This is a genomic window from Thermodesulfobium narugense DSM 14796 (assembly GCF_000212395.1).
GTDB classification, from domain to species: domain Bacteria; phylum Thermodesulfobiota; class Thermodesulfobiia; order Thermodesulfobiales; family Thermodesulfobiaceae; genus Thermodesulfobium; species Thermodesulfobium narugense.
In genome coordinates this window covers 1029182-1072500 of record NC_015499.1, presented here as the reverse complement: position 1 = coordinate 1072500, position 43319 = coordinate 1029182, and the positions used below count along the sequence as shown (strand labels likewise).

Genomic DNA, 43319 nt, shown 5'->3' with positions numbered 1-43319 from the left:
TCAGCAAGGAGTTACAAAGACTTGTAGTAGATGAACTTGCCTGGAAAGGTAGGCCAGAGAAGGTGAAAGCCCTGTAATCGAAACTACAAGTCCTCCTGAAGGATTTCCCAAGTACCATGAGGCACGTGAAACCTCGTGGGAATCTGGGTGGACCATCATCCAAGGCTAAATACTCTTCGACGACCGATAGCGCATAGTACCGTGAGGGAAAGGTGAAAAGAACCCCGGAAGGGGAGTGAAATAGAACCTGAAACCGTGTGCTCACAAGCAGTCATAGCTCTAAGATTGGCTTCGGCCAATCGGAGTGGTGGCGTACCTGTTGAAGAATGGGCCGGCGAGTTACGTTCTGTGGCAAGGTTAAGAGGTGAACCCTCGGAGCCGTAGCGAAAGCGAGTCTTAATAGGGCGATTAGTCATTGGACGTAGACGCGAAACCGGGTGACCTATCCATGGCCAGGTTGAAGCGTGACTAACCTCACGCGGAGGACCGAACCAGTTATCGTTGAAAAGATATTGGATGAGCTGTGGATAGAGGTGAAATGCCAATCGAACTCGGTGATAGCTCGTTCTCCCCGAAATTGCTTTAAGGCTAGCCTCAAGTTAACCTTTCCGGGGGTAGAGCACTGTTCGAGCTAGGGGTCCTACCAGACTACCGAACTCTTACAAACTCCGAATACCGGAAAGTCTTGCTTGGGAGTGGGACGGTGGTGGATAAGCTCCATCGTCGAGAGGGAAACAGCCCAGACCATCAGCTAAGGCCCCCAAATGCAGACTAAGTGGGAAAGGAAGTGAATCGGCTAAAACAGCCAGGATGTTGGCTTAGAAGCAGCCATCATTAAAAGAGTGCGTAACAGCTCACTGGTCGAGTCGATTTGCGCCTAAAACTCAACGGGGCTCAAGTCTGCTGCCGAAGCTATGGATTCAATACATATACTGTATTGTCTGGTAGGGGAGCGTTCTTAAAGGGCTGAAGGAGGACTCGTGAGAGCCTCTGGACTTTTAAGAAGTGAGAATGCCGGCATAAGTAACGATAAGGAGAGTGGAAATCTCTCCCGCCGTAAGACCAAGGTTTCCTGGGGAAGGCTCGTCCGCCCAGGGTTAGTCGGGCCTAAGCTGAGGCCGAAAGGCGTAGGCGATGGACATCCGGTTAATATTCCGGAACCATCTCAAGAGCGTTTGTACGATGGGGTGACGCTGCAAGAAAGGTTAGCCAGCGGACGGTTGTGCTGGTACAAGCTCGTAGGCTAAGGGATAGGCAAATCCGTCCCTTATAAAGGCCGAGAAGTGATGTGGAGGGGACACGTTCCCCGAACTAATTGGACAAGCAGCCAAGAAAAACCTCTAAGGAGTTCTTGAGGTGTCCGTACCGCAAACCGACACAGGTGGTCGAGGAGAATATCCTAAGGCGTGCAGGAGCACCCTCGTTAAGGAACTCGGCAAAATAGCCCCGTAACTTCGGAAGAAGGGGTGCCCTTGTAATGTGTAGTGACTTGCTCACGAAGCATGAAGGGGTCGCAGTAAAGAGGCTCGGGCGACTGTTTACCAAAAACATAGGTCTCTGCTAAGCCGTAAGGCGAAGTATAGGGGCTGACACCTGCCCAGTGCCGGAAGGTCAAGGGGAAGAGTTAGCCGCAAGGCGAAGCTCTGAACTTAAGCCCCGGTGAACGGCGGCCGTAACTATAACGGTCCTAAGGTAGCGAAATTCCTTGTCGGGTAAGTTCCGACCCGCACGAAAGGTGTAACGATCCGAGCGCTGTCTCAACGAGGGACCTGGTGAATTTGGGATATCCGTGAAGACACGGATTACTTGCAAAGGGACGGAAAGACCCCATGAAGCTTTACTGTAGTCTGACATTGCGTTTTGATAATTCATGTACAGGATAGGTGGGAGGCTGTGAAGGAAGGGCGCCAGCTCTTCTGGAGCCGTCCTTGGGATACCACCCTTGAATTATTGGGACGCTAACTTGCATCCGTTATCCGGAGCAAGGACAGTGTTTGATGGGCAGTTTGACTGGGGCGGTCGCCTCCCAAAAGGTAACGGAGGCGTCCAAAGGTCACCTCAGCGTGATTGGAAACCACGCGTCGAGTGTAAAGGTATAAGGTGGCTTGACTGTGAGAGAGACATCTCGAGCAGGGACGAAAGTCGGGCTTAGTGATCCGACGGTTCAGCATGGAATGGCCGTCGCTTAACGGATAAAAGTTACTCTGGGGATAACAGGCTTATCTCCCCCAAGAGTCCACATCGACGGGGAGGTTTGGCACCTCGATGTCGGCTCATCGCATCCTGGGGCTGAAGTAGGTCCCAAGGGTTAGGCTGTTCGCCTATTAAAGCGGTACGTGAGCTGGGTTCAGAACGTCGTGAGACAGTTTGGTCCCTATCTTTTGCAAGCGCAAGAAACTTGAGGAGGTCTATCCCTAGTACGAGAGGACCGGGATGGCGGAGCCTCCAGTGCATCGGCTGTGGTGCCAACTGCAAGGTCGAGTAGCTGTGCTCCGTGTGGATAAGCGCTGAAAGCATATAAGCGCGAAGCCCTCTCCAAGATTAGGTTTCTCATCCAGCAATGGAGTAAGACCCCTGGGAGACTACCAGGTTGATAGGCCAGAGGTGTAAGCATGGCAACATGTTCAGCTGACTGGTACTAATAGGTCGAGGACTTGACGGTAACTTTTCCTCTAGAAGAAGAGAGGAGAAATCTTCTTCTCCCGGTGACCATAGCAAAGGTGCCCCACCCGTTCCCATTCCGAACACGGAAGTGAAAGCCTTTAGCGCCGACGATACTATTGGGGAAAATAGGACGTTGCCGGGAGATTTTTTTTGTTAAATTTACTGATTTATTTTTAAGGACATGTTAAGAATTTTAATGAAAAATTAATTTTTGGGATATAATATTACTTCCGAATGTTTTGCTTCTAGTATTTTGAATTTGAATAAAAGTATAAATAATAACTTGATTGTATTTAAACATCGTTTTAATTTGAAAAAGGTTTTATTATATTGTCTTTTTCAAATAGTGCTGGCGTGTGTTGTTATTCCAGCACTTGTTTTTTATGGTCCATTTTCGAATATTAGAGATATGTGGGTTGAGTCCGCAATGACTACGTCAAGTCATCAGTTTCTTGCAACGCTCTTTTTACCCGAGCAAAAAATAAAGAACATTATGGATAAAACAAACTCTATTATTTTTGGAAATTCTAATCCAAATCTTCTTAATTTTGTGAATCATCACGATAATACTATTGAATTATTTGAAGTTAGGAGCAAATATTTTGTTGGCAAAGTTATGTTAATAAAGGATCCAACGAGGGTAAAAGTCGGAGTTTCTAGACTTTTACCAAAAGAAGGGCAAACTGTTAGTCAAATTGCACAAGAAAACAATGCTGTTGCGGCTATTAATGCGGGAGGTTTCCTTGGTCTTGAAAATGGTTCCTGGAGTGCTACCGGAGGCGTTCCTGAAGGGATAATTATTCATGATGGGAAAATTTATTATAGCGACTTTGTCAACGATACTATTAAAAGGGATATTGTTGGCTTTAATTCTGAAGGCAAGCTTATAGTTGGAAAATTTAACTTGAAAGAAATTAAGGAGATGGATATAAGAGAAGCTGTGAGCTTTGGTCCACCTCTTATTGTAAATGGTCAGCCAATGATAAGGAATGGTGATGGTGGTTGGGGAATTGCACCTAGGACCGCAATTGGTCAGAAACCAGATGGAACTGTTATCTTTTTGACTATTGATGGGAGAGCTCTTGAAAGTGTAGGGGCAACTCTGAGAGATGTTCAAGATATTATGTTAAAATATGGCGCTTATAATGCCGCCAACCTCGATGGAGGGTCTTCTACAACAATGTATTATAAAGGTCGAGTTATTAATAATCCTTCTAATCCTCTTGGAGAAAGAACAGTACCAACAGTTTTTATGGTTAAATAAGTAGAATTATATGAAGAAAAAGATTTTAATCTGGTTTGTATTACCCATATTAGTTCAATTTCTTATTTTATTTTATATCAATAACATTTTTCTTACTTCAGGCAATATTGATATTAAAAAGATTAATGAGAATTCAGATTTACCTAAAAAAATTAAGGTTAAATTTGATTATAGTGCAAACGATCTTAGTGCTTCATATGATGGAAAGTATGTTTCCTTTTTGAATGATGGCAAGATTTTTATTTTAAACTCTAAAAATTCTGACTTACAAAAAATTATTGATGTTGATGATGGAATTGTTGAATATTATACTTGGCTTCCGGATAGGGATAGAATATTATATTTCTATAAAAAAAATCTTGGCTATGAATATGAGATTTCATTAGTTGCATATGATTTTAACAATTTCAATTATATGGAAGTCGGAAAAATATATGTTCGAAAAGGTGAAGATGTAAAAAATGTTACACTATCGACTTTAACAAATATGATTTATGTGAATATTGTTAACAGATTTGGTGACAGTATGCTTTATAGGATTGATATAATGGGTCAATTTGTACGTGTTAGTTTGCCTTTTAACAGAATTATACGAATGTCTGAGTTAAGACATAAGGATCAAATTTTTATTCAATCAAGTGATGGAAGAATATATCTTTTTAAAAATATGATTGGAAGTCTATTCTTAAATAGAGGATATGAAATTCTTGGAATTGGTGCTGATGATACTGTTTACATAGGAAAAGTTGATAATGACAATGTAACAAAGGTATTTGTTGGCAAGACAGATGAACCCTTTCACAAATGGAGAGAGATTAATTTGGAAATTCCAGTAAACACAAACTCAATTTTGATTTTCCCGAAGAATAATGAAATTGGATTACTCAGATACAATAACGAAATAAAAATCCTTTCTTCAGGAAAAATAATCTCTCCTGAGGGTAAGTACATTTGCCATAATGAAAACTATATTATATATAAAAACCCCAATGAAGTTATTTTAAAGCTTTATTAGCTGTACTCACTTGTTTTTCATACGTTGGGAAAAGATATTTTCCGCTAAATGTTCCATAAATTGAGCTAATAAAAGTTAATATCCAAAGAAATGCTAAAAGCGCTGCAAGAACTAATGTGTACCAAAATACGTATTCGACTTTACAATATTGATATATGCTATAGCATGACAGCGTATATGCTGCAAGAGGAAATATAAAAGCCCACCAGGATAGTGTGAAAGGTATCTTTCTCTCGCCTTTTAAATATTTTAAGGTTATTAGGGCTACCAGTAAAAACGCCCAAACACCAAAACTCCAAAATATTGCTACCATAAAATTAATTGTTTCCAATCCTGCTGATTCAATTATATTTAGAGATTTTGAAACGTCTGCAATACCGAGCAAACTAAGTGTTCCTACTCCTATTGGACCAAGTATTATCCAGAAGGTAGGCGTTGCAACCGATCCTGGCAATCTATGAACTATAAATCTATTTAGTAGAATGCTGTTTAGAAGGATAAATAAAGAAAGACCAATTCCAAAAAAGATAATATCTGTAAAGTTAATTGCACGTGCATAATCTATGTTTATATTTATATATGATCTTGCTACCATACTTCCCAAAAGAGGAACCACTATTGTTGATACTGGGGGTATATACCATGAAAAATTTATAAATTCTGGTTCTATCTTTTCTTTAACAACCATATTGTAAGTTACAAGAACGCCAAATATCAGACAAAGTATTACGCCATTTAACCACAATATATTGCCTATAAAAACAATACTGTCATGGGTGAAAAAATCTTTACCTATTAAAAAGAAGTTCGTCCCAAGCACTAATCCTCCAACTGGCATCGTTGGGAAGAAGTTCGATGTGATTGGATGACTCAAATCTTCTAATAAATTATTAATGTGCAAAAACCACCTTAATATCCATGGAATTATTAAAATTAAAAACAGAAAAATATTTAAAAAAACAAAAATTGAGCGATTATTTTCAAAAAACCAAAGTGTGCACTCAAAATATATAGAACGTTTACAAAGCCGCCTGTACCCATGACTGAAGCAAACCATGCTGGTGAAAAGTGCTTGATTAGCGAGTTAAAATCATTTTCAGCCATATAGATCCCTCCTTAGCAATTTTGAAATATATTTCATAAATAAATTATAACATAAGAAATAAATAAATTTATAATTTAATTTTAAGTAGTTTGACTGTTTAGAGTAGTAAATTATTTTGTAATTGTTTTTGTTTTTAGGAGGAAATTTAGACAAAAATTAATAACAAAACTTTCCAAAAATTATTAAATAATAATTTTTGGCTTTTATCATTTTAAATGAAATTTTTTAATAATCAACGAAAATCTTTTTCTAATCTCTTTCTAAAATAATCTATTGCTTTGTTCATGTATTCTTCGGAGATTTTTCCGAACGGAGCGGAGGTTTCAAAAATTCTCTTTGGCAGATCTTGAAAATTTGGTAGCCATCCTTCCTGAGTTTTATATGACATCTTTTGTCTATAAATTTCCATGCCTAATTCTTTAAGTTCTTCTTTAGTTAGATCTATGCCTATTGTTTTTAGGCAATTTATTGTATTGTCAAAGTTAAGATATATAGCTCTTGCAAAGAAACAAACTACAAGACTTGACAGAATCTGTCTATTTGCTTCTTCTTCTATTAGATTATCTATTAATTTTTCTGGCCTTGGGTAGTTGCCTTTTAAGCTCTGATCCATGCTATAGCCTGCATTGTCTAAGTGGCTATGCCTTGCTCCTAAAAACCATCCGAGGTGAGCGGCTGGTCCGGTATGATAACCTGGCATTTCATTTTTTCCAAAATTAAGTGCAAAATCTTTACCACCGTAAATTTTTGATGCATAACTTGTGCCTTTTGCAAGTGCTTTGTAAAAATCATTTGGCATTGAAACAATGTTTTCTAAACCTTCAATATATCTTTCCCAGTTTCCAAATGAAAATTTGACTAAAGTTTCTTTCTCAGTGATAAGATTTTTGTTTAACATCTCAGTAGCCCAGGCGAGTGCTACTCCTGATGACATTGCATCAAGACCTAATTTTTCGGTTCTATCCATTAACTTTAAGAAACCCTTAGCATCTTTAATGCCAAGCATGGTTCCAAGTGAATAAATGGGCTCATAATCATAACCGATCATAGATGTTTTATAAAAATATTTTTCTTCTTCATGCGGATCTCTAAATGCTGCTATATGAACACATGCGACCGGACAACCTGTACATGCTATTCTTCTTCCAAGATAATTTTGAGCAAGATTTTCTCCTGAGAGCTCTATTGCACCTTCATAAGAAGTTCTGTTTAAGTTTTCAATAGGAAGTCCTCCAATTTCGTGAAGAGGAAGGACGTTTGCTGCTGTTCCAAGGTCATGATATTTCTTCATAAGACTTGATGTGGTTTCATCTAAAATATTTTTATAGATTCTTAGGTATGCTTTTGGATCAGATAAGTTTATCGTTCTTTTGCCAGCTATCACAATGGCTTTTAAGTTCTTACTTCCAAAAACGGCTCCCAAGCCTAACCTTCCGAAGTGTCTATAAGTTTCAGTATTTAGCGATGCAAAGCTTACAAGATTTTCTCCAGCTCTTCCTATTCTCATTATGCTCCTTTGACCTGAAAATGTCTCTTTTTGCCTGATTATCTTTCCAACAGTTATTGCATCCTTTATTCCCCAAATAGCCCTTGCATCATGAAACCTGACTTCATTGTCAAATATTGAAAGGTAAACTGGTATGTCTGATTTTCCCTTAATAACTATTGCACCATAGCCTGCCATCATAATACTTACTGCACTTCTGCCGCCTGCATGACTTTCTCCTAAGTTGCCAGTTAAAGGTGATTTGAAAATAGCAATAGTTTTGGATGCAAGAGGATAAAGAGAAGTAATAGGTCCAACTGCAAATATTACGGTATTATCAGGACTAAATGGATCTACATTTTTTGGGCACTCTTCCTTTAGTATTTGAATTCCTACACCAGTTCCTCCAAGCCACTTCTCGAATAAATCAGGTCTAGATTTTATGGTAAAGCTTTTTTTTGAAAGGTCTATATAAAGAACGCGACTAAATTTGTCTTCAAACATCTCTTTTCCCCCATTCTTTGTTAAAGTATAGTACGTGATGAGGGCAGTTCATGGCACAAAAACCGCAATAGGTACATATATTAGGTTTATTTGTTTCACTGTCCCAGAATACTGCATTTACTGTACACGCTTCAACACAATTTTTGCAACCTATGCATTTTTCTGAGATAAGATTTACACCTCCATCTTTTCTTACTTCGAGAGCATTGGTGGGACATACTGCTGCACAGGGTGGGTCAAAGCAAGCTCTACAAACCAAAACAGTAAATCCTTTTTCCATTCCACCTGAAGAATGTACTGCAATCTTTGATTTGGCGAGTCCTGCAAATCCTTGCCTTCTAACACAAGCAAGCATACATATTTCGCATCCTACGCAGCGATCTGGATCTTTTATTTCTATTCTCAATAGATTTAACCTCCTTAACTACTTCTTTAATTTTTTAGTAGGAAAAGCCAGTTCTCCTCCGTTGTATCCAATAACTGCCGTAAGAGGGGTAAGGAGCAATATTAAAATGAGGTAAATATATGTTAAATCCTGAACGTTGCTGTGTATTGAAGAAAAAACAGTAGGAGTTTTTACTCTAATATACAACAAGGTTAGTGCATCAAGATCAACTAGAATAGTGAATAATATTTTAAGTTTTATATGTATAGATAATTTTAATCTATAGTTTAGCCACCAGGTAAATAGTCCTGTTAATATTGCAGGTATACTGAATATTAGTCCTGCTACAAAAAGATAGAATGAAGTGACCTCAAAGGATTTATAGCCAAAAATTAAAAAAAGTAATGCAAAAATGCTCGAACCCATCATATATGCAAGCGGTAAATGAACTGAAATTGGGTGTGGATGCCTTTTTAAAGTTGGATGTGCTTCTAAAATGTTGTTTAGCCAATTTGGAATCCTTTCATCTTGAGGAGTTTCTTTATATATTCCTATAGTGTTTAATCTTTCTAGCATGCTTTCATTGTGCGGGGCATTGGAAATTTCGGCCGTAAGGTCCTTGCCTGAATTATGAATATTCATATGAGTTCCTGTCTTCCAGAGTTTACTATTTGTAGCATCATATACTTTACCTTTGTAAGCAATATATACTTTGTTTTCATCTCTTCCGTTAAATCTTTTAAGAGACTTTTCGTCGAACTCTTTCATATTTTCACCCCACACTTAAATATAATATGGTTTTATTATAACCTAAGAAAATGTTAATATTACTTGATCAAGTTATATTGGTTTAAATTGATTTTAAAGCTAAGTGATATTAATTAGGGCAAAATTTTAGAGTGTTATTAAATTTTATTCGTGTGAGTGAAAATGCAAATGATCCCCTGTATGAACATGTTTATGAAAGTGCTCATCGATCAAATTTACTTTTATAAGCAATTCTTTATTGTCCAAAATTTCTTCTGGAGTTCCTGATGCAACAATTTTGTGATCTTCAGAAAAAACATAAACCTTATCAGCTAATTCATAAACAAGGTCAAGATTGTGGGTAGATATAACTATAGTTTTATTTTGCTTGTGGAATTCTTTAATTAGATTTATTAAATGTCTTTGAGTCCTGGGATCTAAGCCGTTTGTGGGTTCATCTAATAACAAAACTTCAGGTTCAATAGAAAGTATAGATGCTATTGCTTCTTTTTTCTTTTCGCCGCCGCTTAATCTGAAAGGGGGTCTATCTTTAAGATGTTTTAGTTCTAAATTTTCTAAAATTTTTTCTACTCTTTCTTTAACTGTAACTTTATCCAATCCTAACTGTAATGGTCCATAGGCTACTTCATCCCATACTGTTGGATTAAAAAGTTGGACATCTGATTCCTGAAATAAAAAGCCAATTTTTTTCCTAAAAGAATAGAAAAAATCCTCGTTGGAAAAGGCTTCTTCAGTTATTAGATTGTCAAAGGCATAAAATTCTCCTTCTTGAGGGAATATTAAAGCGTCTAAAATTTTCAAAAGTGTGGATTTACCACACCCGTTTGCTCCTAAAAGAATTGATAAATCTCCTTTTTTTATTTCTAAATTAATCTTTGAAAGGGCTATTTCATTACTTGGATATCTAAAGCTTACATCTTTTAGTTTAAAAACAATATTATTTCCAGACAAATAAGTGATCTCCTCCTATAAAAAATAAACAAACTATTATTATAAAGATTAACCAAAGCCAGTCAAATAGCTTCATTTTGAACTCTGTTAATACTAGGGCTTTTCCATTATAACCCCTTGAGGTCATGGCTAAGTAAACTTCATTGCTCATAAAATAAGATTTTCCAAGAAGTATTGACATTGAGTTAGACAAAAATTGCCTTTGTTCGCCTGTGGTAGTGTGCCCTACAGTTCGGCTTTTCTTTGCAACAAACATATCAACCGTAGTTTGTAGAAGAAGATAAATATACCTGTGTGCCATTTCTAAAATTGTTATAAACATAGTAGGCACGCCTATCTTACTTAGTGCCTTTAGAAGTAAAGACCATTTGGTTGTTAGGGTTAACAACAAACTTACTGAAACACATATTCCAACTCTTAGCACTAAAACAATAGCAGTAAAAACGCCTTGTTTTGTTATAGATATTGTTTGTGGAATTTGCCAGAAAAGAAATTGAATGGAATGTGGCAAATAAAATAAAACTAATAAAGGTTCACCTGGCAAAATTGGACTAAAAATACTTGGTATTACCATTATTACAGTAAAAAGTGGGACAATTAACCAAACTCTTTTTAAAAAAGATCTAACAGGAACTAATGATACTTTTGCAAGCCAGATTATCCATAAATTAAAAAATAATAGAATCAAGGGTTGATGAATAAAATTAGCAGTAATTATTAAAAGAAGTGATGATAGTATGTTTATCCTTGGGTCAAGATTTTGCAAAAGGCCATGCCGGGAAGCTATTTTCCCGGCAATAAATTCTTCTTTCATAACGTTGTTTAATTCATTGATTGTTTTTTCTAAAAAACTGCTTTTGGTAGATTTTGATGAGTTAGACTTAAAACTTTTTGAGCACATACAACCACCACTTTAATTTATTTTGTTTCATGAGCCTCTTCATCTTTACCTTTTAAAATTTTTCCAAATAAGTACGTGATAAAACTTATAAGAATTATACCAACTATTGCTGCAGTAATGTATCCTATTGCAGATTGGAAGAAGCTTTGGTCGAAACCAGGAATGCCGTAATCTTGCATGAGCGCATGCCACTTATCAGACATTTGCTCAAGGCCTTCGGGTACAAACCCGAGTTTGTCTTTTAGTTCATCTGCTCCCCATTCCCCCCATGCGCTACCGGATGCAAGGAGTCCAAGCGGAGTAAGTATTGCAACTATTGCCATGCCTATCCAAAGTTTTGCATAGTTAAAAGCTTTTGATGGAGCTTTAACTTTTTCTATGCTGAGCATTTCAGGATTACTTACCTGTAAATATTTAATGGCAAGTGCAGTTATCACTCCTTCGACAGGTCCAGCTACAGTTAAGTGAGCAAATGCCATTGCTGGTACGGCAAGACTTAAGGGATATGGACAGTATTGTGGAACACCAGCGGCTGTATGGAATAATAGAGGTTGCAATCCTAATTCTATTCCTGCACATATTGCCGCAAGAACTATACCAATATAACCTCCAATGAATCCTGCAATGTATCTACGTGCACTGGTTATTTCTGAATTTGTCGTTAATAATTTGTAAATAAAATAGGAGCTAAATGGCAAAACAAAAGCCATATTAAAGCAGTTTGCACCAAAAGCTAGTATACCCCCGTCACCAAAAAGAAGTGCTTGGATTGCTAAAGCAATTGTTATACATAGCGTTGCAGCCCACGGGCCAAATATTATTGCTAGAAGCGAGCCTCCAACTGCATGTGCAGTAGTGCCATCTGGAATTGGAACGTTGTACATCATTATTACAAATGAGAAAGCTGCACCAAGCGCCATCAACGGCACATATTTTTTATTGATGGTATTTTGGACCTTTTTTACCGATGTCCACCAAACAGGAAGCATAACAGCTCCCATTACCGCGCACGTTTGCGGACTAAGATAACCATCTGGAATGTGCATTTAACTCCTCCCTTTCTGTTTAATTTTAATGGATCTGTAATCTACATAGTTACAAATATTTCTAATTTTTTCACCCCCTTTACACATATTGAATATGTTAAAAAACAAAAGCCATGAAAGCTAACCCTTTCTGGGGTTAAGAGCCTTCATGGCTTATTTGTAATTAAACTATCACTTTAGTGTTTGCCTGTCAAGAGTTTTGTAGGCTTTAAGTTTGACAATAAAAGTTAAAAACTATTAATATAATCTTGCTCTGTTGAAAATTCTGTAGATAATTTCTGCAATAATTGCTGATAGTAATCCAGCGCTAAAGCCATTTAAGAAAAGACCTGATAAGATGTTTAACTCTGGCAGAATAATTACTACTTTTTCGAAGATGTATGGAATGATTAAGTACCCCAAAAAAGAAATTAAGCCTATGTGAAGGCTGTGATAACCCTTTTCTGATTTTGAAAGCTTTATCGCTGCTTCTATTTGGATATATCCTACCACTAGAAGAGACGCTGCAATTACCTGAGTAGGTATCTGCACGAAAATTCCAACCAGAGTAGGGTATATTGAGGCGAGTATAAATATTAGACCAACAAGGTAAAATGAATACTTTGATGCGTTTTGTGTCATTACTATCAAAGCAGGTGTAAGCGAATAGCTAACGGTTCCAACTGACCCAAAAACCCCAGAAAATATTCCAGAGATAGCGTCAAATAGAATGCCTTTATTTATTTTTTCAAGAGATGGGGGAATATTTAGCACTCCGAAAAGAGATTGAGTAGAGCCTATCTCGTTTATTACCACTCCAAGATAACAAAATAAAAACGATATTGTAATGACGGGATCGAATTTTGGCATTTGGAGTGAAAATAAATTAGCACTTAAAACAGGTTCTGTGTGCATAGGCTTTATAAATATTAAGAAAATGATTGACGATATGCTCATAAAGAAGAAGATCGAAAATTTTGATAGGGGGAAGCTTTGTTTAGAAAAGAAAATCGTAATTATCGATAATATCAGAATAAAAATTATATTTTCGGTAGAAGTAAAAGGCACTGAAGAAAAACCAAGATTAATTGATATGGGAATGAGCGAAATACCTATTAGCAGTAATACGCTTACTGTAATGCCTTTTGACTGAAGTAGTGAAAATCTCTTTATTATATTGCTTTTTGCAAAAAGTAGTATGAATATGCCTATTGATATTGAGGCGAACGAGATCTCTTCCAAAGATGCACCAGGATTCAGGACGAAGCCTAGCATTAGAGCAGTGGATGGCCCAATTAAAAGGGGTAGTTTGTGGCCAAATTTTAGTTGAAGTATCTGGAAAAGTCCTGAAATTAGGAATATCTTTGCAAGAAAATTTACTTCTTCTGAGTATGTGAAGCTATTTAACTTTGCTATAGTGCTAGCTACTATGACCAACGGAGGAAGTATCAATACTAGCCATTGCAGGCCCTGAAGAAAGATTATGTAAAATGGGGGTTTATCATCAAAATTGTATTTTAAATTTAACTTCTCAGCCATAGTCTATATTAAAACACAATATATCTAATTTGACATAATAGAGCTATTTTGGTAATTTATTGTATGTGTCCACGTAGCTCAGTAGGATAGAGCATCGGATTCCTAATCCGGGGGTCACAGGTTCGATTCCTGTCGTGGACACCACTCTTTTGTATTGGGGGAAAGTAAAGCTTTTGTTTAGCAAAAAAGGTATCACTTTGTTGGAGATTTTGGTTAGTATTTTTATTTTATCTATTTTTATGCTAGTTTCTTTTGGTAGTTTATCTCGTTCTCTTATTGTAGAAAAAAATTTACACATATATAACAAAGCGCTTGAGGTTGCACAAAGTAATTTCGAAAGAGCAATGTCAGACAAAAGTAATCAGGATTTAAATATTGTAGAAACTGATTGTTTTGATGACGACTGTTTTAAAGTAAATATTCAGAAGACAATTAATAGCAATAAAAAAATGATAATTGTGAATGTTTTTGATAGCAAGATTCCTAAAAGATTTGAAGATGTTACATTACAATCTGAACTTTAAAGATAATTTTAAAGATAATTTTAAAAATGGTCTTTCTTTTTTGGAAGTTCTTTTATCAGTACTATTGAGTTCTGTTATAGTATTAACTTTAGTAACAAACCTTTATAACTCTTCCAAAGCTTTGGCAAAAATACAGGGTAAAGATGAAATAATTTCTGAAAGTTCGTTTATGATGCTAAGAGTTGAGCAGGAAATTAGACAAAGCGGTTATAAAAATATGCTATTAGCAAGCGATAATATAGCAGATCCAGGAATAGTCATAAACAAGAATAGTATATTTTTTAATCTTGATTTAGCTAATATCCCAAATGAAAATTACCCAGAAGGAGACGGTAACTACGAAAGGGTAGGATATTACGTTTCAAATGGCTTTTTAATGAGATATGTAAATGGCAATACCGAACCCATGAATGCCCCTGACGTCTATGTGTCAGGTCTTGTTGCTCTTAGGGGGAGAGTAGAATGTGGAAATTTTATAGAAGATTCGTCAGGCGATATAATAAAGATTTTAATTGATATTGATCTGCCAGAGAAAACACACTTTGAAAAATATATTAAACTTCGAAATATCTAAAAAAGGTTTCTCTCTTCTTTTTGTTTTGCTCACTATGTTTTTTATAATTATTGCACTTTCTATTACTTTTTTAGTTATTAAAAACTCATTAAATACTGATATTGTAGTCAAAACCAATGCTAATTATCTTATTGCTTGTGAAAAAGCCATTAATGATGCTGTTTTGAAATTATCATTCGATCCAGAATATGTTGGAGGTGATGTGGTAATAAATTCAATACCTGTAAAGATTGTGATATACGATATTGGTTTATATAAAAAATTAATAGCAAGTTCCTTGGCCAAAAATATTGAAGTTTTAGTCAAAAAAGAACTTTTAATTCCTAAATATGCTTTAGCAATAAGAAAAAATATGTCTTCAATAGGCAATGTAAAGGTTATAACTAGTAAGAATGATAATGCTTTGAGCGGAGTCTTAATTAATTATCTTAGTGATTCATATCCTAATATATTTTTTGAATCTAATAATAATGAGACATTAAGTTTATCTCAACCCACTAAATTAAACTTTGATGAAAGCTTACCATTTTGGCAAGAGTATTTAAAGAGTTTACAAAATTTGCCTTCTGGGCTTGTTATTAACTATTTAGATCCTGCAAGCAGTGCTCCTGTAGTTAATTCTGTGAATTGCAACCAGACTTACTTAGTTCCTTTAAGATTGGGCACTAATTTGAAAATAAATAATCTTAAAGATAATTGTAAAATAACCTTTTTTTCTGATGTTTCTACTTATAAAGATTTGTCGCTTCCATCCAATGCTAATTTTGATTTTAATGGGCAATTATTTGTGCGAGGAAATCTTTCGTTGGGTAGTAAAGAAGTAAATATTAAAAAAGGATTAGTGGTATTATCTGATCTAAACTTCTTAAACTCTAATATTTTAAACGTTGGTGATTTTCTTTTTGTTCAAAAGGATCTAAACTTGACAAATTCTTCTAAAGTAGTTGTAAACAATGGAGTTCAAATTAAGGGAGATCTTTTGGTAGAGAATAACTCTTATATGAGCGTAAATAAAGCTTTGAATGTAGAAGGAGATTCTAAGATATATGGACAGTTAATAGCTAATAATTCTCAATTAAATTTTAATAATTTATACGTTTTAAATGCTGGATCTGTTGATTCAGCAGGTTCAAACCTATACGTTAACAAGATTTTTAACATAAGTTCGTCAGACCTTAGTTTAAAAGGTTTTCTTAAGAGCTCATCATTATATGCTAATTCAATATATGTTGGGCTTAATGAAACCGTTAGTTCAAACATTGTTGTACTAAACTCCGCTGACATATCAGGCAATATTTTAGGTTCTTTACTGGTCTTAAATGAAGATCCTAATTCTAGTAGTTTGTTTAATGATGGTTCTACAATAATTTTCCTTCAAATAACAGATAATTGGGTTGGTCCGCCTCTTGGGTTGAAGTTTGAAATTGTAAAAGGATCCTGGAGAGAATTTTAGTTTTTTTATTTATCTGAAAAATTTGAATTGACTTTAATTATTAGATAATTTAGACTTTTGTTTATATATTTATAATCTAATTAGTGGAGGGTTAGAAATGGATAACTTTAAACTATCTACCAGCGACTTTTTCAATTCTACTGCGCCTTCTTGTATTAGAAAGTCAAGCATAGTCTTTTCAGATAGGCTTAAAAGTACAGGAGAATATGTTAATGCAATCAACGTTGCTATAGGAAATATTTCACTTCCCACTCACCCAGCAATGTTAAAAAGGTTGTTGTTTATAGAAGATGAAAACTTAAAAAAAGGAGTATGGAGATATACTCAAACAGAAGGTATTGATTCTGTGAACCTTGCTTTTAAAAAAATAATAAAATCTTTTTTAAAGCCTGGTATAGATCCAGAACTTTTTACTTTAGTAGATACTGGTGCTTCACACATTATGAAGCTGGTAATGCTGGGAGTTTGCGGAAGGTTTAATGGTATTAACAGGCCTCTTGTGATGCTTGATCCTGTTTATACTAACTATATTTCAATTGCACAAGAACTTGATAGAGAAATATTAGCATTGGATAGAGTTTTAAATGCTGATGGCAAATTTAGTGATGTTGAAATCGAAAGTGTTGAGAAAGTAATTGAAGAAAAAAAACCTTCTGCCTTTCTAATAATACCTTATGATAATCCCTCTGGAACGCTTATGACACAGGAAACTATAAATAAGTTTGCTAAAATTTGCGTTAAACATAGCATATTTTTTATAAGTGATGAAGCATATAGAGGACTTTACTATAGAGATGATATAAAATTTGCCCCTTCAATATGGAATATTTCTGAGGAAGAAGTTCCTGGAATTACCTCAGCAAAAATAAGAATTAGTATAGAATCATTTTCTAAGCTATTTAATGCATGTGGCCTTAGAATGGGTGCACTGATAACGGATAACCAATTATTTTTTGACCAAGCTAGAGCTGTTAATACCACTTATCTGTGTCCTTCTTGTATTGATCAGTACATAGCTTCGGCAATTAATGAAGAGAGCGAAAAGGACATTCAAGGTTGGGTTGCATACTTGAGATCTTATTATAAAAGGATTTTAAATGAACTGTATATGGGCTTGAAGTCATTAATGCCAGGATTGATAGTTACTCAACCAGAAGCAGCAATATATTCTATGGTAGATGTTAGAAATGTTGTAAAGCCAGGATTTGATGCAAATGATTTTGTTATGTATTGTGCAAGAGAGGGCAGTGTAGAAATTAATGGTGTAAATTATACTCTCCTTGTAGCTCCTGCAGATGGTTTTTATAAAAATAATAATCCCTATGCCAAAACTCAAATGAGAATTGCTTGTGTGTTAAGTGATAGGGAAATGAAATTAGTGCCTGAACTTTTTGTGAAGTTACTTAAAGAGTATGAAGATAAAAGAAAGTAGGAAAAATTATTAATTTATCAAGAATATTATCAACTATAAATAGATAATCTAGTGGTTTTTTACTGATTAAAAGAAGAAACGTAATCGTGTTGCCTCATTTAAAAACCTAAAGGAAGTTGTATTCGTTGCCTCACTTAAAATTCTAAACATAACCATAACATATTTTATCTTTGTTTTTGCTAATTTTTTTAATAGAGTTTCTTACTTCTTCCTTTATGGATATATCTTCTAGTAATTTTTTTTGAAGTTTTACTATTTCTCTTTGAAGTTCAGCTGGATTTAATTTTGTATACTGTTCTATTAGCTTTTCTTTATCTATTTTTTCTACACCAGGATTTTCTAATATTCTTTGATAAGGAGTTCTTGCTTTATCGTATTTTTTTGTAACTTTACTTCCAATTCTTTCTTTTGAGATTTGTTTCATTACAGGCTGAAAAAAGTTTATATATAGCCTTAGGCTTTCATAAAGCCTTTTTAAAGTTATTAGCTCAACTTCTCTATCATATCTAAAATAACCAACATATTTTCTTACTACAGAGTAGTTTTTCTGTTCAACATAGCAATTATCGTTTTTTCTATATTTTCTTGACCTTGTGAACGTTATATTATTTTCAACACAATAGCGATGAAGTTGATGGATTTATAAACTCTGCTCCATTATCAGAATCAATTCCAAAAATGTTAAAAGGCAAGCGTTTCTTTATTTCATCTATTGATTCAAAAACCCACCTTTGAGCTTTATTTCTTAAAGCATCTATTTCTATCCAACCGGTGCAAATGTCAACTGCAGTTAGAGTTTGGATAAATTCTCCTCTTAGATCTCCTCCTTCATGACCTACAAGGTCTATTTCTAAATATCCAGGTATACTTTCGTCCCATTCTGAAAATGTCCTTATAGGAATCTGACTTTTAAGAAGGCTGCCTGGTTTTGTATATGTCTTTCCCTTTGGTTTATTCATTCTTTTGTATTCTGAAAGTATTCTGTCTATAGTAGATGCGCTTATCTTAAAGAGTTTTTCTTCTACATCCCTTTCAATTTGTATTTCTTTAAACTCTTTAAGTTTATATATTATTTCAGGAAGAACAGGTTTTAACCTTTTGCCACATGGACAATCTAAAACGTCCCATACCTTAATTAACGCCTTTTTTACATCATCATCATAATATTTGCTTTTCTTTTTCTTTTTCTTCATCGTTAAATCTACTTTTAAAACTCTGTTATTCATCCTTACTATCTTCTCATGACTGCTTAAAAGAAAAGATGCATAACTACGATTGTATCCAGTCAAAGCTATTAACTCATCTAAAATTATGCCTTTTTGTTTCTTGCTTGCTTTTTTATATCTTTTTGCAATTTCACTCACCACTGATTTTCTTTCCTTCATCGTTAACCCCATTTCTAGCCTCCAGAGTTATAGTAACTACTATTCTAAGAGGCTTATTATTTTCATTTAGATTTTTTATTTGAGGCAACGATTGTATTTCGTTTAGATTTTTGATGAAGCAATTCGTAATAATATTTTTTAAAATTTTGATTTATAATAATAATAATTTTTAAAATTTTTTTTATTGCAGTTAATGGAGGTGTAAGTTGTTTGTTTTAATATGTGAATACAGTAAATTTATATCCAAATATCTTTATAATGCTATAAAACAGGATACAGATCTAGAACCAATAATTTTAAATTCTTTCAAAGACTTAGAAAGTTTTGTTGCTGAAAATTCAGATAAAATTTTATGTGCTATTTTAGGTTTGGTTTTGCCTGATGCTCCAAATGGAGAAGCTGTAGATATTTGTATAAAACATAAAGTTCCAACGATAGTTTTTACTTCCATTATAAATGATGATATTAGAGACACTTTAATAAAAAAAGGTGTAGCAGATTATGTATTAAAAGATAGTAATAATAATCTTGATTATGTTGTAAAAATTGTCAAAAGATTGTATAAAAACAGAGAAATCAAAGCTCTCATAGTTGATGACTCTTCTGTTTCGAGGAAGTTTATGGAAGATATTTTGAGCTCACATAATCTTCGAGTATTTACTGCTATCAATTCTGATGAAGCTCTATCTATTTTGGAGAAAAATAAGGACATTAAATTGATGTTGATTGATGAAAATATGCCTGGCATGAGAGGTTCAGATCTGGTAAACGAAGTTAGAAAGACTTATACAAAGGAACAAATGTCTGTTATTGGTATAAGTTCATACTCAAATAGTATATTGACTGTTGAATTTTTAAAACGGGGAGCAAATGACTTTATTTTAAAACCTTTTAACAAAGAAGAGTTTTGTTTAAGAGTGATGCAAAACTTAGAGATTTTAGAAATGTTCGAATCTCAGAAAATTTATGCTACTACAGATTTTCTAACAGGATTATATAATAGAAGATTTTTATTTGACATAGGTGAAAAATTATTAGAAAATGCAAAACGAAACAATCTACCTATTTCTTTGGCAATAATTGATATTGATAATTTTAAATATATAAACGATACATATGGACATCTTTTTGGAGACTTTGTGTTAAAAACTCTTTCAAAAATTTTAAAAGAAAGGTTTAGGGCTGGAGATATTGTTGCTAGATTAGGTGGGGATGAATTTTGTATAATAGGAATAATGGGTGAAAGTTCTTATAGCGTTTTCGATTCCTTAAGACAAAAAGTTTCTTCTTATGAATTTAAAGACCAGGATGTAAATATAAAGATTACTATATCGATAGGTGTAACGAATAAACTAGAAGATAAAGTTGAATTTATGCTGAAAAAAGCTGATAAAATGCTTTACGAATCTAAGAATTTGGGTAGAAACGTTGTTACTATAGATTAAGTTTAATTAATGTTTTTCGGTTTAATTATTTAAAGTAAATTTTTAGTGTTGTTCTAACTTGTTAGTGTAGGCATAAATTTTTCAACAGCACAAGCACATGCTTTGTATTCTGGTATCTTTGCTTCTGGATCAAGCGCATTTATTGTAAGTATGTTTGCATTTGTTTCAGAAAAATGAAAGCTTAAGAATATAACACCCTTCTTGGGTTTCGCTGAAATTTTTGCTCTTACAACGATTTCACCACGTCTTGTTTTAATTTTAACAAGGTCTTTTTCTTTAACGCCAATCTCTTTAGCATCTTCTGGATTAATTTCTACAAAATTTTCTGGAACAAACTCTTCAAGTACCTTTACCCTTCTCGTTTCATTTCTTGAGTGATAATGATAAAGTATTCTGCCTGTTGTTAGGATATATGGAAAGTTCATGTCAGGTATTTCGCTTGGAGGCTGAAAGGTTACACTACTAATAAGAGCTTTTTTATTAGGGCGTTTAAAATTGCCATTTAAGTGAAGAATCTGTGTTCCCGGATGTTCTTCCTCAGGGCATGGCCACTGAATTGAGTTTTCTTCTAGTCTTTTATAAGATATGCCTTTTAATGAAGGGGTAACGTTTCTTATTTCTTCCCAAATTTCTTCTTCACCTTTATAGTCCATTGGATATCCTGCTCTTTTTGCAATTTCGCAAATTATTTTCCAATCATCTTTTACAGATGAGGATGGGTTTTTTGCTGGTTTAATAAGTTGAACTCTTCTTTCTGTATTGGTAAAAGTTCCAAATTTTTCATATGCAGCTTTTGCAGGAAAGACTACATCTGCCATTTGTGCAGTTTCGGATAGAAAAATATCCTGTACAGCTAGAAATTCAAGCTTTTCAAAGCTCTCTTTTGCGTGCTTGACATCAGGTTCAGTGACAAGAGGATTTTCTCCCATTATATATAAAGCTTTTATCTTTCCTTTAAATATTAGATCTGAAAATTGAGAAACAGCAAAACCTATATTTTTAGGTAGTTTAACTTTCCAATGTTCCTCAAATTTTCTTCTAACGCTTTCATCAGTTACCTTTTGATATCCAGTATAAACATCAGGCAAAACACCAACATCACATGCTCCTTGTACATTTGCCTGGCCTCTCAAAGGGTTAATGCCGTTACCAGGTTTACCTATGTGACCAGTAATGAGGGCAAGATTTGCAATCGAAAGAACGTTGCTGACACCTACGTGATGTTGGGTTATTCCCATCGTATAGAAAATTATTGAGTTTGGGCCTTTGGCATAATTAATTGCTGCATCTTCAATTAAACTTTTGCTTACTCCTGTAATTTTTGAAGCATCATCGAGGTTACAATTTTCTAATGTTTTTAAAAGTTCTTGAAAACCTTCAGTGTATTTGTCAATAAAATCTTTGTTAATGAGGTCTTTTTCTATAATGATTTTTGCCATTGCATTGAGAAGCAGCACATCTGTTCCAGGATAATGTTGTATGAAAATATCAGCATACCTAGCAATATCAGTACTTCTTGGGTCGCAAACAATGAGCTTTGCTCCTCTTTTTTTCTTGTTTTCTTTTATAAATTGAGCAATAACGGGGTGTGATTCTGTTGTGTTAGAACCTATAACAAACATTACGTTTGAATTCATAATATCAGATATAGGATTTGTTGCAGCTCCTGTACCAAGTGCTTTACCTAATCCCACAACAGTAGAAGAATGACACAACCTTGCACAATGATCTATGTTGTTTGTACCGATAACAGCACGAGCAAATTTTTGAATTAAGTAATTATCTTCGTTGGTACAACGAGCTGAACCAAGAACACCAATTGCATCAGGACCATATTTTTCTTTAATTTCAAGCAATTTATTTGTAGTATAATCTAAAGCTTCTTCCCATATCACCTCTCTAAAATTACCGTTAACCTTTATTAAAGGTTGTAATATTCTTTCAGATGAGTTTGTATATTCAAAACCATATCTCCCTTTTACACAAAGTCTTCCTTTGTTAGGTTCTTTGTTCTCTACAGCCCTTGCCATTATAATTTTGTTTTTTTTGTCTGTGTAAAGAGAGATATTACATCCAACACCACAATAAGCACACACTGTGTCTGTTTTTTCAAGATTAAATATTTTTCCCTTTCCGATACGTGTTTTTTCAATAAGTGCTCCAGTTGGACATGCTTGAACACATTCTGCACAAAATTGACAATTTGTTTGTTCTAATGGGATGTTGAATGGTGTTGATATTGTTGATCTGTAACCCCTCATAGCTATTCCAATTGCTTCAATTAATGACTGGTTTTCACATGCGCCTATACATCGTCTACAAAGCACGCACTTTTGTGGGTCAAACTGAATAAATGAATTTGTGTCCCAGGCAGTTTCTTTCGGAGTGTAAAAGGCCTCATTTTTATCAAGAAATTGACTTATTTTTATACCAAATTGATAAGCAAGATCCTGAAGAATGCAATCTGAATCTTTATCACAAGTCATACAATCTAGCGGATGGTGGGCGAGTAAAAGTTCAAGGTTTGTTTTTCTTGCTTCGTAGATAAGTTCTGAATTTGTTTTAATTTCCATTCCTTCGGTAATTTTTGTTAAACAGGCTCTTTGAAGAGTTTTAATTCCTTTAATTTCAACTAAACATAAGCTACAACTCCCATCTTCAGATATATCTTCAAGATAACAAAGTGTTGGTATTTCAATTCCAGCTAGTTTACATGCATTTAAAATTGAAATGCCATTATTGAATTGATAAGGTTTTCCGTCAATTTTTATACTAACTAATTCGCTCATTTAAAATCTCCTTATATTAATTTTGCTTTTAGTTCATTGGACAAACTTTTGCTGGACATTTCTTATCCTTCACATGAGATATATATTCATCTCTAAAATGTCTAAGAGTTGATAAAACTGGGTTTGGGGCTGTTTGACCTAGTCCACATAGAGAAGTTGATTTTATAACGTTGCCAAGCTTTTCAAGCAAATCAAGGTCTTTCATGGTCCCGCCTCCCCTAGTTATTTTCTCTAAAATATTTAGCATTTGTCTTGTTCCTTCTCTACAAGGAACACATTTGCCACATGACTCATCAACAGTAAACTTCAAAAAAAATTTGGCTACATCTACCATACAGCTTGTTTCATCCATCACAATTAACCCTCCTGAACCCATAATTGCTCCAAGTTGAGGAAGATTTTCATAATCCATTGGAATATCTATGTAATTAGCAGGAATAACGCCCCCAGATGGACCACCTGTTTGAGCCGCTTTAAATGTGTGACCTTCTGGGATTCCCCCTCCAATGTCAAAAACTATTGTTCTTAGAGATGTTCCGAGAGGGACTTCAATTAATCCTGCAATATTTACTTTCCCTACGAGTGAAAAAGCTTTTGTTCCAGGACTCTTTTCGGTGCCAATTTGTTTGAAAAAGTTTGCGCCCTTTTCAATAATAATTGGAACATTAGCAAGGGTTTCAACGTTATTTATAACAGTTGGTCTTCCAAATAAGCCAATTTCAATAGGATAAGGTGGTTTCTTTCTAGGTTCTCCTCTTTTGCCTTCAGTAGAATTTATTAAGGCAGTTTCCTCGCCGCAAACAAATGCTCCTGCTCCTATCCTTAGCTCTATATCAAATGAAAAGTTTGTTCCAAGAATATTTTTTCCTAATAGGCCTATTTCTTTTGCTTGTTTTATTGCAATTTGAAGCCTTTTTACTGCAAGAGGATATTCTGCCCTGATGTAGATAAATCCTTTTTGTGCTCCTACGGCATATCCTGCTATTGTCATTCCTTCTAGAACAGAATGTGGATCCCCTTCAAGAACAGACCGGTTCATATAAGCGCCCGGATCGCCTTCGTCTGCGTTACATATAATATATTTGATATCTGATGTTTGTTTTTTTGCAAGCTCCCACTTAAGACCCGTTGGGAATCCAGCACCTCCTCGACCACGAAGCAAGGAATCTTTAATAATTTTTATTACATCTGCTGAAGACATAGAAGTTAATGCTTTTCCTAATGATTCATAACCTCCTTGTGCAATATATTCTGTTATGTCTTCTGGATTTATAAAACCACAATTTCTTAATACAATTCTTGTTTGTTTTGAAAAAAAGGGCGTTTCCTCAAGAGTTAAAAATTGTTTTCCTTCTTGTTCCCATGAAAGTCTTCTAACAGGAACTCCTTTAATAAAATGTTCTTCTACAATTTCTTTTCCATCTTCAGGTTTAAGTTTTGTATACATAATTCCTTCTGGATAAACAACCATTCTTGGTCCTAATTGACAAGATCCCATGCAACCAGTTTCAACAACAATTACTTCATTTGTTAAATCATGTTTTTTTATTTCATCTTCTAGAGCATTTTTAAAACTATTGCCGCCTGCAGCAAGACATTGTGTTCCAGCACAAACAAGTGCATGAATCCTATAAAATTTCATAAATTACTCCTTTTCAACTTATTATCACTTAAAATTTATTCATTAAAAATACATGAAGTAATAATTTTTCTAGCTATATCCTCGTTTACATTGGTAAAATAAGAAATTTTTCCACCTTTTTCTATAGCTATAAAAGGTTCTTTTATGTTGGAATTTATAGGTGGTCTTCCGAGAATTTGAACTTCAAAAAAATTATTTTTTTGAAGTTCATCCAAAATTGATTGAAGTATTTTTCTTGAATTGCTAACATCATCATTTTTCAAGAGGTTTAAATAAATTTTGAATTTGATCTCTTTTAATCTTGTTTTTAAAAACATTTGAGATTGTTCCTTTAGTTTATGTAAATCATCGAGCGATTCAATTTTTTTCATTTAAACACCTTTATTATCTTGTGTGTTTACTAATTTTTTTATGGGATCATGTACCTTTCGAGGATTTCAATAGCCTCATTTTCAGAAAGCTTGCCATATATATCCTTCCCGTCAATAATCATTACTGGTGCAAAACCGCAGCAGCCGACGCACCTTACAGTTTTTACTGTAAATTTGTTGTCTTTTGTAATCTCATTTGGTTTAATATTTAATTTATTGCACAAAGCATTTAATATTTTCTCTCCGCCCTTAACATAACATGCAGTTCCTAAACATGTTGTAATAACGTGTTCAGCATCTTTTGTAAGTTTGAAGAAGTTATAAAATGTTACAACGCCATAAATTTTAGACAAAGATATATTTAATTTTTCTGCGATGTAGCTTAGTATTTCTTCGGGAAGATAACCTATTGATTCCTGTGTACCGTGTAAAATTTGAATTAGAGATTCTGACCTTAAGCCCCATTTTTTAATTTCTCTATCTACTGCTGGAAAGTTTGTAATTTCCATTTTTTCTCCCTTCAATTATCATATGTTATTTCAAATTCAAATTATATTTTTAACTATTGTCATGATAATATTTTATAACTTTAATTTAATTATGCTTCCTATGTAATTTTTATTTAAAAAATAAAAAATTATTATGGCAAATTGATAACTTGACATTTTTCTTTAAATATTTTTGAATATATCTATATATTAAATGAAAACTGAATATGATATTCATTTTTTAGTGTAAAATATTACTAAGATTAAGTTATTTTTTTGGAGGATTTAAGTGAGAGTTATTTTTTTTCTACTTTTTTTTATTTTTTTAACTCCCAAAATTTCTTTTTCAGCGCCAATGAGCTTAGACTTAAGTGAAGCTATACAATATGCTTTAGTAAATAATCATGAATTAAAGTCTCTATCTGAGTCTATAGTTTCAAAAGAAGCAGATTTAGGGATTGCTCAAAGTAGTTATTTGCCAAAACTTTCTCTTAGTGAAACCTATTTAAGGACAAACAATCCTACGTACGCATTCATGGCAAAATTAAATGAAGGGAGATTTACTCAAAACGATTTTGAAATTAATTCTTTAAACAATCCATCATCTATTAACGATTATCAAACAACTTTTACCGTTGATCAGTTAATTTTTTCAAGAAAAGCACTGTTAGCTATTGACATGGCAAAAAAAGAACTTCAAGCACAAAAACTCAATTACCAGAGAAAAAAAGAAGAAATTGTTTATAAAGTTATAAAGAGTTATTTAGAGGTTCAAACTGCTAAAGAATACTTAGATGTAGCTCAAAAAGCTCTTGACGATGCTCTGGAACATGAAAAGATTGCAAAAATTAATTATAAAGTTGGTTTAAGCGTTTATTCAGATGTTTTAAGGGCTGAAACTTCTGTTTTGGCGGCAAAGGAAAAACTTGTAAGCGCTAAGAAGAATTTTGAAATATCGCAAAGATCTCTTGGTCTTGTACTGGGTATTGGGGAAAATGTAGTTCCATCTGGAAATTTTGATTTGCCTCTTAAGCTTCAAGAGGAAGAATATTATAAAAATGCAAGTCTTAGTAGGGCTGATTTAAAGGCAATTGAATTAAGAAACAAAATTGCAAAAAAGAATATTGAGTTAGCCACTTCTAGTTATTTACCTTATATAGGTCTTTCACTTACTTACCAGATGAATGATCACAGCAGTATTTTTGGTTCTGAAGGAAGTAGCTATCAGTTTTTAACATATTTAAGTTGGAATATTTTTGATGGAGCAAAAAGAGAAAACGAGATAAAAAAAGCTAAAGCTGAACAAAAGATGGTTGAGGAAAATCTAAAGTCTTTAGAAGATGCAATTTCCTTAGAGGTTTATAGTTCTTATCTTGGGGTAAAAGAAGCTAAAGAGAATTTAGAGCTTGCAAAGGGTGCCCTCGTTAGTGCAGAAGAAGATACAAAAATTATCTTACACAGATATCAAAACGCTCTTTCACCTTTTATTGATTTATTGGATGCTCAAACGAATTTGGATAATATAAGGGCAAATTTGGTTGATAAAGAAAATAAATATTTTATGTCTTTGGTTGATTTGGATTATAAAAGTGGAACTTTGCTTTCAGAATTAGGAATTAAGTAAGTCTTTTAAAGGGAGGATAAAATGTTTAAAGGTTTGAAATCATTTCGTTTTTATTTCATATTTTTCTTAATATCATTATTTGCTGTTTTTCTAATTTCAGGATGTTCTTCAAATCACCCAGAGAAGATTGAAAATAAAACTATAAAGGATGTAAAACTTCAAACGGTAAATGAAAGTAATTTGCCGAAGTATTTAGAAGCATCAGGTACAGTAAAGGCTAAAATAATAAGTGTTATTACAAGCAAAGTTATGGGGACTATTACTTCTATTAACGTTAAAGACGGAGATAGGGTTTCAGAGGGAGAAGTACTTTTGACGATTTACGATCAGGATGCATCTGAAAGGGTAAGACAGGCTGAAAAAAATCTGGATGCTGCAAAACTAAATTTATCATTAAGTAATGCAACCTATATGAGATATAAGGCACTGTATGATGAGAAGGCTTTGAGCCAGCAGGAGATGGATCAAATTACGACACAAAAAGAACTAGCACAAACTAATTATGAAAGAGCAAAGGCAGCCTTGGAGGAAGCAAGAGTTATGAGGAGTTTTTATACTGTAACGTCGCCCATTTCTGGAATTGTATCTTCCAAAAAGGTTGATGTTGGTACTACTGCAATGCCTGGTATGCCCCTACTTAATGTAGAGAATACTTCTAGCTTTGAATTAGACGCTAACGTCGATTCCAAATATTCTCAAGATTTAAAAGTTGGTTCACCTGTAAAGGTAAAAATTGATTCTATGCCTGAAATTGAGGGTAAGATATCTGAAATAGTACCTTCGGTAGATCCGATGTCTAGATCCTTTGTAGTAAAAGTAGATCTTGGTTCTGGCAATTTTAAAAGTGGAATGTATGGGAAGGCATATTTTAATATAGGAACAAAAAGAGCAGTTGTCATACCAGAAACAGCTATTGTAAGAAAAGGCGGTTTAATTGGTGTGTATGTAGTTGACGATAAAGGAATTGTAAGCTATAGGATGGTTAAGCTAGGTGAAACATATAAAAATACTGTGGAAGTATTATCAGGGCTTTCTAATGGTGAAAGAATAATTGTTGAAGGCACTGAAAATGCTTTTGACGGTGCCATTGTAAAAGGAAGTTAGGGGAAAAGTTATGAAATTTGGACTTGCAGGTAAAATTGCACAACTTTTTATAAGATCAAAACTTACTCCTTTGATAGTTATAACCTCATTAATATTAGGTGTTTTTGCTGTAATTGTTACTCCAAGGGAAGAAGATCCACAAATAGTTGTTCCAATGATTGATGTTTTTGTTCAATATCCTGGGGCTTCAGCAAAAGAGGTTGAGGAAAGAGTAACAAAACCTATGGAAAAATTTTTGTGGGAGATTAAAGGGGTAGAGTACATATACTCAACTTCTGAACCAGGTCTTAGTATGGTAACTGTTAGATATAAGGTAGGAGAAGATATGGAAAAGAGTATTACAAACCTTTACACAAAACTCTTTTCTCATCTTGACCTAATCCCGCCTGGCGTTTCGATGCCTATTGTAAAGCCAAAATCTATTGATGACGTTCCAGTTTTAACTTTAACTTTATGGAGTAACGAATATGACAGTTATGAACTTAGGAAAATTGCTCTAGAAACTTGCGATTATCTAAAAAAGGATTCTGATGTAGCAGAAACACACATAATAGGTGGTCCAAAAAGAGAAGTAAAGGTTGATATCGACCCATTAAGGTTGAAAGCCTATCACATATCACCTATGCAAATTTCTCAAATGATAAGCTCTGCTAACGTTTCACTTTCCTCAGGATCTTTTCCTTTGAATAATTACGAATATTTAGTTGAAACTGGAACTTTTCTTAGAGACGCGAATGATGTAGGGAACGTAATTGTTGGGGTTTTTGAAGGTAGGCCTGTTAAGCTAAGTGATGTTGCTACTATAACAGATGGTCCTCAAGAAGCAAAGAATTATGTATTTATGGGTTTTGGCCCATCTTGGAGAAAAAATATACCTGGAATAGAAAAATCTAGTATTTACCCTGCAGTTACTATAACGATTGCGAAAAAGAAGGGTACAAACGCGACTGAACTAGCTGGAAGATTATTAAGCGATATTTCTAGATTAAAGGGTACTGTTATACCAAAGGGTGTTATTGTAACTACAACTAGAAATTATGGGAATACAGCTAACGAAAAATCGAATGAGTTGTTAGAACATATGCTACTTGCTGCAGTTTCTGTTACTGTTCTTATAGGTCTAAGTTTAGGGATTAGAGAAGCCTTAGTTGTTGCTGTAGCAATTCCTGTTACTTTGGCCCTTACTCTTTTGGCCACTTATTTATTTGGTTTTACTTTAAATAGAGTTACTTTGTTTGCTTTGATTTTTTCTATAGGCATTTTAGTAGACGATGCTATTGTTGTCGTAGAAAATATACATAGACACTTTAGAGAGAAAGAGGTTTCTGTTCTTGTTGCTCTTCAGGCAGTTAACGAGGTAGGTAATCCTACCATTCTTGCTACTTTTACAGTTATAGCAGCACTTTTACCTATGGCTTTCGTTTCAGGTATGATGGGTCCATATATGAAACCCATTCCTATTGGTGCTTCTGCTGCTATGATAATTTCACTTCTTATCGCATTTATAATTAGTCCATGGCTTAGTTATATTGTTTTAAAAAACGTTAAAAAAACAGAAAAAGAGAAAGAAAACAGGATAATATCGTCTTTTAATAGACTATACAGAAAAAATCTTACATTGATGTTAGAAAGTGGCAAGAAAAGAACTTCTTTTATAATTTTTACAATAATATGCCTTCTGGCTGCTGTGGCGCTTTTACCCCTAAAAATAGTTATGGTAAAAATGTTACCTTTTGATAACAAGAGTGAAATTCAAGTTTTGATAAATACTCCAAAAGGAACTACACTTGAGGCTACAAATGCCATTGCAGAAAGAATAGCAGAATATATTAAAACTGTTCCCGAGGTTGATAATTATCAAATATATTCTGGCATAGCATCTCCAATAACCTTTAATGGTCTAGTAAGACACTATTTTCTTAGGGAAGGTGATGATGTAGCTGATATTCAAATAAATTTGGTTCCCAAGGACGAGAGAAGTGCACAAAGTCACGATATTGCAAAAAGAATTAGGGGGCCTATAGATCAAATTGCCAGTGCTTATAATGCGAGAATAAAAGTTGTTGAAGTGCCTCCTGGACCTCCAGTACTAAGTACTCTTGTAGCTGAGGTTTATGGTCCCAGCTTTAATGAGCAACTAAAAATTGCTTCTAAGATTGAGGATATTTTCAAAAAAACACGCGATGTTGTGGACGTTGATTGGCTACAAAATGATGAACAAACAAAATATATTTTTAAGGTTGATAAAGAAAAGGCTGCGTATAATGGTATCTCAACTTTTGCTATTGCACAAAGTCTTCAGATGGCACTTCATGGAAGTGATGCTGGACTTTTACATACCGATCATAGTAGAGAACCTGTAGAGATTTGGGTGCAGGCTCCTTTGAAAAATAGGGCAAGCCTCAATGGTTTACAAAATATTGCACTGCCTTCTGCAACAAATCATATGGTTTCGTTAGCTGAATTGGTAACGTTAGAAAAAACTAGTGAAGATCAGCCCATATATAGAAAGAATCTTAGACGAGTTGTTTATGTTATTGGTGATGTGGCTGGAAGAGAAGAAAGTCCTATATATGCAATTTTGAGAATGAATAAGCCTATCTCTGAGATAAAAGTGCCGGGAGAGAATCCACTAAAGCTCTACTTTACACATGAACCTCCACTTGGCCTAAACTATTCTGTTAAATGGGATGGTGAATGGCAAATTACTTACGAAGTATTTAGAGATCTTGGGATAGCTTTTGCTGTAGTTTTAATTTTAATTTATGTAATGATAGTTGGATGGTTTAAATCATATATTACTCCTCTTATTATTATGGCTCCTATACCACTTTCTTTGATAGGCATTTTGCCTGCTCATGCAATTTTGAACGCGTTTTTTACTGCTACATCGATGATAGGGTTTATTGCAGGTGCTGGTATAGTAGTAAGAAATTCAATTATCCTAGTGGACTTTATAGAGATGAAACTAAATGAAGGGGTTCCTTTAAAAGAATCTATAATTGAAGGTTGTTTAGTTAGATTTAGACCTATGTTTTTGACGGCAGCTGCAGTAGTAGTTGGATCAAGCGTAATACTTTTTGATCCTATATTTCAAGGAATGGCCATATCGCTAATGGCAGGAGAAGTAGCAGTTACTATATTTTCTTGGACATTGCTTCCTATTCTTTACTTTATATATAAGGATACTGAGATAAAGATTAAAGAGGGAAAAATAAAGTTTGACATAAAAAAGATTTTTAAGAGGTGATAATATTATGTATAAGGCTCCTACCCAGAATTGGTATCTTGAAAGGATTATATTTCTTATAGCGGGTATGTTTGTATTGGTTAGTCTTTTCTTAGGACTTTTTTGGAGCCCTTTTTGGTTTATTTTAACCTTTCTAGTAGGAATTAATTTGGTAATATTTGCTTTAACAGGTTTTTGTATAATGGCAAACATTCTTTACAAATTAGGAGTAAAATCTAGATTGAAGTAATTTGTTATTAAAATGGGGTGAATGGTGCAAGAGGTTTTTTTCTATGATGAATTAAATATTGCTGTATCTTTGGCCAAAGAAGTTGGATCATACTTTGATAAATTATTCGTAGAAAATCCAAAATTAGCTTCTAACAAAGTTGAGGATATAGAAGAAAAGATTTATTTGTCTTTAAGAGAAAAATTTCCAACATATGGGTTTCACTGTGAATCTATGGGGATATTGTCACAGTCAACTCATGAAAATAATATATATTGGATAGTTTCAGCTCTTTCTGGTTTAGAACCATTTACAAAAGGCTATAGAGGTGCATGCGTTTCAATTGCGCTTTTGTCCAACAGAGAATTGGTTTTGGGAGTGGTTTATTCATTTAATTTTGATGACTTATTTTATTGGTCAAAGGGATTGGAATGCGTATATAGAAATGAACAGAAAACAACTAGTGACCTTAAATCTAATGTTATTCTTACCTCATATGAGGCTGATAAAAACAGCAAAACTAATTCAATCCTTTGTTATCCGTATAAATATAAATGTGTTCCATCTTTTTCCTATAGATTAGCTTTATGTTCAGTTGGCGAAGGGGTTTTTGCGATTGATTGTTCAAATCCAACAACATTTACCTATGCTGCACCACATGCTCTTTTAGTTGGCAATAGATTAAATCTTTATGATGAAACGGGCAAAGAAGTTAGATACTCAAAGCAAGGTTATAGTGGATGTGGACAGGTATGTTTTGGAGGAGATTATAAAGTAATAAGGGATTTTGTTGGCAAAAATTGGAAGAGTGTGCTTTATAGACCGCCGCTTGAAAATGTTCTTAACCTTAATCAGACAGAAACTCCAAAGCTTGGCAAGAGTGTTAAAGATAAATGTTTATTATCTAAGGTTCAAGGCACCTTGATGGGATTGATAGTTGGTGATTCGTTTGGATACTCTAATAGTAATGAAAAGGTTATCGACTTTACTATTGAAAATCAAATGTTAGAACCTGTAAATTCTGAAATAGTTATTATTTTGTCAAGAGTTCTATCAAAATATTGCTCGTATGACTTTAAAAAAGTTATAGAATCCTATTTATATTGGTATAATTCTGAACCGTTAGAGGTAAGTTTTTCAGAATCAAGTTCCTTTAGTGCTCTTAACTATTTGTTTCACATTCCAGAAAGTTATTCTTCTGAATCTATTGACGATATTTCAAATTCCTTTTTGTTAAGGATTATTCCTATAGCAATATTTACTTTAAACTCTTCGTTTGAAGAGGCTTTTGATATTGTAGAAAAGGATTGTAAGATAACTAACCCAAATTCTCTTTGTTTGGAGTGTGCAAAAATATTTTTATATACTATAAGGTTAGCTTTAAAGAGAAGACTGACAAAAGAAGACTTATATAGATATGCTCTCAGATTTGTAAGCGAAAACGATTTTTCAGATAATGTAAAGAACGCTTTAATTAATGCAAAGACTCAGGCTCATCCAAATCACAATGAAAAATCTGAAAACGTTTTGATTTGTATTCAAAATTTATTTTATGAATTACTAAACTCAAGTTCCTTTGAAGAATCGATTATAAAAACATCAATAAGAGGAGGAGACACTTCTAAAAATTGTGCTTTAGTGGGTTCTTTGTTTGGTGCTTTATATGGATTAGAAAATATTCCTCTGTATTTCAAAGATAAGATTCTTTCAAGCAGATCTATAAAGGGTTTGCCAAAGGTTACATATCCTAGACCACAAATATTTTGGCCTGTAGATATTCTAATTATTGCTGAAAATCTTTTAAAATGTTAATAAAATTTTTAATTAGGAGGTTGCTATATGGATGCTATAGAAGCGTTGTTTAATAGAAGAAGTATAAGGATGTATACAGATAAAGAAATTCCCCAGGAATATATAGAAACTATCTTAAGAGCAGCAATGTCTGCTCCTTCAGCAGGTGGGAGCAATGTTTGCCACTACATAGTGGTGAAGGACAAGAATTTATTAAAAGAAGTTCTTAACTATCATCAATATGCTCATATGCTTTTGCAGGCTAATGTTGCAATAATTGTAGTTGCAGACCCATCTCTTGAAAAATATCCTGGTAGATGGCCTCTAAATTGTTCTGCAGCAATGGAGAATATTCTTATTGCGGCAACAGCACTTGGGATAGGATCTTGTTGGGTTGGTATTTATCCTGTAGAAGAAAGGATAAACGGTTTGAGAAAAATATTTAATATTCCTGAGAACTTAGTGCCTTTTGCAATTGCTTCGTTAGGTTTTCCTGCAGAAAGGAAAAAGCCTCATGGTGAATTAGATAAATCAATTATTCACAACAATAAATGGTAATCTAAGAATTTTTAATGTCATTACTTGAGGTAAAAAATTTATCTTTAGGGATATATTCTGAAAAGAAAAAAAGATGGTCAAAAGTTTTAAATAATGTAAATTTTAGTCTTAATCAAAATGAATTTTTAGGCATTGTAGGGGAATCAGGTTCTGGAAAAACAATTCTTGTAAATTCAATTTTAAAACTGATGCCAAAAAATTCAAAATTATTTTCAGGTTCTATATTATTTAAAGATAAAGATATTTTGAAGCTTAGTGAAAAGCAAATTCGAGAAATTAGAGGAAAAGATATTTCAATAATCTTTCAGGATCCTATGAGCTCTCTTCATCCACTCCTGACTGTAAAGGATCAGATAGTTGAAATGCTATTGGCACATGGAATTTGTAAAAAATCTGAGGCAGTTGAAATAGCTTTGGATCTTTTGAAAGTCGTTAAAATTGATCAGCCAGAACTGGTGTTAAATAAATATCCATTTATGCTCAGTGGTGGAATTAGACAGAGAGTAATGATTGCTATTGCAATTTCTTGCAATCCTGAGATTATTATAGCCGATGAGCCAACAACCGCTCTTGACGTAACTGTGCAAAAAGGTATTTTGGATTTAATAAAGAACTTTAAGAAAAAATTGAATTCTTCACTCATACTTGTTTCTCATGATTTAGGTGTTGTTTGGGAAAATACAGATAGGATAGCGGTAATGTACTGTGGAAGAATAGTAGAAAGCGGTAGGACAAAGGATGTGTTAAAAAAACCTTTACACCCTTACACTTTTGGACTTTTGTCTTCTATGCCAAAAAGGGTTACTAACAAATTAGAAATTGTAAAGGGAATCAAAGGCAGCATCTTATCTCTTGATGAATTCCCAGACAATATATGTCCTTTTTTACCCAGATGTGATTTTTCTACAAAAAAATGTAGTGAACCATTATCTTTAGAACTTGTAGATAATGACAGATTTGTAGCTTGTTTTAATAAAGGTGTATTTAAATAATGTTGTTTCGGGCAAAAAATATTCACAAAATCTTTTTTAGAAAAAGTTTTTTTGATTTTAAAAATAACGGATTGAGCGCTTTAAGTGATATAAATATTGATATTTATGATGGAGATATTATTGGAATAGTTGGAGAAACTGGATCAGGGAAGAGTACTCTTGGAAAAATTTTTGTGGGCTTAGAAAAACCTTCTCGTGGTTTTCTTTACTACAACAACAATAATATTTTTAAATTAAGCAAAAAGGATTTTAGAAAATTTCAGAAAAGCACTTCTTTTATATTTCAAGATCCTTATTCATCTTTTAACCCTAAAATGAGAGTTTTGGATATACTTCAAGAACCACTTATTCTTAACGGAGTTGAAAAAAATAAAAGAAAAGAAAGAATTGATGAGATAATTAATAATGTTGAGCTAAAGATTGAAGATCTTAACAAATTTCCACATCAATTTAGCGGTGGGCAAAGACAGAGAATAGCAATAGCAAGAGCTTTGATTCTCAATCCAAAGTTTTTGGTGGCTGATGAGCCTATTTCTTCGCTAGATCTTTCTATAAGAGCTCAAATTTTGAAACTACTTAAGGAGATTTATGAAAAAAGCAATCTTACAATGATGATAATTTCCCATGATCTCTCAATTGTTGAGTATTTGTGTAATAGGGTAGTAGTTCTTTATAAAGGTTTTATGATGGAAGAAGCTTTTACAAAAGATCTTTTCAATAATCCACTGCATCCTTATACCAAACTTTTGATTGAATCGTCTCCAACTTTATACTCTGAGAAAACTAAAGCAACTGAATTAGAAACTCCAGAATCTACAGTTGATTTTAAGGATACACAGATTAGGTTTTGTCCATTTTTAGAAAAATGTAAGCAAAAAATTGATAAGTGTAAAGAGAGCTTTCCTGAAATAATAGAAGTAGAAAAAGAACATAAAGTAAGATGTTTCAGGTATATTTAATATTCCCAGAGCATAAGTAAATTATAGGGAATAGCTTTTACAACATTTATATCTATCTTTCCTGCTTTTGCCATTTTTTCTAATATTTCTATGGCATCATTGTGTCCTAATCTATCCTTTCTGTATGGTCTTTGTTGTCTAAGTGCGGCGTAAATGTCTGCAACAGCCATAATTCTTTGAAAAATTGTAAGGTCATTACTTGTTAAGCCAAATGGATAACCGCTGCCGTCTAAGTTTTCGTGATGAAATGATGCTATATCTACAATTTCTTTATCTAAACCCAAAGTATTTAAAAATGAATATGTATAATAAACGTGTGATTTCATAATCAGCCATTCATTTTCTGTTAATTTATCTGGTTTTTCTAAAATATTATAAGGAATAAAAATTTTTCCAATATCGTGCAAGAAACCTGCAGTTTCTATTTTTTGACAATCCATAGGTGGAAATCCCATTGTTTTGGCTATTGAGACGGCAGTATAAGTTACATCGATCGAATGAAGTTTGGTAAACTCGCTTTTTGCATCAACTAGATTTTTTGCAATAGACTTAGCTAAATCTCCTAATTGTTCGTTACTTAGGATTTCAAATCTGTCTTCTATCAGTGAAGAATTTTCTTTCTTTACTTCTTCAACGTTATTTAATATAAACAAGAAATAATCATTTTTTGAAACGGATAGAAAGGCATCAAGAATATCTTTGAATGAAGCTTTATCTTTAAAAATTGAAAAAGCTTTAGCTTGAATTTCTCTTGTGCTTGTAAAGTTGCTATTTCTAATTAAAACTTCGATTTCATCGGCAAACAAGATAATCTTTGAAAGGGAGTTTTGCGTATTTTCATTATGATGGTTTTTAATAATAGATGCAATTTTATCAAAAAAGGGTATATCTCTTAACAATTCATAACCAGAATAAGCATGATTTTGTACATTAATTTCTTTCCTTTTGTTTAATTCGAGCAGATACGAGCTCTCACTTAAAAGGGCTCCAATATCGTGCAATAAGCTGCTAAGATAAAGGTCAATTCTCTGGCTTTTTTCCAGTTTCATTTCTCTTGATATAAGGTTGGCAATAAAGCTAACCTTTAAAGAATGTTCGTATGGATAAGGATTAGAAAGGAACAATGTTTGTGAGTAAGAAATATTTTCAACTAATTTTGTTATGTTAATTTTTTTGTTACTAATCATTGTTGAGTATTGAGATTATATCCATTGGTTTTTTAATATGTACAGCGCCTTTTTCTTTTGAAACTTCATCTGGTCTAAATCCCCAAAGAGCGCCAATTGGTAGAATTTCAGCGTTTTTTGCTGTAAGTATGTCTATAGCAGTATCGCCAATCATTGACCAGTTGTCCCTTACCAAATTTGAAAAAGAAATTATCTCATAAATTGCTTTCGGATTTGGTTTTTTAGGTATATGAGGTCTTGCTCCCAAAACTTTTATAAAGGGGAAATCGCGAAAGAAAAAGTGTGCCATCTCTTTTGTAAAGGGATCAGGTTTATTTGAAAGTATTGCTACTTTGTAGTTTTTTTCTCTTAGATAATCTAAAACTTCATATATTCCTTCATATGGCCTGCTGTTTTTTGACCAATTTTTCCTATAGATTTCGCTATAAGTTTTAAGTAACTTTGACTTTAATTCTTCTGAATATAGTTCTTTAGGGATAATTCTTTCTATTAAAACTTCTGAACCCTCACCAACAAAGTTTTTGTAGTTCTCTATCGGATATGGCTCTAAGTTATTTTCTATGAGAGCTTGATTTGCACTTATTGCAATATCTTCAAGCGTGTCAACGAGAGTTCCATCAAAATCGAAAACTATACCCTTTATGCTGTTTTTTATTGACATATTAATAGTTATATTTATAGATTTCTATAAAAAGTTTATTTGCTAGGTCTGGATTTAGACCTTTTAGTATCTTCTCTTCTGTCATTGCAAAATGTTTTTCTCCAAGTTTTGCAAGAGCAATTCCAACATAATAGTGATAATTTGCATTATCAGGGTCAAGCCTTATTGCATTTTTATATGCTTGAAAAATCATACCGTTATCTGATCTTTTCCAAAAGATCTCTCCAAGTCTTGTTGAAGCTAATAAATTATCAGGGTCCTTAACTAAAAGATTTTCATATAAAGTTACAGCTTGATCGTAATTCTTCTTTTCATAAGCAGTATTTGCATTTTTTAAAAGTTGCTCTGTGCTTTGGTCATTAATTATGTTAACTGGATATAAACTTGCTAAATTTTTTATGGTATATATTTTATCGAAAAGAGAATTTGCAAGAGAAGAGTTCAAATCCTTTAAAGCTCTAAATTGAAGGTATGCATTATATAAATCATCTGTAGCTAAATATGAAAGGCCAAGCTGATATCTCGCATCGGAAAATTTAGGATTAAGACTAACTGCTTTTGTATAATTTTCTATCGCTTGAGAATCATTGTGCTGATTAGAGTATACTAGCCCTAGATTATAATAAATATCAGCATTTGATGGATCTTTTTGTATAGCGTCAGATAAGATAATTATAGCGTCATTATTTCTTCCGAGTCTTCTTAATGCTATTCCCTTGGTAAGCATGGCATCAACATAGTTTGGGTTTATGCTTAAAGCTTTGGAAGCAACATCAACAGCAGTTGAAAGTTGATTGGTTCCAATATAACATTTTGCTAATTCATCATACGCCTGAACGTAAGTTTGATCTGTGTCTATTGCTTGCTGGAAAAACATTTTTGCTTTGTCAAAATTTGACTCGTTTAAATACTTTTCACCTAACAAAAAGTATTCCTTTGCAAGGTCGCTTTGTACAGATGCAAAAGAAGTGCTCGTAAAAACGAACAAAATAGAAACTAAAATTAATAAAGATTTCTTAATCATTTTTTTTATCCCTCCTAAATCATGAAATAATTTAAATTACCTTATTAGTAAGCGTTCCAATATTTTCTATCACAACACTTACCTTGTCGCCTACCTTCATTGCTCCTACTCCAGAAGGGGTTCCAGTCATAATTACGTCTCCAGGTAATAGTGTCATAACCGAACTAATAAAGCTAACTAAAAAATCTGGCTTAAATATTAAATTTGAAGTGTTAGACTCTTGTTTTATCTCGTCATTAAGAATCAATTTTATGTTTAGCGAATTTGGGTCGATTTCTGTTTCAATCCAAGGTCCAATTGGAGCAAATGAATCAAATGATTTTGACCTTGTCCATTGGACATCCTTTCTCTGTAAATCTCTTGCAGTAACGTCGTTGCCACAAGTGTAACCTAATATATAGTCTTTTGCTTCTTCAATTTTTATATCCTTTGCAAGTTTTCCAATTACCACAACTAATTCTGCCTCGTAATGAAGTTCTTTGGTTTGCTTAGGATAAAAAATTGGATGTTCAGGATGATTAACTGCTGTAGATGGTTTCAAAAATAGGACGGGTTCTGAAGGAAGAGATTCTTTCATTTCATTTGCGTGATCCATATAGTTTAAGCCTACGCATACAAATTTGGAAGGTAACACAGGAGAAAGAAGTTCAACTTCATTAAGACTTATTTTAGTTGAACCTTTCTTGATAGAATTTAAGAAATTTTCTTCTAAAATTATTACTTCGTTTCCTTCTAATATTCCAAATTTTGTTTCGTTGTGATGTTTAAATCTTAATAACTTCAATTTTTTGCCCCCTTTAGTTTTGAAATAATTTTAATTTTATTTTGAAAAGAATTTTTTCCACCAGGACTGTTGCCCTTCTTTGTTTTGTTCAAATTTTAAATTGTTAAAAAGTTCCATCAAAGTTTTGTCAGATTCTTTTTTTAATTTACTTAGCTCTTTCTCATAAGAATTTATTTTTTCTTCTAATCTGCTTAAATATTGTCTAAGTTCGAAGTTTTCTCTTTTTAAATTTGCGATTTCAACCTCTTTTTTGTTAACCTCTTTTTTTAGAGAATCAATATCTTCTAAAACTTTTAGGTTATTTTTTATTTCCTCGAGTAATGAAATCTGTTGAGAAAGCAAATTGCTTAAACTTTTTTCTGTATCAAAATTTTTTAAATCTTTACAAGTCTCTGATTGAACACTAGTTATTTTATTTTGGTTAACCAAATTAGATTTATCTTTGACATCAATATTTAAAGATTTTTTTATTTCATCTGTAGTAAATCCTTTTTTATACATTTCGTTAATTTTAATTAATTGAGGAATGCAATTTTTATTATATCTTTTAGACCTTTTTTCATTATTAATATCAAAAAGAGATTCGAATTTATTTATATATCTTCTGATTGTAGATTCCGCAATATTGGTTTCCTTTGAAAGTTGTTCTAAAGTTATGTAATTTTCCATATCTAAATTATATTATTTTTTTATAAAAGATCAAATTTGCAATTTAGTAAGTAAGGAGTATAATGTTAATTATACAAAAAATTGTATAATATAAAATTTTTTTATTTAATACATATTATTTTTGTTATTTGTTAAAGTGCTTAATAAATAATAAAATATATTATATTAAATTTTGAATATATGCTCTTAAATTTAAGGAGGCGGGTAGGTTGAATTTGATTAACCCATTTGAGGTTGTTCAAGATCAGTTAGATGAGGTTATGCAGATTTTGAAGATAGATAGTAATGTTATGCAGATTCTAAGAACGCCTATGAGAGAAATTCACGTGTCTATACCTGTAAGGATGGATAACGGTGACTTAAGAGTCTTTCATGGCTTTAGAGTCCAGTATAACAATGCTTTAGGCCCATGTAAGGGAGGGATAAGATTTCATCCTGAAGAAACTATTGACACTATTAGAGCTTTGGCTGCATGGATGACTTGGAAAACGGCTTGTATAGGTTTACCACTTGGGGGTGCAAAGGGTGGTGTAATATGTAACCCTAAAGAAATGTCTATTAACGAACTTGAGAGATTGGCAAGAGGTTATATTGATAAGATTTGGCAACTTATAGGTCCAGATCAAGACATTCCTGCTCCAGACGTTTATACCAATCCTCAGGTTATGGCGTGGATGATGGATGAATATTCTAAAATAATTGGTAAAAATCAGTTTGGAGTTATTACTGGTAAACCAATTAAAATGGGGGGATCTCTGGGGAGAGAAGATGCAACAGCAAGAGGAGGAATGTCTGTTTTAAGAGAGGCTGCAAAGTATTTAGGACTTGATCTTGCAAAGTCTACAATAGCTATTCAAGGTTTTGGAAACGCAGGCTATTATGCGGCTCTATTAGCTGAGAAGATGTTTGGCATGAAAGTAGTGGCAGTTAGTGATAGTAAGGGTGGAGCCTTTAACCCAAATGGTATTGATGCTAAAGCTTTGAAAGAACACAAAGAAAAAACTGGACATGTAAGCGGTTTTCCTGGTGCAAAGGACATAACTAACGAAGAACTTTTGCTATTGGATGTAGATGTTTTGGCGCCATCTGCTCTTGAAGAAGTCATTACAAAAAATAATGCGAATGATATTAAAGCAAAAATTATCCTTGAACTTGCCAATGGTCCAACTACGCCCGACGCTGACAAAATCTTGTTCAAAAAAGGAATTCATCTTGTACCTGATTTTCTTGCAAATGCAGGAGGTGTAACTGTATCTTATTTTGAGATGGTCCAAAATTTCTATATGTATTACTGGGACGAGGATCTGGTTTATAAAAGACTTGATCACAGAATGACCGAAGCCTACAAAAATGTTTTAAAGGCTGCTAAGGAATACAGTATCAGCATGAGGCAGGCCGCTTATGTGGTAGCAATCAAAAGAATTGTTGAAGTAATGAAATTAAGAGGGTGGTGGTAATTGGTTTTTTATAAGCTTTAACAATTTTATCTTTTTTTAAATTCTTAATTTAAGAAGATGTAAAGGAGAATATGTAGATGGATTATTTATCTTTTGTTGAAAACAAAAAAGCAGAATTTTTGGAAGATCTGAAAAAAATCTTATCTTATCCTAGTGTAAATCAAGAAAAGTCTGAGGGAGCACCATTTGGGGTGGAAGTTAGAAAATGTTTGGATGAAACTTTAAATATCGCTAAAAGAATGGGTTTTAAAACTTTTGTAGTTAATGATGCGGTTGGGGTAGTTGAGTACGGAGATTCAGAAGATTATGTAGGTTCTTTGGCACATCTTGACGTTGTTCCTGCTGGAGAAGGTTGGGATAGCGATCCCTTTGTTGCTAGAATTGACGGGGATAAAATTTATGCTAGAGGTGCAATTGATGACAAAGGACCAGCTATGGCTTCACTTTATTCTCTCTATGCCATAAAAGAGCTAGGAGCAAAAATAGGGAAAAAAATTAGGCTTTTGTTTGGTACAAATGAAGAAGAAGGTTCAAACGATATGCCTTTGTATCTTGCAAAGGAAAAACCACCTATTTACGCATTCTCGCCCGATGCTGAGTTCCCAGTAATACATTCTGAAAAAGGCATGGTTTTTGTGAGGGTATCCTGGAACTTTAATCAAAGTACTGACGGAGTGATTATAGAAGAGATTACTGGTGGAACTAAAGCTAATGTAGTTCCAAATAAAGCAACTGTGATTTTAAAAAATGCTGATGAAAAAATAGTTTCTGAAGTTATAAAAAAATTTGAATCAGAAAAGCCATTTAAGTGGAACGTTAAATATGGCAAAGAAATATCTGTTGAGTGTATTGGTAAAAGCTCACATGCAGCGCATCCAGAACTCGGTTTAAATGCAATAATGGGATTAATTGAATTTCTTTCAAAATTGTCTTTAAATTCCAAAATAAAAAGTACAATTGATTGGCTTGCTGCCTATATTGATGGTGAGACAGATGGAAAAAAATTTGGTATCTTTTGTGAAGATAAATATGGTAAGCTTACGTTTAATGTTGGTATTGTTAATTTGAAAGACAATGTGTTTTCCTTGGATATCAACTATAGAACGCCTGTAACTTTAGATTATGATGCTATTAATGAAAAGTTTGTAGAAATTGTTGAAAAAGCTGGCGCAAAAGTTGAATTTTTGTTAAAGGATAGACCACTTTTTTATCCAGAAGATCATTTTTTGGTTAGAACTTTGTTGGAAGTTTATAGAAAATATGTTAAATCTAACACACCTCCACTCTCTATAGGCGGAGGTACTTATTCTAAGCATATACCGAACACTGTTTCTTTTGGCC

Annotated in this window: 35 protein-coding genes, 1 tRNA gene, 2 rRNA genes and 1 pseudogene (2 of these 39 running past the window's edge); 20 read left to right on the top strand and 19 right to left on the bottom strand. The window is 33.4% G+C overall.

Features of this window, described 5'->3' with window-relative positions; translation table 11 throughout:
• From THENA_RS05400 to THENA_RS05385, 4 genes are all read left to right on the top strand, one after another.
• A 23S ribosomal RNA gene (locus tag THENA_RS05400) occupies window positions 1-2662 on the top strand; it begins 344 nt to the left of the window's first position.
• Between the two features lie 39 nt (window positions 2663-2701).
• Window positions 2702-2806: ribosomal RNA gene (rrf, locus tag THENA_RS05395) — 5S ribosomal RNA — on the top strand.
• A 168-nt stretch (window positions 2807-2974) separates the two neighbouring features.
• Window positions 2975-3928: a phosphodiester glycosidase family protein gene (locus tag THENA_RS05390; RefSeq protein WP_041438468.1), complete on the top strand. Its 954-nt coding sequence runs from the start codon at window positions 2975-2977 to the stop codon at window positions 3926-3928.
• Between the two features lie 10 nt (window positions 3929-3938).
• Window positions 3939-4943, top strand: a complete 1005-nt coding sequence (locus tag THENA_RS05385) for a hypothetical protein (protein WP_013756407.1) — start codon at window positions 3939-3941, stop codon at window positions 4941-4943.
• On the opposite strand, the pseudogene THENA_RS05380 reads toward THENA_RS05385, so the two are convergent.
• The 8 genes and pseudogenes from THENA_RS05380 to THENA_RS05345 all read right to left on the bottom strand — a co-directional run bounded on the left by THENA_RS05380 (window position 4924) and on the right by THENA_RS05345 (window position 13607).
• Window positions 4924-5984: pseudogene (locus tag THENA_RS05380) on the bottom strand (SLAC1 family transporter). The gene THENA_RS05385 and the pseudogene THENA_RS05380 sit on opposite strands and share 20 nt — an antisense overlap.
• Window positions 5985-6280: 296 nt before the next feature.
• Window positions 6281-8038 (bottom strand): aldehyde ferredoxin oxidoreductase N-terminal domain-containing protein, encoded by a 1758-nt coding sequence (locus THENA_RS05375; protein WP_013756406.1) that lies wholly within the window; start codon window positions 8036-8038, stop codon window positions 6281-6283.
• On the bottom strand, window positions 8031-8444 hold the full coding sequence (locus THENA_RS05370) for a 4Fe-4S dicluster domain-containing protein (RefSeq protein ID WP_013756405.1): 414 nt from the start codon (window positions 8442-8444) through the stop codon (window positions 8031-8033). Before THENA_RS05370 ends, THENA_RS05375 begins: the two co-directional genes overlap by 8 nt.
• 18 nt (window positions 8445-8462) lie before the next feature.
• The gene (locus THENA_RS09815; protein ID WP_013756404.1) at window positions 8463-9191 is read right to left on the bottom strand and encodes a DUF2231 domain-containing protein; all 729 of its coding nucleotides are present in this window, start codon (window positions 9189-9191) and stop codon (window positions 8463-8465) included.
• Between the two features lie 144 nt (window positions 9192-9335).
• Complete coding sequence (locus THENA_RS05360) at window positions 9336-10142, bottom strand: energy-coupling factor ABC transporter ATP-binding protein (protein ID WP_013756403.1); 807 nt, start codon at window positions 10140-10142, stop codon at window positions 9336-9338.
• Window positions 10129-11043 carry a cobalt ECF transporter T component CbiQ gene (gene cbiQ / locus THENA_RS05355; RefSeq protein WP_013756402.1) on the bottom strand — a complete coding sequence of 305 codons (915 nt, stop codon included), beginning with the start codon at window positions 11041-11043 and terminating at the stop codon, window positions 10129-10131. The genes THENA_RS05360 and cbiQ overlap by 14 nt, the downstream gene beginning before the upstream one ends.
• A gap of 17 nt (window positions 11044-11060) precedes the next feature.
• Window positions 11061-12089, bottom strand: coding sequence for a cobalt transporter CbiM (gene cbiM, locus THENA_RS05350; RefSeq protein WP_013756401.1), 1029 nt, complete (start codon window positions 12087-12089; stop codon window positions 11061-11063).
• A 237-nt stretch (window positions 12090-12326) separates the two neighbouring features.
• A complete protein-coding gene (locus tag THENA_RS05345; RefSeq protein WP_013756400.1) occupies window positions 12327-13607 on the bottom strand; it encodes a solute carrier family 23 protein in 1281 nt (426 codons plus the stop codon).
• Window positions 13608-13674: 67 nt separating this feature from the next.
• On the opposite strand from THENA_RS05345, the gene THENA_RS05340 reads away from it, so the two are divergent.
• The 5 genes from THENA_RS05340 to THENA_RS05320 all read left to right on the top strand — a co-directional run bounded on the left by THENA_RS05340 (window position 13675) and on the right by THENA_RS05320 (window position 17590).
• Window positions 13675-13751 (top strand) — tRNA-Arg (locus THENA_RS05340).
• Between the two features lie 29 nt (window positions 13752-13780).
• Complete coding sequence (locus THENA_RS09810; protein WP_169309420.1) at window positions 13781-14131, top strand: type IV pilus modification PilV family protein; 351 nt, start codon at window positions 13781-13783, stop codon at window positions 14129-14131.
• On the top strand, window positions 14070-14705 hold the full coding sequence (locus THENA_RS05330) for a hypothetical protein (RefSeq protein ID WP_169309419.1): 636 nt from the start codon (window positions 14070-14072) through the stop codon (window positions 14703-14705). The genes THENA_RS09810 and THENA_RS05330 overlap by 62 nt, the downstream gene beginning before the upstream one ends.
• A complete protein-coding gene (locus tag THENA_RS05325) occupies window positions 14674-16158 on the top strand; it encodes a hypothetical protein (RefSeq protein ID WP_013756397.1) in 1485 nt (494 codons plus the stop codon). Before THENA_RS05330 ends, THENA_RS05325 begins: the two co-directional genes overlap by 32 nt.
• Before the next feature lie 97 nt (window positions 16159-16255).
• Window positions 16256-17590: a pyridoxal phosphate-dependent aminotransferase gene (locus tag THENA_RS05320; RefSeq protein ID WP_013756396.1), complete on the top strand. Its 1335-nt coding sequence runs from the start codon at window positions 16256-16258 to the stop codon at window positions 17588-17590.
• A 142-nt stretch (window positions 17591-17732) separates the two neighbouring features.
• Here the strand turns inward: THENA_RS05320 and THENA_RS10090 are convergent, their stop codons facing one another.
• Together THENA_RS10090 and THENA_RS10085 are read right to left on the bottom strand one after the other, a co-directional pair.
• Window positions 17733-18014, bottom strand: a complete 282-nt coding sequence (locus tag THENA_RS10090) for a hypothetical protein (RefSeq protein WP_154645322.1) — start codon at window positions 18012-18014, stop codon at window positions 17733-17735.
• A gap of 187 nt (window positions 18015-18201) precedes the next feature.
• The gene (locus THENA_RS10085) at window positions 18202-18987 is read right to left on the bottom strand and encodes a hypothetical protein (RefSeq protein WP_154645321.1); all 786 of its coding nucleotides are present in this window, start codon (window positions 18985-18987) and stop codon (window positions 18202-18204) included.
• A gap of 194 nt (window positions 18988-19181) precedes the next feature.
• Here THENA_RS10085 and THENA_RS05310 point away from each other — a divergent pair, with 194 nt between their 5' ends.
• On the top strand, window positions 19182-20420 hold the full coding sequence (locus THENA_RS05310; protein WP_013756395.1) for a GGDEF domain-containing response regulator: 1239 nt from the start codon (window positions 19182-19184) through the stop codon (window positions 20418-20420).
• A 53-nt stretch (window positions 20421-20473) separates the two neighbouring features.
• Here the strand turns inward: THENA_RS05310 and fdhF are convergent, their stop codons facing one another.
• The 4 genes from fdhF to THENA_RS05290 are packed head-to-tail and all read right to left on the bottom strand — an operon-like array spanning window position 20474 to window position 25731.
• Window positions 20474-23209 carry a formate dehydrogenase subunit alpha gene (fdhF, locus tag THENA_RS05305; protein WP_013756394.1) on the bottom strand — a complete coding sequence of 912 codons (2736 nt, stop codon included), beginning with the start codon at window positions 23207-23209 and terminating at the stop codon, window positions 20474-20476.
• A gap of 28 nt (window positions 23210-23237) precedes the next feature.
• Window positions 23238-24851 carry a NuoF family protein gene (locus THENA_RS05300; protein WP_013756393.1) on the bottom strand — a complete coding sequence of 538 codons (1614 nt, stop codon included), beginning with the start codon at window positions 24849-24851 and terminating at the stop codon, window positions 23238-23240.
• Window positions 24852-24886: 35 nt separating this feature from the next.
• Window positions 24887-25222, bottom strand: coding sequence for a hypothetical protein (locus tag THENA_RS05295; protein ID WP_013756392.1), 336 nt, complete (start codon window positions 25220-25222; stop codon window positions 24887-24889).
• Between the two features lie 38 nt (window positions 25223-25260).
• A complete protein-coding gene (locus THENA_RS05290) occupies window positions 25261-25731 on the bottom strand; it encodes an NADH-quinone oxidoreductase subunit NuoE family protein (protein ID WP_013756391.1) in 471 nt (156 codons plus the stop codon).
• A 268-nt stretch (window positions 25732-25999) separates the two neighbouring features.
• Here THENA_RS05290 and THENA_RS05285 point away from each other — a divergent pair, with 268 nt between their 5' ends.
• From THENA_RS05285 to THENA_RS05250, 8 genes are all read left to right on the top strand, one after another.
• Window positions 26000-27334, top strand: coding sequence for a TolC family protein (locus THENA_RS05285; RefSeq protein WP_013756390.1), 1335 nt, complete (start codon window positions 26000-26002; stop codon window positions 27332-27334).
• 21 nt (window positions 27335-27355) lie between these two features.
• On the top strand, window positions 27356-28438 hold the full coding sequence (locus THENA_RS05280) for an efflux RND transporter periplasmic adaptor subunit (protein WP_013756389.1): 1083 nt from the start codon (window positions 27356-27358) through the stop codon (window positions 28436-28438).
• Between the two features lie 10 nt (window positions 28439-28448).
• Window positions 28449-31688, top strand: a complete 3240-nt coding sequence (locus THENA_RS05275) for an efflux RND transporter permease subunit (protein WP_013756388.1) — start codon at window positions 28449-28451, stop codon at window positions 31686-31688.
• Between the two features lie 7 nt (window positions 31689-31695).
• Entirely contained in the window at window positions 31696-31917 is a 222-nt protein-coding gene (locus tag THENA_RS05270) for a YgaP family membrane protein (RefSeq protein WP_013756387.1), read from the top strand.
• 24 nt (window positions 31918-31941) lie between these two features.
• Window positions 31942-33708 (top strand): inositol monophosphatase family protein, encoded by a 1767-nt coding sequence (locus THENA_RS09655; RefSeq protein ID WP_052296062.1) that lies wholly within the window; start codon window positions 31942-31944, stop codon window positions 33706-33708.
• Between the two features lie 27 nt (window positions 33709-33735).
• Window positions 33736-34245 carry a nitroreductase family protein gene (locus THENA_RS05260; RefSeq protein WP_013756385.1) on the top strand — a complete coding sequence of 170 codons (510 nt, stop codon included), beginning with the start codon at window positions 33736-33738 and terminating at the stop codon, window positions 34243-34245.
• Window positions 34246-34259: 14 nt separating this feature from the next.
• Window positions 34260-35237, top strand: coding sequence for an ABC transporter ATP-binding protein (locus THENA_RS05255; RefSeq protein WP_013756384.1), 978 nt, complete (start codon window positions 34260-34262; stop codon window positions 35235-35237).
• 71 nt (window positions 35238-35308) lie between these two features.
• On the top strand, window positions 35309-36196 hold the full coding sequence (locus THENA_RS05250; protein WP_169309418.1) for an ABC transporter ATP-binding protein: 888 nt from the start codon (window positions 35309-35311) through the stop codon (window positions 36194-36196).
• Here THENA_RS05250 and THENA_RS05245 read toward each other — a convergent pair.
• From THENA_RS05245 to THENA_RS05225, 5 genes are read right to left on the bottom strand one after another with little or no spacing between them, the layout of a single operon-like run.
• Window positions 36193-37383, bottom strand: coding sequence for an HD-GYP domain-containing protein (locus THENA_RS05245; RefSeq protein ID WP_013756382.1), 1191 nt, complete (start codon window positions 37381-37383; stop codon window positions 36193-36195). The two genes, THENA_RS05250 and THENA_RS05245, sit on opposite strands and share 4 nt — an antisense overlap.
• The gene (locus THENA_RS05240; RefSeq protein WP_013756381.1) at window positions 37376-38044 is read right to left on the bottom strand and encodes an HAD family hydrolase; all 669 of its coding nucleotides are present in this window, start codon (window positions 38042-38044) and stop codon (window positions 37376-37378) included. Before THENA_RS05240 ends, THENA_RS05245 begins: the two co-directional genes overlap by 8 nt.
• Window position 38045: 1 nt before the next feature.
• The gene (locus THENA_RS05235) at window positions 38046-39068 is read right to left on the bottom strand and encodes a tetratricopeptide repeat protein (RefSeq protein ID WP_013756380.1); all 1023 of its coding nucleotides are present in this window, start codon (window positions 39066-39068) and stop codon (window positions 38046-38048) included.
• A 31-nt stretch (window positions 39069-39099) separates the two neighbouring features.
• The gene (locus tag THENA_RS05230) at window positions 39100-39852 is read right to left on the bottom strand and encodes a fumarylacetoacetate hydrolase family protein (protein ID WP_013756379.1); all 753 of its coding nucleotides are present in this window, start codon (window positions 39850-39852) and stop codon (window positions 39100-39102) included.
• Between the two features lie 36 nt (window positions 39853-39888).
• The gene (locus THENA_RS05225) at window positions 39889-40521 is read right to left on the bottom strand and encodes a MerR family transcriptional regulator (RefSeq protein ID WP_013756378.1); all 633 of its coding nucleotides are present in this window, start codon (window positions 40519-40521) and stop codon (window positions 39889-39891) included.
• 209 nt (window positions 40522-40730) lie between these two features.
• Between THENA_RS05225 and THENA_RS05220 the strand changes: the two genes are divergently transcribed.
• Together THENA_RS05220 and pepV are read left to right on the top strand one after the other, a co-directional pair.
• Entirely contained in the window at window positions 40731-41978 is a 1248-nt protein-coding gene (locus tag THENA_RS05220) for a Glu/Leu/Phe/Val family dehydrogenase (protein ID WP_013756377.1), read from the top strand.
• A 77-nt stretch (window positions 41979-42055) separates the two neighbouring features.
• Window positions 42056-43319 carry the 5' portion of a dipeptidase PepV gene (gene pepV, locus THENA_RS05215; RefSeq protein ID WP_013756376.1) on the top strand. Its footprint extends 119 nt past the window's final position, so 1264 of the gene's 1383 nt are visible here — the first part of the coding sequence; its start codon is at window positions 42056-42058; the stop codon falls past the right edge of the window.

Bases quoted from the DNA above. Each gene is read 5' to 3' on its own strand.
- THENA_RS05385 (WP_013756407.1), top strand. From the start codon at position 3,939: ATGAAGAAAAAGATTTTAATCTGGTTTGTATTACCCATATTAGTTCAA.
- THENA_RS05375 (WP_013756406.1), bottom strand. From the start codon at position 8,038: ATGTTTGAAGACAAATTTAGTCGCGTTCTTTATATAGACCTTTCAAAA.
- THENA_RS09815 (WP_013756404.1), bottom strand. From the start codon at position 9,191: ATGAAAGAGTTCGACGAAAAGTCTCTTAAAAGATTTAACGGAAGAGAT.
- cbiQ (WP_013756402.1), bottom strand. From the start codon at position 11,043: ATGTGCTCAAAAAGTTTTAAGTCTAACTCATCAAAATCTACCAAAAGC.
- cbiM (WP_013756401.1), bottom strand. From the start codon at position 12,089: ATGCACATTCCAGATGGTTATCTTAGTCCGCAAACGTGCGCGGTAATG.
- THENA_RS05345 (WP_013756400.1), bottom strand. From the start codon at position 13,607: ATGGCTGAGAAGTTAAATTTAAAATACAATTTTGATGATAAACCCCCA.
- THENA_RS05330 (WP_169309419.1), top strand. From the start codon at position 14,070: ATGTTTTTGATAGCAAGATTCCTAAAAGATTTGAAGATGTTACATTAC.
- THENA_RS05320 (WP_013756396.1), top strand. From the start codon at position 16,256: ATGGATAACTTTAAACTATCTACCAGCGACTTTTTCAATTCTACTGCG.
- THENA_RS10090 (WP_154645322.1), bottom strand. From the start codon at position 18,014: ATGAAACAAATCTCAAAAGAAAGAATTGGAAGTAAAGTTACAAAAAAA.
- THENA_RS10085 (WP_154645321.1), bottom strand. From the start codon at position 18,987: ATGGGGTTAACGATGAAGGAAAGAAAATCAGTGGTGAGTGAAATTGCA.
- fdhF (WP_013756394.1), bottom strand. From the start codon at position 23,209: ATGAGCGAATTAGTTAGTATAAAAATTGACGGAAAACCTTATCAATTC.
- THENA_RS05300 (WP_013756393.1), bottom strand. From the start codon at position 24,851: ATGAAATTTTATAGGATTCATGCACTTGTTTGTGCTGGAACACAATGT.
- THENA_RS05295 (WP_013756392.1), bottom strand. From the start codon at position 25,222: ATGAAAAAAATTGAATCGCTCGATGATTTACATAAACTAAAGGAACAA.
- THENA_RS05290 (WP_013756391.1), bottom strand. From the start codon at position 25,731: ATGGAAATTACAAACTTTCCAGCAGTAGATAGAGAAATTAAAAAATGG.
- THENA_RS05280 (WP_013756389.1), top strand. From the start codon at position 27,356: ATGTTTAAAGGTTTGAAATCATTTCGTTTTTATTTCATATTTTTCTTA.
- THENA_RS05275 (WP_013756388.1), top strand. From the start codon at position 28,449: ATGAAATTTGGACTTGCAGGTAAAATTGCACAACTTTTTATAAGATCA.
- THENA_RS05270 (WP_013756387.1), top strand. From the start codon at position 31,696: ATGTATAAGGCTCCTACCCAGAATTGGTATCTTGAAAGGATTATATTT.
- THENA_RS05260 (WP_013756385.1), top strand. From the start codon at position 33,736: ATGGATGCTATAGAAGCGTTGTTTAATAGAAGAAGTATAAGGATGTAT.
- THENA_RS05255 (WP_013756384.1), top strand. From the start codon at position 34,260: ATGTCATTACTTGAGGTAAAAAATTTATCTTTAGGGATATATTCTGAA.
- THENA_RS05245 (WP_013756382.1), bottom strand. From the start codon at position 37,383: ATGATTAGTAACAAAAAAATTAACATAACAAAATTAGTTGAAAATATT.
- THENA_RS05240 (WP_013756381.1), bottom strand. From the start codon at position 38,044: ATGTCAATAAAAAACAGCATAAAGGGTATAGTTTTCGATTTTGATGGA.
- THENA_RS05235 (WP_013756380.1), bottom strand. From the start codon at position 39,068: ATGATTAAGAAATCTTTATTAATTTTAGTTTCTATTTTGTTCGTTTTT.
- THENA_RS05225 (WP_013756378.1), bottom strand. From the start codon at position 40,521: ATGGAAAATTACATAACTTTAGAACAACTTTCAAAGGAAACCAATATT.